Source organism: Kribbella albertanoniae, assembly GCF_004348455.1.
Lineage (GTDB): Bacteria > Actinomycetota > Actinomycetes > Propionibacteriales > Kribbellaceae > Kribbella > Kribbella albertanoniae.
In genome coordinates, this window is sequence record NZ_SMKA01000034.1 from 1 (window position 1) to 46,097 (window position 46,097).

Annotated in this window: 34 protein-coding genes; 14 read left to right on the forward strand and 20 right to left on the reverse strand. The window is 67.7% G+C overall.

All coding sequences use genetic code 11. From position 1 onward, the window contains the following. The 5 genes from E1261_RS11010 to E1261_RS11030 all read right to left on the reverse strand — a co-directional run. Window positions 1-853: SdiA-regulated/phytase-like domain-containing protein (locus tag E1261_RS11010; RefSeq protein WP_132405483.1), on the reverse strand; the 853-nt coding region annotated here is incomplete at its 3' end. Next, the gene (locus E1261_RS11015) at window positions 850-2,142 is read right to left on the reverse strand and encodes a class I SAM-dependent methyltransferase (RefSeq protein ID WP_132405485.1); all 1,293 of its coding nucleotides are present in this window, start codon (window positions 2,140-2,142) and stop codon (window positions 850-852) included. The genes E1261_RS11015 and E1261_RS11010, both read right to left, overlap by 4 nt. Window positions 2,143-2,214: 72 nt before the next feature. Then, on the reverse strand, window positions 2,215-2,637 hold the full coding sequence (locus E1261_RS11020; protein WP_238176141.1) for a hypothetical protein: 423 nt from the start codon (window positions 2,635-2,637) through the stop codon (window positions 2,215-2,217). 71 nt (window positions 2,638-2,708) lie between these two features. Then, a complete protein-coding gene (locus tag E1261_RS11025; protein ID WP_238176142.1) occupies window positions 2,709-3,824 on the reverse strand; it encodes a hypothetical protein in 1,116 nt (371 codons plus the stop codon). Between the two features lie 129 nt (window positions 3,825-3,953). Continuing rightward, window positions 3,954-5,294 carry an FAD-binding oxidoreductase gene (locus E1261_RS11030; RefSeq protein WP_132405487.1) on the reverse strand — a complete coding sequence of 447 codons (1,341 nt, stop codon included), beginning with the start codon at window positions 5,292-5,294 and terminating at the stop codon, window positions 3,954-3,956. A 233-nt stretch (window positions 5,295-5,527) separates the two neighbouring features. Between E1261_RS11030 and E1261_RS11035 the strand changes: the two genes are divergently transcribed. Further along, the gene (locus E1261_RS11035) at window positions 5,528-6,631 is read left to right on the forward strand and encodes a helix-turn-helix transcriptional regulator (protein ID WP_165952453.1); all 1,104 of its coding nucleotides are present in this window, start codon (window positions 5,528-5,530) and stop codon (window positions 6,629-6,631) included. Beyond that, window positions 6,628-7,728 carry a helix-turn-helix transcriptional regulator gene (locus E1261_RS11040; RefSeq protein ID WP_132405491.1) on the forward strand — a complete coding sequence of 367 codons (1,101 nt, stop codon included), beginning with the start codon at window positions 6,628-6,630 and terminating at the stop codon, window positions 7,726-7,728. The genes E1261_RS11035 and E1261_RS11040 overlap by 4 nt, the downstream gene beginning before the upstream one ends. Here the strand turns inward: E1261_RS11040 and E1261_RS46830 are convergent. After that, window positions 7,697-9,412 carry an acyltransferase gene (locus tag E1261_RS46830; protein WP_132405493.1) on the reverse strand — a complete coding sequence of 572 codons (1,716 nt, stop codon included), beginning with the start codon at window positions 9,410-9,412 and terminating at the stop codon, window positions 7,697-7,699. The genes E1261_RS11040 and E1261_RS46830 overlap by 32 nt on opposite strands. 82 nt (window positions 9,413-9,494) lie before the next feature. On the opposite strand from E1261_RS46830, the gene E1261_RS11050 reads away from it, so the two are divergent. The 5 genes from E1261_RS11050 (at window position 9,495) to E1261_RS11070 (ending at window position 14,308) form a co-directional block, all read left to right on the forward strand. Then, window positions 9,495-10,580 (forward strand): LacI family DNA-binding transcriptional regulator, encoded by a 1,086-nt coding sequence (locus E1261_RS11050; protein WP_132405495.1) that lies wholly within the window; start codon window positions 9,495-9,497, stop codon window positions 10,578-10,580. A 153-nt stretch (window positions 10,581-10,733) separates the two neighbouring features. Continuing rightward, on the forward strand, window positions 10,734-12,047 hold the full coding sequence (locus tag E1261_RS11055) for an ABC transporter substrate-binding protein (protein WP_202874623.1): 1,314 nt from the start codon (window positions 10,734-10,736) through the stop codon (window positions 12,045-12,047). Beyond that, window positions 12,047-13,018, forward strand: coding sequence for a carbohydrate ABC transporter permease (locus E1261_RS11060; RefSeq protein ID WP_132405497.1), 972 nt, complete (start codon window positions 12,047-12,049; stop codon window positions 13,016-13,018). Before E1261_RS11055 ends, E1261_RS11060 begins: the two co-directional genes overlap by 1 nt. Then, window positions 13,011-13,850 carry a carbohydrate ABC transporter permease gene (locus tag E1261_RS11065; RefSeq protein WP_132405499.1) on the forward strand — a complete coding sequence of 280 codons (840 nt, stop codon included), beginning with the start codon at window positions 13,011-13,013 and terminating at the stop codon, window positions 13,848-13,850. Before E1261_RS11060 ends, E1261_RS11065 begins: the two co-directional genes overlap by 8 nt. Window positions 13,851-13,855: 5 nt before the next feature. Then, entirely contained in the window at window positions 13,856-14,308 is a 453-nt protein-coding gene (locus tag E1261_RS11070; protein WP_132405501.1) for a MaoC family dehydratase, read from the forward strand. On the opposite strand, the gene E1261_RS11075 is transcribed toward E1261_RS11070, so the two are convergent. Genes E1261_RS11075 through thpR form a run of 5 tightly spaced genes read right to left on the reverse strand, consistent with a single transcriptional unit; the run spans window position 14,305 to window position 19,011 of the window. Then, entirely contained in the window at window positions 14,305-15,153 is an 849-nt protein-coding gene (locus tag E1261_RS11075; protein WP_132405503.1) for a hypothetical protein, read from the reverse strand. The genes E1261_RS11070 and E1261_RS11075 overlap by 4 nt on opposite strands. A 25-nt stretch (window positions 15,154-15,178) precedes the next feature. Beyond that, window positions 15,179-16,453 (reverse strand): iron uptake transporter deferrochelatase/peroxidase subunit, encoded by a 1,275-nt coding sequence (gene efeB / locus E1261_RS11080; RefSeq protein ID WP_132405505.1) that lies wholly within the window; start codon window positions 16,451-16,453, stop codon window positions 15,179-15,181. Next, window positions 16,450-17,583 (reverse strand): iron uptake system protein EfeO, encoded by a 1,134-nt coding sequence (gene efeO / locus E1261_RS11085; RefSeq protein WP_132405507.1) that lies wholly within the window; start codon window positions 17,581-17,583, stop codon window positions 16,450-16,452. Before efeO ends, efeB begins: the two co-directional genes overlap by 4 nt. Then, window positions 17,561-18,403, reverse strand: a complete 843-nt coding sequence (gene efeU, locus E1261_RS11090) for an iron uptake transporter permease EfeU (protein WP_132405509.1) — start codon at window positions 18,401-18,403, stop codon at window positions 17,561-17,563. Before efeU ends, efeO begins: the two co-directional genes overlap by 23 nt. Before the next feature lie 44 nt (window positions 18,404-18,447). Further along, window positions 18,448-19,011, reverse strand: a complete 564-nt coding sequence (gene thpR, locus E1261_RS11095; RefSeq protein ID WP_132405511.1) for an RNA 2',3'-cyclic phosphodiesterase — start codon at window positions 19,009-19,011, stop codon at window positions 18,448-18,450. A 59-nt stretch (window positions 19,012-19,070) separates the two neighbouring features. Between thpR and E1261_RS11100 the strand changes: the two genes are divergently transcribed. Beyond that, window positions 19,071-20,513: an LLM class flavin-dependent oxidoreductase gene (locus tag E1261_RS11100; RefSeq protein WP_238176143.1), complete on the forward strand. Its 1,443-nt coding sequence runs from the start codon at window positions 19,071-19,073 to the stop codon at window positions 20,511-20,513. Between the two features lie 200 nt (window positions 20,514-20,713). Here the strand turns inward: E1261_RS11100 and E1261_RS11105 are convergent, their stop codons facing one another. Further along, window positions 20,714-22,108, reverse strand: a complete 1,395-nt coding sequence (locus tag E1261_RS11105; RefSeq protein WP_132405513.1) for a mycothione reductase — start codon at window positions 22,106-22,108, stop codon at window positions 20,714-20,716. Window positions 22,109-22,164: 56 nt separating this feature from the next. On the opposite strand from E1261_RS11105, the gene E1261_RS11110 reads away from it, so the two are divergent. Continuing rightward, window positions 22,165-22,905 carry a DUF4429 domain-containing protein gene (locus E1261_RS11110; RefSeq protein ID WP_132405515.1) on the forward strand — a complete coding sequence of 247 codons (741 nt, stop codon included), beginning with the start codon at window positions 22,165-22,167 and terminating at the stop codon, window positions 22,903-22,905. A gap of 2 nt (window positions 22,906-22,907) precedes the next feature. Then, window positions 22,908-23,555 carry a DUF4429 domain-containing protein gene (locus E1261_RS11115; RefSeq protein ID WP_132405517.1) on the forward strand — a complete coding sequence of 216 codons (648 nt, stop codon included), beginning with the start codon at window positions 22,908-22,910 and terminating at the stop codon, window positions 23,553-23,555. Between the two features lie 522 nt (window positions 23,556-24,077). On the opposite strand, the gene E1261_RS11120 is transcribed toward E1261_RS11115, so the two are convergent. The 5 genes from E1261_RS11120 to E1261_RS11140 form a co-directional block, all read right to left on the reverse strand. Beyond that, window positions 24,078-25,274 (reverse strand): IS110 family RNA-guided transposase, encoded by a 1,197-nt coding sequence (locus E1261_RS11120; RefSeq protein WP_202874624.1) that lies wholly within the window; start codon window positions 25,272-25,274, stop codon window positions 24,078-24,080. A gap of 342 nt (window positions 25,275-25,616) precedes the next feature. Next, window positions 25,617-35,810, reverse strand: a complete 10,194-nt coding sequence (locus tag E1261_RS11125; RefSeq protein WP_132405519.1) for a non-ribosomal peptide synthetase/type I polyketide synthase — start codon at window positions 35,808-35,810, stop codon at window positions 25,617-25,619. Further along, complete coding sequence (locus E1261_RS11130) at window positions 35,758-36,984, reverse strand: MFS transporter (RefSeq protein WP_132405521.1); 1,227 nt, start codon at window positions 36,982-36,984, stop codon at window positions 35,758-35,760. Before E1261_RS11130 ends, E1261_RS11125 begins: the two co-directional genes overlap by 53 nt. Window positions 36,985-37,103: 119 nt before the next feature. After that, window positions 37,104-38,417, reverse strand: a complete 1,314-nt coding sequence (locus E1261_RS11135) for an MFS transporter (protein WP_132405523.1) — start codon at window positions 38,415-38,417, stop codon at window positions 37,104-37,106. Next, a complete protein-coding gene (locus E1261_RS11140; protein WP_132405525.1) occupies window positions 38,414-38,863 on the reverse strand; it encodes a MarR family winged helix-turn-helix transcriptional regulator in 450 nt (149 codons plus the stop codon). Before E1261_RS11140 ends, E1261_RS11135 begins: the two co-directional genes overlap by 4 nt. A gap of 96 nt (window positions 38,864-38,959) precedes the next feature. On the opposite strand from E1261_RS11140, the gene E1261_RS11145 reads away from it, so the two are divergent. Further along, window positions 38,960-40,042 (forward strand): hypothetical protein, encoded by a 1,083-nt coding sequence (locus E1261_RS11145; protein ID WP_132405527.1) that lies wholly within the window; start codon window positions 38,960-38,962, stop codon window positions 40,040-40,042. Here the strand turns inward: E1261_RS11145 and E1261_RS11150 are convergent. Next, window positions 40,016-40,414, reverse strand: coding sequence for a Dabb family protein (locus tag E1261_RS11150; protein WP_132405529.1), 399 nt, complete (start codon window positions 40,412-40,414; stop codon window positions 40,016-40,018). The two genes, E1261_RS11145 and E1261_RS11150, sit on opposite strands and share 27 nt — an antisense overlap. 73 nt (window positions 40,415-40,487) lie before the next feature. On the opposite strand from E1261_RS11150, the gene E1261_RS11155 reads away from it, so the two are divergent. After that, window positions 40,488-41,114, forward strand: a complete 627-nt coding sequence (locus E1261_RS11155) for a TetR/AcrR family transcriptional regulator (protein WP_132405531.1) — start codon at window positions 40,488-40,490, stop codon at window positions 41,112-41,114. 6 nt (window positions 41,115-41,120) lie between these two features. On the opposite strand, the gene E1261_RS11160 is transcribed toward E1261_RS11155, so the two are convergent. Continuing rightward, entirely contained in the window at window positions 41,121-42,593 is a 1,473-nt protein-coding gene (locus E1261_RS11160; protein ID WP_132405533.1) for an NCS2 family permease, read from the reverse strand. Between the two features lie 80 nt (window positions 42,594-42,673). Here E1261_RS11160 and E1261_RS11165 point away from each other — a divergent pair, with 80 nt between their 5' ends. After that, window positions 42,674-42,979, forward strand: coding sequence for a DUF2530 domain-containing protein (locus tag E1261_RS11165; protein WP_132405535.1), 306 nt, complete (start codon window positions 42,674-42,676; stop codon window positions 42,977-42,979). Window positions 42,980-43,051: 72 nt separating this feature from the next. Beyond that, window positions 43,052-43,888, forward strand: a complete 837-nt coding sequence (locus E1261_RS11170; RefSeq protein ID WP_132405537.1) for an SDR family NAD(P)-dependent oxidoreductase — start codon at window positions 43,052-43,054, stop codon at window positions 43,886-43,888. Here the strand turns inward: E1261_RS11170 and E1261_RS11175 are convergent. Beyond that, window positions 43,885-44,391 carry a MarR family winged helix-turn-helix transcriptional regulator gene (locus tag E1261_RS11175; RefSeq protein WP_132405539.1) on the reverse strand — a complete coding sequence of 169 codons (507 nt, stop codon included), beginning with the start codon at window positions 44,389-44,391 and terminating at the stop codon, window positions 43,885-43,887. The two genes, E1261_RS11170 and E1261_RS11175, sit on opposite strands and share 4 nt — an antisense overlap. Window positions 44,392-46,097: the final 1,706 nt, after the last annotated feature.

Below are 46,097 nucleotides of genomic sequence, written 5' to 3' on the forward strand. Positions count from 1 at the left end.
GTGGGGTGGCGGCGGCCTTCTTGGCGGGGACCTGGACCTGGTAGACGGCTGAGTTGGAGCCTTCGCTGCCGACCAGGACGGTGTTGTCGACCTCGCCGACGGCTATGGATTCGCCTTGGGTGAGGGGGGCCGGGCCGCGGGCCACGAGGGTGGGCTTTTCGCCCCAGGCGACGGTTACCACGTCGACGTAGGTGCGGAGGACCGCGCGCTGGCCGTCGGGGAGGAAGGTGCCGTCGGTGAAGGTGCCGGCGGGGGCTGCTGCGAGTTTGGTGAGTCTGTTGGTGCCTTCGCGCGACGGGGTGCCGGGCGTGGAGTAGATGGCGGCACCCTTGCTCGACTTGGTGACGATGAAGAGCTGGTTGGTCTCGGGCTGGACCAGCAGCGTCTCGGCGTCGTGCGCGCCGTCGGGGTACTTGAAGTCGTAGCGGTGGTACTTGACGTTCTCGGCGTTCTCGAGACTGGACGGCTCGGGGATCGTGTAGATCTCGATGGTGTCCCGGGACTTGGTGTTGTCGCCGATGTCGGCGATGTAGATCGTGCCCTCGCGGTCGACCGCGACCGCCTCGACGTCCCGTACGTCGGCGTTGAACTTCAGCACGGCCTTCACATCGCCGTCGGTGTCGACGCCGAAGACCCGCGCGGTGTCGTTGGAGTCGTTCACCGTCCAGTACAGGTCTTCGTACTTCTGGCTCTTGGCCAGCCCGGACGACTCCTTGATGCGGGAGTCGTCGATCGTGAACAGCTTCTTCGGCGCGGGCGGCTTCGGGTCCGCGGCCACGGCGGGCAGCGCGGCGGCGGCGAGTGTGACGCAGGTCGCGGCCGCGAGAGCGAACGCCGGGCGGAGGAACTTCACGCATCCACCTCCGACGCCGGCCGCCCGGCCCCGGCCGGTGGAGTGTCCGCCGCGGGCAGCAGCAGCTCGGCCAGCCGGGGGCTGACCTGCCACTCGGCGATCAGCTCGGCGTAGTCGGACTCGAGGTCGGCCGTCACGGGGGCATTCGTCCGGGCGGCGCGGAGCAGCAGATTGCGGGGCGTGTGCTGGCTGTCCACGAACTGCACTACCTCCACCCGGTATCCCACCTGTCGAAGGACCGCCGCCCGGAGCGAATCTGTCAGGACGTCGGCGAACCGTTCACGAACGATGCCATATCGCGTCATCAGAGAATAAGGCGCCGGTGGTGTGACGCTTTTGAGCTGCTTCTGGATGTCGTGATGACAGCACGGGGCTGCGAGCACCAGCGGCGCCTCCCACTGGACCGCCCGCGCGAGCGCGTCGTCGGTGGCCGTGTCGCAGGCGTGCAGCGCCAGCACCACATCCGGCCGGACGTCGAGCTCGGCCGCCTGGATCGTGGCATCCACGAACCGCAACTGGTCCTGCCAGCCCAGCGCCGTGACGACTCGGGTGTTCCGCTTCCGCGCGGTCGGGTTGTGGTCCACACCGGTTGTCCGGACGTCGTGCCCGGCCGCCGTGAGCAGGTGATGGGCCGCGAGCGTGAGGTAGGCGTTGCCGCAGCCGAGGTCGACCACCTGGAGCGGCCGGCCGGTCGCGATCCGGCCGGCCGAGATCGCCTCCTCGAGAGCCGGCTCGAGCAGCTTGCAGAACTCTTCGATCTGCTTGTACTTCGCCTGCCGCGACGGCTTCACCCGGCCCTGGTGATCGCTGATCCCGAGCTCGATCAGGAACGGCGCGGCCGGGTCGAGCACCCGCTGCTTCACCCGGTCGTGGCCGGTCGTCTGCTCCCGGCTGTCCGCCTGCCGGTGCAGCAGCTCCTTGCCCTTCTTGGTGTAGCGCAGCCGCAGCGTCTCGCTTGTCGTCTCGACATGCCACGTCCCGTACGGCAGGGCGAGCAGCTTGTCGACCGCCTCCGGCACCTCCGTGCCGACGAAGTTCCGGGTGTGGGCCTGGCGCTCGTCGTACTCGGTGAGTTGGAGGTGGCGCTGTCCCTTGAGGTCGACATACCGCAGCTCGAGCCGCTGGTACGGCGGCTGGTCGAGACCGCGGCGCCGGCCGGACGCGACCGCGCGCACCAGGCCGGTCCGGTCCAGTAGGGCGGCGTGGATCGCCTCCCACGCCCCCACCTCACCCACCGCGTCCGCGGTCGGCGTGCCCTGGTGTCCGGCCGGATCCACCTCTGCCTGCATCGCGCCATTGTGTCCGACGCCTCCGGCTGATCACAAAAGGGTCTCGTCGGCAGGCGGTGGCGGCCATCGGACTCACAGCAACTTCTGGTCGTCCAGGAGCAGCCCGAGCCCCCGCAATCGGGTCGCGATCCCGCCCTCCTGACGGCCCAGCGCCTCGATCAGCTCGTCCTTGCCGGCACCCTTGTGGAACATGTCGGCCAGCAGTTGCTCGTCCTCGGGCGTCCAGGGCCGGAACGCCTTCGGGTGGTGCCGGCGGGCGGCCTTGATCTTGCGGGTCATCGAGCGACTGTCCATCAGCTCCAGGGAGCGGATCCGTGACTGGCGGTGCCGGCCGACCTCCTCACCGTCACGCCAGAACACGACGGCTCCGTCGTCGAACGTCATCAGATCGGCCGGGACGTCGCAGTAGTCGGCGTCCTCGAGCATCACTCGCACCATGGTGGTCTTCTCCGTGTCGTGGGCGGCGGTCGGCGACCGCCGCCATCGGTTTGTCACCAGAGAAGATGCAGCGATTCCACCCCGCCCCGACCACCAATTCGCAACCTGTGGAAAACCCAGGCGGAGGATCAGAGGACCGGATCCGACGGGTCCTCAGGAAACCGGGGTGCCGCAGGGTCGGGTGGCAGTCCGAGCGGCGTCGTCGCAGCCGGCGTCGTCTTCGCCAACTCCTCCTCGCGCTGGAGGCGGTCCCGCTCGGCGCGCAGCAGACCCAGCAGCACCAGGTCCAGCAGCATCCCGCCAGCCGCCGCGAACTGCGTCCCGGCGAACTGGAACACCTGCGTCATCAGCAGCGACACCAGCACCGCCAGCTCGAACAACCGGACCGCCCGCAGCCGACGAGCCCGCCGCAGCTGCCGCCAGCCGCGCACGGTGAAGGTCGCCGACAGCAAGCTCCCGACGATCACCCCGGACACCGAAAGCTGCGCGAGCCCGCTGCCCACCGAGACCGCGATCAGCGGCGCACCGACCGCCTGTACGGCGAGCACCACGACAGCGACCGTTGGTGCCTTCGGATGCGTTGCCACCCGCTCGAACGTCCGCTGCAACCATCGCCACGCGGCATCCACCGGCGCTGCCAGCTCGACCTCGTCCGACGGACACGCCTCGAGCAGCGCCGCGGCCTCCCGACGGCCGCGCACCCGTGGCCCGACCAGGCCGAGCAGCTCCGAGGCCTGCGCCTTCCGCTGCCTCGACAGTCCACCCGCGACCCCCTCGACCGTGTGGTCGATCACGTTGGCCAGCTCCTCGCGCGGGTCGATCGGCCGCCGGGTCGACAGGAACCGGCTGCCCAGCACGATCAGCACGAAGACGACGTACACGATGGCGGCGGTGGGCTTGTAGAAGTAGTTGTTGTCCGAGGTGACGAACTTCCCGACCTCGTCGATGAACAGCCCGAACCCGACCCCGCCAACCAGCGCAGCGGCCGGTCGGACGACCGGACCGACGTACCCGAGAAGCAGGGAGATCGCGACCAGCATCAGGATGCCGCCAGGCAGCACATGCGCGATGTGCAGACCCTTGCCGCCGATCTGCGGGTACCCGCTCAGGCTGAGGATCAGCCGGGTGATCAGTACCGTCGCCACGCCCGACACCACGAAGGTGGTCAGGTGCTCGCCCGAACGGACGTTGCGGACCAGGCCCGCACGCATGAGGTACGACGACCGCGTGGTGGTGGGGGTCATGCGCCAGAAGGTTAGTTGACGAGTGCTGCCACGACCACCATGGCGACGAGTGCTACCAGAACGAGCGATACCACCAAGCGGCGTGTGCGGGGATCCACCGGGCCAGGCTAGTGGACCCCCGCCGAGAACCTAGTAGGGCAGGGGGTAGTTGCCGGTCAGAGTGCCTACCGGATCGACCCGCTGTTTGATCTCGCGGAGCCGCTCCAGGTCCGGTCCGCTGATGCTCTCGTGGATCGAGCCCTTCGTGGACAGCGATGACAGCGGCAGGTCACCCGCCTTCCACGGGGACACTGCCTCCTTGAGCGCTGCCAGTGCTTGCTCGGCCGAGCTGACCAGCTCCGGTACCGGGAGGATCGACACCGCCAGCAACATGTACTGCGCAGCCGGGTCGGCTGATGCGATCCCGGGGTGAATCACCTCGTCGCTGGCCCGGAGATGCCGCAGCTGGACCTGGGAGATGAGTGACGGCTGACCGGCGTACTCGAGCAGCGTGTCGATCAGCTCCGGAGTGACCTCGTCGAATGAGCTGGTGGTCAGCGCAAGCGCGGCCGGAGTGATCGGCTCCTGCGTGATCTGGACGACCCCGCTGGACTCCCGCGGCCCGATGGTGTCGACCAGTACGGCTCCGGCGGCCCGGAGCGGCGCCAGCGCTGCCTCAAGCCCCTCCGGGTCGTACGGCGCCGCTGCGTCGATCATGCAGAACGATTTGCCCCGGATGGCCTCCGGCAGATGCATCGCCGGCGGGTAGTGGGTCAGGTAGGCCCACAGCGTTACGTGCTCCGGCGCCTCCAGCGTGGCCTTCCCGTACGCCGCGAGCACGGCCGGCGCCTGTTCGATGGGGAACATCAACCGCCCGCCGACGATCTCCGGTGCCGGATGCAGTTCCACCTCGACCGAGGTGACGACGGCGAAGTTGCCGCCACCACCACGCAGTGCCCACATCAGGTCCGGGTCGGTGGAGTCGTCGATCCATCGGCGGGCCCCAGCCCCGTCGACGATCTCGGCCGCCCGCAGACTGCCCGCTCCAGAGCCGTACGGCCGGGCGAACCAGGACAACCCGCCGCCGGTGCAGTACCCGACGACGGAGATGTCCCCGTTCGACCCCGGCAGACCGGTCAGCCCCGTCCCGTCCAGAGCGGTCTGCAGCGTCCCCCACCGAACTCCGGCCCCCACCCGGGCGATCCGCGCGTGCGAATCCACCCACACGTCGTCGAGCGCGTTGGTGCGGACGACGATCGTGTTGTCGAGCGCACGGGTTGCGCCGTGTCCCCCTGCCTGCGCAGCGACCTTCAGGCCGTGCGCCGCGGCGAATGCCACGGTGTGCTCGACATCACTCGGCCCGGCGGCCTCCACCACGGCCAGCGGTTGCTGGTCGACAGTCAGGTTCCATGCGGGCCGCACCTGCCCCCAGGCCGGGTCGGCCGCCGTCACCAGCCGCCCGGTCAGTACCTCTCGGAGTTCCTCGATCATGAGCAGAACACTCCGGCAGCCGCTCACCAGGCGGTATCCCAACTTTCTGGGTTGTTCGCACCGCGTCACAGCCCGCGGTAGGCCCCAGCGGTCACTGCCGCCGGACAGATCGGATTCACCATGGCATCCACGGTGGCCCGATCGGGCAGACTCCGGTATCCCAGCAGCCTGGGTATTTCCGCCCCCACCTTTCTGGGATGCCGTCCGGGGCGCTGTCGGGTCACACTGAGTCTGTGAAGACCTACCACGCGGAGTCGGCGCGAGCTGGGCTGCAGGCTGCTGCTGTGGCGGGGCTGAGCTGGGAGGACTTCTGCCTGGCGGCGATCGAGCTGCTGGACCGGGCGGTGCCGAACGACGGGATCTGTCTCGGGCCGGCGGATCCGGCGACCAGCTTGCTGGTGGGGCGGGTGAAGACGCGGATGCAGGATGTGGACGAGCTTGCGTTCCTGGAGCACGAGTACGGCGTCGACGACATCAACCGGTTCTCGGACCTGGCCCGGCGGGAGGTTGGCGTCAGCATCCTGGCCGAGGCCACTCAGGGCCGGCCGGGGCTCAGTACGCGGCACCGGCTGCTGCTGGAGGCGAGCGGTCTGGAGCACGAGATGCGCGGCACGCTGCGGTCCGAGGCCCGGATGTGGGGGTTCTACACGATCTACCGGCACTCCGGCCGGAGCGGGTTCTCACCGGCCGAGGCCGAGTTCATGCATCGCCTCGAGCCGATGCTGGCCGCCGGTCTGCGGCGTGGCCTGATCAGTACGGACGTCAACCGGCAGCAGCGCTCCCAGGGCGCGGCGGTGGTCATCGTCAACGCTGCCGACCAGGTCATCTCAGCGACGGAGGCTGCTGAGGAGCGGGTCGCCGATCTGGGCGGCGAGATGTGGTCGCGGCTACCGGTACCAGTCAAGGTGGTGATCACTGCTGCCCGTGGGATTCCCGGGCAGCCCGCACAGGTGCCTCGGGTGCGGCTGCGCACCCAGTCGGGGCAGTGGGTGTCGGTGCATGCCGCACCGGTGCGTGGGCCGGAGGGGGTCACCTCCGACATCGCGGTGACGATCGAGAATGCCGGTGCGGCGGCGATCATTCCGCTGGTGGTGGCGGCGTACGGACTGACCGAGCGGGAGCGGGGCGTCGTACAGCAGGTGCTGAGCGGTGCGAGTACGGCGGAAATTGCCGGGCGGCTGCACCTGTCGCCGTACACGGTGCAGGACCATCTGAAGGCAGTGTTCGACAAGACCGGTGTGTCCAGCCGGCGTGAGCTGCAGTCGCGGATCTTCTTCGAGCACTACGCCGGCCGCATGGAGAACGAGCTCGACGCCAACGGCTGGCTGGGCGAATGAAGACCTACCGCGCCGACGAGGCGTACGCGGGTCTGGAGACCGCTGCGAACGCAGGGCTCCGGTGGGACGACTTCTGCCACGAGGCCGCGCGGTTGCTCACGCAGGCGATCCCATTCGACTCACTCTGCATGGGTACGGCGGACCCGGCGACCAATCTGCTCTGTGGCGCGGTGATGCACGATCTCGACCAGCTGACGACCGACGATTTCGTCGCGGCCGAGTATGGCGCTCCCGACTACAACCACTTCGTCGATCTGGCGCAACGCTCGGTCGGGGTGAGCATTCTCGCCGAGGCGACCGAGGGCAACCCGCAGCTGAGCCGCCGGTACCGGGAGTTCCTCACCAGAGGGGACATCCCGCACGAGATGCGCAGCACGCTGCGGTCCGGTGGCCGCATGTGGGGTGTGGTCACGCTGTACCGCACCAACGGGCGCACTGGCTTCTCACCGGGCGAGGCCGCGTTCATGCACCGGATCGAGCCAGTACTGGCGCGGGGGCTGCGGCGCGGTCTGATCGTCGGCGACCTGCAACGCGCGAGACGGTCATCGACAGCTGCGGTGGTGATTCTGAACGCCGCGGACCAGGTCGTCTCCGCGACCGATGCGGCCGAGCAGCGGTTCCAGGACCTCGGAGGCGTCCTGTGGTCGTCGCTTCCGGTCCCGGTGGTGAGTGTGCTGGCAGCTGCGCGTGGAGTGGCCGGGCAGTTTGTACCGGAGATGCAGGTCCGCACCCAGGACGGTGAGTGGCTCACGCTGCACGCGGCAAGGGTGCGTGGGCCGGAGGGGGTGACCACGGACGTCGCTGTGACGATCGCACCGGCAGGGCCGGCTGAGATCATCCCGCTGGTAGTGGCGGCGTACGGACTGACCGAGCGGGAGCAGAACGTCGTACAGCAGGTGCTCGGTGGTGGGAGCACCGCCGAAATCGCGCGGCGGCTGTACCTGTCGCCGTACACGGTTCAGGACCATCTGAAGGCGATCTTCGAGAAGGTCGGGGTGTCCAGCCGGCGGGAGCTGACGTCGCGGGTGTTCTTGGACCACTACGTCGGGCGGTTCGGTCAGAGCCCTACTGCCACGGGGTGGTTCTCGGAGGGATGAGGGGCTCGGGGCGGTGGACGCCGCGGGGGCGGTAGCCGAGGGCGTCGGCGTGACCCAGGTAGTCGGCGAGCAGCCAGACGACCGACAGCCACATCTCGGTGCCTTGCAGGCCGGGGATCGCGCGGTCGTCGGTGCCGTTCGGGGCGAAGGCGAAACCCTCGCCATCGACCCAGCGGTCGAGGATGCGGGCGAGCTGCTCCTCGGCCCAGCGGCGCGCGTCTTGTTCGCCGTACGACGTTTGTTTCCGGGCCAGCCAGAGTGGGTGGATCACGTCGAGGACGTTGCAGGCGTTGTCGTTGTCGCCGGTGAACATCCGGCGGTCGTTGCTATGGGCAAGTACTGTGGCAACGGCCTGCTCGGGATACGGCAACGGCAGGCCGAACTGCGCGTAGGTGCCGCGGGTCAGACGATAGAAACCGTTCACCACTTGGAGCCAGCCGTCGTCGGGGTGCGGACTCCCCCAAGCGCCGGTCTTCGGGTCGGCGTTGATGGTGAGCCAACCGATCAAGGGGTCGAGGCCGGCGCGGTCCTGGTGATCGTGGGCGTTGCGGGCGATCGCCGTACCGAGGGCGTCGATCGCTGCACCGGCCGACCAGGCATTTCTTGCCCAGGGCAACTGGTCGAGTTCGGCGGTGGTAAAACTCGTGTCGATGGGGTGTTCGAAGCTGCTGCCGAGGACTTGGAGGGCGTAGCCGACACACAGCACGTGGTACGGCGCTTCGCCTTGCAGGACTGTGAGTTGGGCGTCGGACGGGATCGCGAGACCGGCGTCGGAGAGGTCTCCTGGTGCGACCAGTCCGGTCTTCGGATCCTGGCGCGCACGGAGGCGGCGGACGAGGTCGTCACGGGTGTGGCCCGCCGGAGTACGCCGTACCAGTAGGTCGGCGATCTCGACGGCGTCGCACCACGGCCGGACTGCGGGCTTGTGGTCGAGACCGGGGCGGTCGACGAACCGCTCACCATCCCAGGAACGAGCCACTACGTCGTCCACCTGGTCCCGAGCGCGAGCCGCAAAAGCATTAAGCAGGGAAGGCAGTTCGCCTTGGAAGGTGGTGAGGGGGATGGAGGCACGAGCGGCCGAGCCCGGGAAGGTGGTTGGCGCGGTAGCAGTTGGGGCGGGTTCGTCGGGGAGGCGGGAGCGGAGGACTCGGGCTGGGTTTCCGGCTGCGATCGTGTTCGGCGGCACGTCCTTCGTGACGATGGCGCCGGCGCCGATGATGGTGTGGGGACCGATGGTGACGCCGTCGAGGATGGTGACGCCGGAGCCGATCCAGACGTCGTCGGCAATGGTGATGCCGCGGCTGGAGTGGGGCTGGCGGAAGATGGGCTCGCCGGGGGTGGTGCCGTGGTTGAAGGCGAGGATCGAGCTGTGGGCGCCGATCCGGACGCCGTCGCCGATCGTGACGCGGCCGCGGACGGCGGTGAACGGGTTGATGGTGCTGTCGGAGCCGAGGGTGATGCGGCCGGTGACGTAGGCGTGCGCCGCGATGTACGAGCGCTCCCCCATCCGCAGCTCGTCGCAATAGACGGCCGCCGACTCGGCGACGTACACCTCGGCGGCCAGGGCGACGGAGCCGGAGAGCAGCGTCTGGCGCTCGGACTGGCGGGCACGCTCGGCCGGCGTGGCGGTCCGGGCGTACTCCCACGGCAGGAAATCCAGTCGCAACGGCTCAGCAGCGGTCATGGGATAACGCTATCCAACACTCAGGGATCGCGCTTGGCGCATTTGGGCGCTGCTACTCTCCCGCCATGCGGGGTGGGAGTGCATGACGACATCCGGGTCCTTGACCGACGGCGCTGACGGCGACGCCGACGGTCCGGCCGATGCTGGGCGGCGTGGTCATCGGGTCACGATCAGCGACCTGGCGCGGCAGTTGCAGATCTCCAAGGCCTCGGTCTCGTACGCGCTGAACGGCCGCGCCGGGGTCAGCGAGGAGACCCGGCAGCGAGTGCTCGACCTGGCCGAGGAGCTCGGTTTCCACCCGAATTCGGCCGCCGTCGCGCTGTCGGCGAGCCGAACGCGCACGATCGGAATCGTGATCGCGCGCGACCCGACGCTGATCTCGACCGAGGCGTTCTACATGCGCACCCTGGTCGGCATCGAGCAGTACCTCAACGAGGTCGACTCGTCGCTCCTGCTGCGCCTCACCGGCGAGAACGGCGAAGACCTCGACGTACTGCGGCGCTGGTCGCGGCAGGGCCGGGTCGACGGGTTCGTGCTGTTCGACGAGCACCAGAACGACCCGAGAGTCCCGCTGCTGCGAGAGCTCGGCGTGCCGTGCGTCGTGGTCAGCTCCAACGCTCCGGACGATGGCGTCGGCCGGCTGATCAGTCGGCCGGACGAGACCGTGACACTGCTGCTCGACCACCTCGCCGAGCTCGGTCACCGCGAGATCGCCCACGTCAGCGGGCCGTTCCATTTCATCCACGAACAGCTCCGCGTCCAGCTCCTTCGCGAGTACGCCGAACGTCGCGGAATCACCGTCCGCCATGTCGAGGGCAACTACCGCTACGAGGACGGCGCCGACCACACCCGGCGCCTGCTCACCGGCCCGGACCGCCCGACCGCGGTCATCCTCGGCAACGACCTGATGGCCGTGGCCGCGCTCCGCGTGACCACCGAGCTGGGCATCGACGTACCCGGCGAGGTTTCGATCCTCGCCTGGGACGACTCGCCGCTGTGCGAACTGGCCGGCCCCGGCATCACCGCCGTCGACCAGCAGACGATGGAGCGCGGCCGCGCCGCCGCCGACCTCCTCCTCCGCCTCGCCGCAGGCCAGGAGGAGCTCCACGACGAGGCCCCGCCAGGTCTGCTGCGGGTGCGCACTTCTTCGGGTCCCGCCCGCAGCTGACTACTCTGGGCGAGAGTGATCGCACCCAGTGACGGGGACGTCACGAGGGCGTAACAAAGGGCCCGCAACTGAACCGGTTAGGGTTTCGGTGCTTAACCGGTTAGGGACATAGTGGGCCCCACATCATGACCGCGCGAGGACGAGGAGTCCGACGTGAGATTGCGTTCGCTTGTAGCCGCCGTAGCGGCGACCGCTCTGGGAGTCGGCCTGGCCGCCTGCGGAGGTGGGGATTCCGGCTCCGACGGGGGCTCGGGTGGGGATCAGACGCTGACCTACTGGGCCAGCAACCAGGGCACCAGCCTGGACAACGACAAGCAGGTCCTGATCCCGGTGCTGGAGCAGTTCACCAAGGACACCGGGATCAAGGTCAACCTCGAGGTGATCGGCTGGAACGACCTGCAGACGCGGATCCAGACCGCGATCACCTCCGGCCAGGCGCCGGACGTGGTCAACATCGGCAACACCTGGGCGGCGTCGCTGCAGGCGACCGGGGCGTTCCTCCCGTTCGACAACGACGCGATGACGGCGATCGGGGGTAAGGACAAGTTCGTGCCGACGGCTCTGGCGACCGGCGGCAAGGCAGGCGAGGACGTGACCTCGGTCCCGCTCTACGGTCTGGCCTACGGCCTGTACTACAACAAGGCGATGTTCGCCGCTGCAGGTCTGCAGCCGCCGAAGACCTGGGAAGAGATGGTCACCGCAGCGCAGAAGCTGACCAACCCCGCGAAGAACCAATGGGGGATGGCGCTGGCCGCCGGCAGCTACACCGAGAACGTGCACTTCGCGTTCATCAACGGCGCGCAGAACAAGTCCGAGTGGTTCGACGCCGAGGGCAAGCCGACCTTCACCAGCGACGGCAACGTCCAGGGCGTGCTGCGGTACCTCGACCTGATGCAGAAGGACAAGGTCGCGAACCCGTCCAACGCGCAGTACGACAACGGCACCAAGTCGGTCAACGACTTCGCGACCAAGAAGGTCGCGATGGTGATCAACCAGAACAACGCCGACTCCTCGATCGTTGCCAACGGCATGAAAGCCGGCGAGTACGGCGTCGTCCCGTTCCCGTCGCCTGCTGGTGGCGAGCCGGTGGCCAGCCACGTGGCCGGGATCAACCTGTCGGTCTTCAAGAACACCAAGCACAAGGACTCGACGCTGAAGTTCGTCAAGTACATGACGGACGCGCAGACCCAGACCACACTGGGCAAGCCGTTCGCGTCGCTGCCGGTGCTGAAGGACGCCAAGCCGGTGTTCACCACCGACGCGGCCGAGGCGGCGATCTTCCAGGACATCTACAACACCAAGTCCAAGCCGCTGCCGCTGGTCCCGGCCGAGGACCAGTTCGAGAGCACTGTCGGTAAGGCGATGAACAGCATGTTCGCCAAGATCGCGACCGGCGGGACGGTCAGCGCCGACGAAGTGAAAGCCGCGCTGAAGACCGCCGAGGACCAAGTGGCCGCAGGCAGCTGATGTCGGTCGCCACCCACGAAGCGACGCCGGCGGCCACCAAGCCGCCGGCTCGCAAGTCCAAGCCGGAGATCCGTCCTGGTCTGAGCCGTTGGTTGCCCTACGCACTGGTGGCGCCGGCGGTCCTGATGGAGCTCGTCATCCACATCATCCCGATGCTGGTCGGGATCTGGATGAGTTTCGTCAAGCTGACCAAGTTCTTCATCGCGAACTGGTCGGCCGCCCCGAGCGCCGGGATCAACAACTACAAGGTCGCGCTCGACTTCGACAACGCGGTCGGCGAGGGACTGCTGAAGTCGTTCGGCGTCACGCTGATCTTCTCGCTCGTCACGGTCGCGCTCTCCTGGGTGCTCGGGATGGCGGCCGCGGTGGCGCTGCAGCCGACGTTCCGCGGCCGGAGCCTCGTGCGCACGTTGTTCCTGGTCCCCTACGCACTTCCGGCGTACGCCGGGATCCTGACCTGGAACTTCATGCTGCAGCGCGACACCGGCGCCGTGAATCACGTGCTGACCCAACTGGGGGCCGATGACAAGCCGTTCTGGCTGATCGGGAGCAATGCCTTGTTCTCGCTCATCACGGTGGCCACCTGGAAGCTGTGGACGTTCGCGTTCCTCACCCTGATGGCCGGGCTGCAGAGCATTCCGCGCGACCAGTACGAAGCGGCCGCCGTGGACGGGGCCGGCAACCTGCGGCAGTGGCGCAACATCACCCTCCCGGCGTTGCGCCCGGTCAACCTGGTGCTGGTGCTCGTGTTGTTCCTGTGGACGTTCAGCGACTTCAACACGCCGTACGTGCTGTTCGGTACGGCGCAGCCGCCGGCCGGTGACCTGATCACCTTCCACATCTACAACGCGTCGTTCCTGACCTGGAACTTCGGTTCCGGTGCCGCGATGTCCGTGCTGCTGCTGATCTTCCTGATGATTGTCACCGGCATCTATCTCTTCGTGACAGGAAGGAAGACTCGCCGTGCTTGAGACCAAAGGCTTCAAGGCGTACCGAGCCGTCGTACTGGTGGTGCTCGGTCTCTTCGTGACGATCCCGCTCTACGTCATGGTGACGTCCTCGCTGAAACCGCTCAAGGACGTCCAGGGTGCGTTCACCTGGTGGCCGTCGAACCTGACCATCGCGCCGTTCATCGACATGTGGAAAACGGTGCCGTTGGCAAGGTACTTCGTGAACTCCACCATCGTCTCGGTGGTCGCGACGCTGCTCTCGGTGGCGCTCGCGATCCTGGCCGCGTTCGCGGTGTCCCGGTTCAAGTTCCGCGGGCGGACGGTGTTCACCACCACGGTGCTGTCGACGCAGATGTTCCCCGGCGTGCTGTTCCTGCTGCCGTTGTTCCTGATCTTCGTCAACATCAACAACCAGTTCGGGCTGCAACTGGTCGGGACGCGACTCGGGCTGATCATCACGTACCTGACGTTCAGCCTGCCGTTCTCGATCTGGATGCTGGCCGGGTACTTCGACAGCATCCCGCGCGAGCTGGACGAGGCGGCGCTCGTGGACGGCTGCGGCCCGATGGGCGCACTGTGGCGCGTGGTTCTGCCGGCCGCCCGGCCAGGCGTGATCGCCGTCGCGATCTACTCCTTTATGACTGCGTGGGGTGAGGTGTTGTTCGCCTCCGTGATGACGACAGAAGCGAACAGAACACTGTCAGTGGGACTGCGGCAATACTCGACCCAGACCAACATCTACTGGAACCAGATCATGGCCGCGGCCCTCGTGGTCAGCATCCCGGTCGTGATCGGCTTTTTGCTTGCTCAGCGCCACTTCGTCGCCGGCGTTACCGCAGGAGCAGTTAAATAGAGGGTATGTACCTCGAGGACTACGTGGTGGGGACCCGGACCGAGCATCCGGGCCGGGTCCTGGTCGGCCAGGGGGAGATCGTCGAATTCGCCCAGCGGTTCGACCCGCAGTACTTCCATGTGGACCCGGCCGCCGCGGCGAACGGGCCGTATCACGGCCTGATCGCCAGCGGCTGGCACACCGCAGGGCTGATGATGCGCCTGTACGCCGATCAATACCTGTCCAAGGTGGCCAGCCTCGGCGGCCCCGGTGTCGACGAACTGCGCTGGCACCTCCCGGTCCGCCCCGGTGACGTCCTACGTCTCACCACCGAGGTCCTCCAGGCCGACCGCTCCCGCTCCAAGCCCGACCGCGGCCTGGTCCGGACCCGCGCCGAGCTCTACAACCAGGACAACACCCTGGTCCTGTCCTGCATCGCCCTCAACCTGATCGGCGCCAAGGGGCCTCCGCGCCCTTAGGAGTAGCCGCGGATGTAGAAGTTGGTGGAGTAGTACGTCGAGTACCGATCGCCTTTGCCGACCGTCGCTCCGCTGTAGCCGTTCGTCGAGACGCGGTAGAGGCCCTCGAACGCCAGATCCCTGGCCGAATTCGGACCGCTGTCCGGGATGCTCGCGCCCGGGATGGCGAAGGCGACCATCCGCTGCCGGATCGCCGGGTCCTTGACGAACCACGGCAGCACGTTCGGAAGTCCTTGTTTCAGCGCGGCGATCGCGCCCTTGATGCACTGCGGGCAGTCCTTCACCCGGGCCGAGGAGCCACCGCTGATCGAGATCCGCTCGACGTAAGCCTTGTTCCGGTAGTCGGCGTGGACGGTGACCCCCAGGTTGCCCTTCTCGCACTGGATGCCGAGGATCTTCTCGTCCTTGCAGGTGTAGCCCTTGGACTTCAGCGTCTTGACGGCACCGTTGAGCGTCAGGCCGGGCATGCAGCCACGGCACGGCTGCGCCGGTTGGGTGGCCGGAGCGCTGGGGCTGGTGTCGTTGGCGGGTTCGGTGGGGCTGCCGCCGTCGCTGGGCGTGCTCGGGGCGTCGCTCGTCGGCTGGGAGGTGACTGGCGTCGTACCGGCGGTGTCGTCGGAGCCGCCGGTGAAGCGGGTGATCACGAAGAGACCCGCGCCCAGGACCACCATGACGACGACCACGGTGAACACGATCAGGATGGTCTTGTTGCTCCCGGACGGCGGCGGGGGCGGCGGATAGCCGCCGTACTGCTGCTGTCCGTACGGCGGCTGCCCCTGGTACTGCGGCTGCTGGCCGTACGGCTGCTGTGGGGGCTGGCCATAAGGGGGCTGCTGATTGCTCACCGGCACAATGTAGTGAACCGCTGGTTCAGGCGAAGAGCTTCTCGCCCCAGTACGACCCAGGTGTGACACCACCGGGACATGCGAAGATGCCGGACCCGACGTGGTGGATGTACTCGTTCAGGACGTCGGTGCGGGCCAGTTGGGTCTGGATCGGGATGAACTGCTTGCGCGGATCGCGTTGGTAGGCGAGGAAGAACAGCCCGGCGTCCAACCGGCCTAGACCATCCGAACCATCGACGAAGTTGTACCCGCGCCGCAGCAGCTCCGCCCCGTTGTTGAACTGCGGGTGCGCGAGCCGGACGTGCGCCTCCATCGGAATCTTCAGCTCGCCGTCGGAGCCCTTGGCAACGAAATCGATCGGGTCGAACTCCTCGGCCTTGCCGAGCGGTGCGCCGGTGCCCTTGCCGCGACCGATGATCGTCTCCTGCTCACCGAGCGAGGTCCGGTCCCAGATCTCGATGTTCATCCGGATCCGGCGCGACACCAGGTACGAGCCGCCGATCATCCACTCCGCGCCGTCCTCGGGCTGGACCCAGAGGTGCTGCTCGAGCTTCTCGGCGTCCTCGAGCTTCAGGTTGTTCGTGCCGTCCTTGAAGCCGAACAGGTTCCGCGGGGTCGTCTGCGCCCGCGAGGTCGACGACGTCCGCCCGAAGCCCAGCTGCGAGTAGCGCACGGCGACCCGGCCGAACCCGATCCGGGCCAGGTTGCGGATCGCGTGGACGGCGACCTGTGGATCGTCCGAACAAGCCTGTACGGCGATGTCGCCGCCGGACCGTCCTGGCTCGATGTCGTCACCGATGAAGTGCGGAAGGTCGACGAGCGCGGCGGGCCGCTTCGAGGCCAGCCCGAACCGCTTGTCGAACAGCGAAGCCCCGAACCCGATCGTCAAGGTGAGCCGGGCCGGCGGCAGGCCGACCGCCTCACCGGTGTCCTCCGGCGGAGAGCCGCCCGGCCCGTTCACAGCGCCGTACTGACCGATGTCACGGCCGGCCGTGAGCAGCGCGGCCGCGGCCGTCCACTCCTTCAGCAACGCGATCAGGTCGTCACGCTTGGTCGTGGTCACATCGAACGCGGCGAAGTGCAACCGATCCTGCGCCGCGGTGACGATCCCCGCCTGATGCGGTCCGTGGAACTCGACCGGGCCGGTGGTGTCCGCCGCCTGCGACTCCTCGCCGGACAGTACGGAATGAGCGGCGTACCCGGCGACTCCGGTCGCGACCGCGGCACCCGCCGCGCCGAACAGGCCACGGCGGGAGATGCCCTTACGGGGAGCGTCTTCAGCGCTGGATTCTGGCGTCATTTCTTCGCGATCACTCCGGCGACCTTGGAGACGGGCTCGGCCAAACCGTCGACGACCCGGCTCAGCTCCTTCTTCTCCGCATCGGTCACGACGTACGGCTTGAATCCGTCACCCACGCGGTACTTGTCGACCGCCGCGAAGACGGCCTTGAAGTTGGTGTCCAGCGCGGTGACGAGGGCGGGATCGCGCTTCTGCAGGGCCGGGCGGAGCGCCTGGATCGCAGCCTGCGAACCCTCGACGTTGGCCTGGAAGTCCCACAGGTCGGTGTGCGAGTAGCGATCCTCTTCACCGGTGATCTTGGTGGTGGAGACCTCGTCGAGCAGTTCCTTGGCGCCGTTCGCCAGCTGCAGCGGATTCAGCTTCACGACCTTGGCCTTGGCGACCACAGTCTTCACATCGACCAGGAGCTGATCGGCGTACTTCGCCATACCGGCCGTGGTGTTCTTCTCCCACAGCGCCTGCTCGATCCGGTGGTACCCGGTCCATTCGGTGCCCGGCTCGACATCGTTGACCCGGGCATCGATCTTCGGGTCCAGGTCACCGAACGACTCCGCGACCGGCTCGATCCGCTCCCAGTACGTGCGCGAGATCGGGAACAGCTCCTTCGCCTTGGCGACGTCACCGGCCTTCACCGCGTCCACGAACTCGGTCGTCTTCTGCTCCAGCGCGACCGCCTGCGAGTTCACGTACCGCTGGTAGCTCTCGGTGGCCTGCTTGAGCAGGGTGTCCTCGTCCACCTGCGCGGGCGCGTCGCCGGCCACGGTCAGCTCGCCGCGGATCCCGTCGCCGACCATGCCCGGCTTGCAGACCGCCTGGTACTTCCCGGTCGGCAGCTCGACGATCAGATCGCGCTTCAGGCCCGGGCCGATGTTCTCGACCTCACCCATCACGCGGTCACCATCGGCGTACACATAGAACTCGGTGACCTTGCTACCACCGTTGGATACCGAGAACGTGCTGGTCCCCGACTTCACATCGCGGCGGCTCAGGTCGCACGCCGAATCGGTCGCCTTGACGGTGACCGGGCCGGTGCCGTCGTCGGACGCGGCGGGCTTGTCCTCGGCACAGGCGGTGAGAGCGGCGAGCCCCAGTACGACGACTGTGGCCTTACGAGCCTTGGACGGGAACATGCTTCTCCTGAACAGGTGATGAGGAAACCGGACGGAAGTAGAGCACCAGCACGGGCACCAGGTAGACCAGCCACGCGATCGACTCGACCACGGTCGGCGCAGGGTTGAAATTGAAGATGCCCTTGAGGAGTACGCCGTACCAGCTGTCCGGTGGGATGACGTGCGAGATGTCGAACGCCAGATTGTGCAGACCGGGGAGGATGTCGGCCTCCTGCAGGTCGTGAAAGCCGTAGGCGAAGATGCCGGCCGCGACCAGGATGAGGACCGCGCCCGTCCACTTGAAGAAGACGCCCAGGTTGATCTTGACCGCGCCGCGGTAGATCAGCACGCCGAGCACGACCGCGGTCGAGAGGCCCAGGAGGACGCCGATGAACGGTACGGCGGTGGTCGCGGTGGCGGCCGACGCGTACACGATGAAGGCGGTCTCGATGCCTTCGCGGAACACCGCGAGGAACGCCAGGATCACGACGGCCTTCGGGCCGATCGCCAGCGCCTGGTCCATCCGGTCCCGCAGTTCCTTGGCGATGCTGCGCGCGGCCTTGCGCATCCAGAAGATCATCCAGGTGACGAAGCCGACCGCGAGGATCGACATCACTCCCCCGACGGACTCCTGGGTGGTGAAGGACCTGGCGGTCAGCGCGGTCACGAACTGCAGCAACCCCCACGCGGTGGCTGCCACGGCCAGTGCCGCGCCGACTCCGATCCAGACCAGTTTCAGCTGGTCGCGACGTCCTGACTTGACCAGGAAGGTGGCGAGGATGCTGACAACCAGCGACGCCTCGAGGCCTTCACGCAGGCCGATCAGGTAGTTCGCGAGCATGGCGGACGGTCCTCATACCTTAGGGATGGCTAACCTTCCTGAGGTTAACCTAAGAATTCCCATTCGCCCACTGTGGCGTACGCCGCACTTCGGCCCACTCCCTCGCCCAGCCGCGACTCGATCAGCTGCAGACTTCCGGCCGTCCACTCGGCGCCACTGTAGGTATCGAAGACCCGCACCCAGCGAGTGACGTCCATCGGCCGTGGGAACCGCGCCAGCGTCAGATGCGGCACGAACTTCCGCCCGTCCACGGTGACCCCGGAGTGATTGGCCGCCGCCCTGGTCGTCTTCGACAGGTGCTTCAGCGCATCCGTCTCGTCACGGACGCCGGTGTACAGCACCCGCGCATCCGGCACGCCGGGGAACGCCCCGGCCCCTCTGAGGCTCAGCGGGAACGGCTTCTGCCGCTTGGCGGCCGCCTCGAGCCGCTCCCCCAACTCATCGGTCTTCCAGTCCGGCACCTCGCCCAGAAAGGCCAGCGTGATGTGCCAGTGTTCGTCCGCGGACCATCGGATGTCGTCATCCGGATGTTCCCGCCGCGGTGCGACGAACTCGCTCAGATCCTCCACAACTTCGATGGGTGGCACAACGGCCACGAACAATCGCATCCAACCAGCCTATCGCTGCCTGTAAACCACAATTCCGGCTCTTGGAGGAGACTGGTGAGGTGGATGAGCGCAGACTGCCTTCGCCTTGTGTGGTGATTCTGGTGGGGGCGGGGGCGTCGGGGAAGTCGACGTGGGCGGCGGAGCGGTTCGCGGGTGAGCTGGTGGTGTCCAGTGATCGGCTGCGGGCGTTGGTCGGGGCCGGTGAGGACGATCTGGCGGCTAGTGCGGATGCGTTCGCGTTGCTGGAGACGGTGGTGGAGCAGCGGATCGGGCGGCGGCTGACGACCGTGATCGACACGCTCGGGCTGGATCGGGTACGGCGGTTGCGGTGGCTGGCGCTTGCCCGGGCGGCCGGGATGCCTTGTGTGGCTGTGGGTTTCGACACTCCAGCGGCTGAGTGCCGGCGGCGGAATCGCGGGCGGGTTAAGCGGATTCCGGCTGACGTGCTCACCGGACAGTTGCGGGCTTGGGGTGTGGCGAAGAAGGAGCTGCCGGAGGAGGGGTACGACGAGGTACTGCAGCCGGCCGCGGTGCGCGTCGTACCGGAGGCGTTTGTCGGGGCGGATGCCGCCGTGGAGCGGCAGTTGTCGGCGCCGGCGGGATTGCGGTTCGGGTTGCAGCTGAGCAGTTATCCCGGTGGGCGAGCCGGGTTGGGTTCGTGGGTTCGGGAGGTGGCAGCGAAGGCCGAGGCGGTTGGGTTCGACGCGATTTACGTCATGGATCATTTTCGCCAGATCCCGCAGGTGGGCCGGGCCTGGGACGACTTCCTGGAGAGCTGGACGACGCTCGGCTACCTGGCCGCCTGTACGACGCGCGCCCGGCTCGGCACGCTGGTCTCCGGGATCACGTATCGCAACGTCGCGCATCTGGGGAAGATTGCCGCGACTCTCGACGTACTGAGTGGTGGGCGTGCGGTGTGTGGTGTCGGGCTGGCGTGGTTCGAGGCCGAACACAAGGCGTATGGGTGGCCGTTTCCGCCGGTCGCCGATCGGTACGCGCTGCTGGAGGACGCGCTGCAGTTGCTACCGGTGTTGTGGGGACCGGGCAACAAACCGTTCCACGGGCGGGTGCTCGATGTGCCGGACACGACCTGCTATCCACGACCGCTGCAGGAGCGGCTGCCCTTGCTGGTCGGTGGGGGTGGTCGCCGAACGTTGCGCTTGGCATCGAAGTATGCCGATGCCGTGAATGTGTTCGGGGATGTCGCGGCGGTGCGCGAGCGGGCGGCGTACGTGCGGTCGCTGACGGATCGGCCGGTGGAGATCACGCACCTGTCGACGACGTTGGTGGGCGCGGATGTCGATGCGCTGGTTGAGCGGCTGCGACCACGCAACCAGAACCCGGCCCGTTACGCCGCAACAGTCAACGCCGGCACCGTCGACGACCAGATCGGCCGCTTCCGCGAACTAGCCGAAGCCGGCGTCACCGAGGCAATGATCACCCTCCCCGACCTCGACACCCTCGACCACGCAGGCCAAGTCATCTCAGCCTTCCGCCTGTAGACCCGTCGCAGTGAGCCGCCCCGGCGGCACGGCCGACCCGCACATCGGACAGGAGGACGGATATCCGTTCAATGTGCTGGTTCTCCGGTCAAATAACGAGGGGAGAACCGGCAATCTGAGCGGAGATCCCCTCATTTTCCGCGCGACCAGCACAGGCCGGAGGGCCAGGTGCGGGGATGCGTCAGGACGCAAACCCCGAGCTAGTTCTGGGGTTTGAGAGGGAGGGCCAGGAGGGCGTTTTCGATGAGTTCGGGCATGGCGGGGTGGATCCAGTACTGGTTGCGGGCCATTTCGTAGGCGCTTAAGCCGAAGGCCATGGCTTGGATGAGGGGCTGGATGACGGTGGGGGCTTGGGGGCCCATGATGTGGGCTCCCAGGAGCTGGCCGGTGGTGGGGTCGGCGAGCAGTTTGGCGAAGCCGGTGGTGTCTTCCATGGCCCAGCCGTAGGCGATGTCGGCGTACTTCTGGGTGCTGACCACATAGTCGAGGCCTTGGTCTTCGGCTTCCTTCTCGGTCAAGCCTACCGAGGCGATCTGAGGGGAGCTGAAGACTGCGTGCGGGATGAAGCGGTGGTCGGCCTGGATGCGGTTGTCCGGGTCCAGGAGGTTGTGCTTGACGACGCGGGCCTCGTGGTTGGCGACGTGCTTGAGCTGGTGGGGGGAGGTGACGTCGCCGAGGGCGTAGATGCCGTCGACGCCGGTCTGCATGTAGGCGTCGACGACGACGCGGCCTTCGTGGTCGACCTCTACGCCGGTGGCCTCGAGGTTCAGCAGGTCCGAGTTCGGGGTGCGGCCGACGGCGACCAGGAGTTCGTCGACGATCACCTCGTCGGAGCCGTCGGGGCAGAGCATGCCGAGCAGGATCGAGCCGTCGGGGCGGCGGGCGACGCGGATCGTTTCGTGGTTCAGGCGAACGTCGTACTTGGCGCGCGCGATCTCGGTGTAGGCCTCGGAGATGTCGGTGTCCTCCTGGCGCAGCAGCCGCTCGGAGCGGCCGATCAGCGTGACCTCGACCCCGAACGACGCGAAGACGTGCGCGAACTCCGCCGCGACGAATCCGCCGCCGAGGATCGCGAGCCGGCGCGGCAGCTCCTCGAGCCGCATGATCGTGTCGGAGGTGTGGAAGCCGGTCTCCTCGAGCCCTGGGACCGGCGGGACGATCGGGCGGCTGCCGACAGCCAGCACGAAGCGGTCAGCGGTCACGACGCTGGTCTGTCCGTCGTTGCCGTCGACCGCCAGCTCCTTGACCCCGGTGAACCGGCCGGTGCCCTCGTACATGGTGACGTTCTCGTTGTGGTGCCGGTACTCCGAGCCGGCCCCGGAGATCGGGTCGATCCGGCCGAAGATCCGGTCCCGCACCTCGGGCCAGCGGACCCCGAGCAGTTCCTCGTCGACGCCGTACCGGGCGCTGCCGGCCGGGGTGGCTGCCACGTCCGCGGTGTGCACGAACATCTTGGTCGGGATGCAGCCCTTGTTCAGGCAGGTGCCGCCGAAGACGCCGCGCTCGACGAAGGCCACCTTCCAGTCCGCGAACCGGTGGTTCACGATCGTGTTGCCGGAGCCGGTACCGATGACGACGAGATCGTAATGGGTCACACCCCATTATGTGTCTGACAGCCAACTGACCCCACCGGACGCGAGGATGGTCCCTTGTGGAGGGGTTGAGCGGCGACGAGCTGCGCGGGCGGAATGCGACGATGGTCTGGGACGGCCTCGGCACGATCCAGCTGCGGTACCCCGGTCCGTGGCGGCAGCAGAAGAGCGGCCTGACGTACGCCGTACTGAAGCAGCTCGGCCGGCGCACCATCCCGGTCGAGGCGCTGACCGGGGTCGAGATCGTGATGCCCGGCGGAACCGAGACTGCCACGATCCGGCTGATACTACGCGAGCACGCGGACCCGCTGCTGGCCGTTGCCGGCGGGCGGTTCGACGAGCTGATCGATCCCTACCGGCTCGACTTCAGCCCCGACCAGTGGTTGCTCGCCGACTACTACGCGCAGGAGATCCGGACATCGATCGCGCTGCACCAACTCCCGCCCGGGCCGGCGGACCGCTGGCTGATCGAGCCGCCACCGGCACCTGACAAGGTCAAGTTCCAGTTCGTCAAGGTGGAGCTCGACGGCGACGAGCTGGTCCTCAAGTACGGCTTCGGCGCGACTGCCGCGAAGAAGTCGTACGGCAATCCGTGGCGGCTCCCGCTCACCGAACTGCGCGACGTCGAATGGGTGCCGGGCAGGATCCGGAGCGATGGCTTCCTGCGGCTCACCACCGCCCGCACGCCGGCCGAGCGCCCCAAAGCCGCGGACGACCCGGAGACCCTGACGACTTGGCCGTTGTCCGAGCACGACGCGCTGTTCTTCGGCGCCAAGTTGCGGTCCCTGATCAACTGGTGAGCATGCTGCTGCAGACCAACCACGGCGTACTCGAGTGGGACGGCACCGGCACGATCCGGGTCCAGTACGACGCCTCGCCCCGGCTGGGTGAGCGAATCATCCCGGTCGAGGCGTTGCGCGGAGTCGAGGTGTCGGCGGATCTTCGGCTCGAGCTGCGCGAGCACGCCGACCCGTTGTTGAGCGTGACCGGCGGTTCGTTCGAGTCGATCTACCACTTCGAGGTCACCGATCTCACGGCTGCCAAGCGACTCGCGTCCGAGATCCGGATCGCCCGCGCGCGCCGCGCCGTACCGGAGACGGCTGCGCCTCGGTGGCTGGTCGCGACCCCGCCGGCAGCCGATGCGCTGGAGGGGAAGGACGCGACCGTCGCGGTGGCGCAAGGAATGCTCATGTTCGCCTATCCGCGGTCGGCGACGAGGCGGAAGAAGGCGGACGGCAACCCGCGGTCGGTGCCGCTGACCGACATCCTGAATGTCGAGTGGGTGGCGCGCGCCGGGCGGCACGCCGGGTTCGTCCGGGTCGGTACGGCGCAGACGCCGGTCGACCGGCCGAAGCCGAAACATGACCCGGCGGCGGTGCGGGTCGCTCCCGACGGTGAACTCGACGCGCTGTTCTTCGCAGCGCGCCTGCTCACCCGCGTCCAGCCCTGATCCCAAGGCCGGCCAAGGGCTCTCCACCCGAGCCGGCACGACGTTGAGCACGGTTCAACCAAGTGCGCGGCCGGACGGTGGTTGATGGGTGCTCAAGGTGAGCCGGCCGCGCGACGTTGAGCACGGTTCGACCATCCCGGCGGGGTGTCAGAGGGTTGAGGGGTGCTCAAGGTGACTCTCGCCCCGCGATCTCGGGTCCCCGGCGGGTCCTCCCCGAACCGGTTCGGGGAAGGCGGTTCGGCGACCCGTTCGCTGCAGGTTTCCATAACGTCCGAACAACCGGAGACCGGCCCTCCGATCCTTCGGACATTAGCCGGGGCCGTGATTTACGTCCGAACAACCGGAGACCGGCCCTCCGATCCTTCGGACATTAGCCGGGGCCGTGATTTACGTCCGAACAACCGGAGACCGGCCCTCCGATCCTTCGGACATTAGCCGGGGCCGTGATTTACGTCCGAACAACCGGAGACCGGCCCTCCGATCCTTCGGACATTAGCGGGGGGGGTGTCCCTATGGGTTTCGTCAAGCGGCTGTTGGGGTTGGGTGTTTGTAGAGGGTGCGGGTTCGGAGCATGGCGTGGAGGACGTCGATGCGGCGTCGTGCGAGGCAGATGAGTGCGGCGTTGTGTTTCTTGCCGGCGGCTCGTTTTCGGTCGTAGTAGGCCCGTGAGGTGGGGTCGGACAGCGCGGCGAACGCGGCGAGGAAAAAGGCTCGCTTGAGCTGCTTGTTCCCGCCCCGGCTGGGGTGCTCGCCACGGATCGAGGTGCCGGAGCGGCGGGTCACGGGCGCGAGTCCGGCGTAGGCGGCGAGGTGTCCGGAGGTGGGGAACGCGGTGCCGTCGCCGACCTCGAGGAGAATCCGTGCTCCGGTCCTGACGCCGATCCCCGGCACCGAGGTCAGGACCTTGGAAAGAGGGTGCGCATCGAGCATCTCCTCGATCTGCCGGGCGGCATCAGCTCGCTGGGTCAGCAGCCCGGCGAGGGTGGTGGCGAGCTGTGGCACGACGAGCTCGGCAGCGCGGGTGCCGGGCACGGTGACGGTCTGTTCGGTCAGCGCCCGCTCGATCGCGTCGACAAGCTTGGCGTATGAGCGGGGAGCCCGGGGCTTGGTGGCGGCGACCAGCTGCCGTCGCGTCGCGGTGGCTAGTCCTTGAGGGCCGCCGAAGCGGGTCAGCAGTTCGAGCACGGCGGGGTGCTGGACATTCGGGCCTAGCGCCCGTTCCAGCGCTGGGTGTATCTGGGTCAGCAGGCCGCGGATGCGGTTGCTGACCCGGGTGACCTCGCCGGCCAGGTCGTCGTCGTAGCCGACGATGACCTGCAGGTCAGCCAAGGCATCGTCGTCGGTGCCGACCCGGCGCAGCGTATGCGGCATCGACCGGGCGGCTTCGGCGATGATGTAGGCATCACGCGCGTCGGTCTTGGCGTTGCCCGGGTGCAGGTCCGCGATCCGGCGCATCGCCAGCCCGGGCAGGTAGGCCACGTCGATACCCAGCTCGCGGGCCACCGTGACCGCCAGCGCGCCGATCGAGGCCGGCTGGTCGACGACCACCAGCACGGAACCGCGGACCGACAGCGCCTCGAACACCGCGCGGATCTTCGCCTCCGACTGCGGCAGCGGCTTGTCGTGGACCCGCTGGCCGTCCGGGTCCACGCCGCAGGCATGGTGCTCCTCCTTGCCCACATCCAGACCCAGGAACACGGCGTACTCGCGACGGCCCACACTGCCTCCTCAAAACGGAATCGACCTGGCCACCAGATCAGGCGAAGGATGCCGGCACCCACGTTACGAAGAGACCTACCCATCGGTGGCCCTGTCCCTATCAGCGGTCAACCAACGCCACCAGACCTGGCGACAACACCCCCCGGATCATGCACACGACAGGGGCAGTAAGTCATACCAGGCCCGGCGACCAGACACCGCTTGTTCACGGCGCACGAAGAAGGTAACGGGTGTGATTTACGTCCGAACGTCCGGAGGCGGGCCCTCCGGTCTTTCGGACGTTGTGGGGGAACGGGATATCGCAGGGGCGCGCACTGACTGACCGGGGTTGGGCTTGATCGGTCAGCATCGGTTGGTCAGGTGGTTGATCAGCGCGGCGGCCCAGGAGGTGATGGTGGACGGTGTGAAGAGGTCGGTGGAGTACTCGAGGTCCAGGGTGAACGTGGTCTCGGTGAGGGTGAAGACGACGTACAGCTCGGTTCGGGCCTGATCGGCGGAGGGTTGTGAGCGGACAGCGAACTCGCCGAACGGGAGAGTCAAGCTGGCGGGTGGGTTGGTGATCACGGTGAAGAGGACGGCTGGGTAGGGCAGGCCGGCCTCGTGCGGGAGTGCGACGCGGACGACCTCGGCCAGCGGTAGCGCCTCATGGTCGAGGGCGGAGTAGACCGACCTGGCCGTCTCGGCAACCAGGTCGTCGGCATCGAGCCTGACTCGGACGAGGACGGCTTCGCCGAGATACCCGATGATCCCCTCGTGGTCGGTATGCCGGCGTCGAGCGCTGGACACCGGCAGGACGACTTCTTCGTGGCCGCAGAGCCCTCCCATCCACTCGGCGAAAGCGGTCGCGATCAGGATGTACGGCGTGGTCCCGGCGGCGGCCGCGGCCGATCGGAGCGCCTTGGTCAGCTCGCTCGGCAGATCCACGTGGTGGGTGGCACCACGGCCCGACAGTACGGCGGGACGCGGGTGATCGATCGGAAGCGCCGGGCGAACTGTGGCTCCCGCGAGTTCGTCTCGCCAGAAGGCTTCGAGTTTCGCCCGGTTGGTTCCGGTCAGGGTTTCCTGTTCCCAGCGGGCATAGTCGGCGTACTGGGCGTCCGGCCCGGTCAGCTCCTCGCCCCGGTACAAGGCGGACAGTTCCGACCAGAACAAGCCCTGCGACCAGCCGTCGAAGATGAGGTGGTGAATCGCCAGCACCAGGACCCATCGATCCGCGGCTACCCGCCCGAGCCGGACCCGCCAGAGTGGCGCCTCGCCCGGCTCGATCGCCGGCTTCGCGGTCGCGAGACACCAGTCCCGGATCCGCTCCTCGTCGTCCGGCAGATCCTCTACCGGTAGCGCGACTGCCACGCTCGCCAGTACTTCCTGCCGATCCTCGAGGACCCTGGTCCGCAACGCACCATGACGTTGCGCCAGCTCCTGCAATGCGCGTCGCAGCCGCTCCGGATCGAGAGCGCCCGTGATGTCGACCCTGCCGAGGCTGGTGTAGATCGAGCCGTCTGCCCGGCCTCGATGCCGCTGAAGCGCCCGTCGCTGAGCAAACGTCACCGGTGCAACCTCTGGTCCGGCCTGTGCCGCGAGGGCGCGGATGGTGGGCGCGCGGAAGAACTCGGTCAGCGTCAGATCGGTAGCCGTTGCCTCCCGCAACCGATTCAGCAGACGGACAGCGAGGAGGGAGTGCCCGCCCAGCTCGAAGAAGGAATCGGTCACGCCGAGGTCGTTACGTTCCAGCACCTCGCACCACACAGCATGAACTGCCGTCTCCGCTGCTGTTGCCGGGGGCACCTTCACCTGGCCGATTGTCGGCGCCGGCAACGATTTCCGGTCGAGCTTGCCAGTGGTTGTCAACGGCAACTGCTCCAGGGACACCCATCGGCGCGGCACCAGATACCGCGGCAACCGCTCCGCGAGGTAGTCCGTCAGCTTGCCGTGGTCGACACCACCGACCGTGTACCCGACCAGCTCGCCGTCGATGACCACCACAGCAGCCGCACTCACGTCTGGATAGTCCAGGATCGCCGCCCGTACCTCGCCCGGTTCGATCCGTATGCCGCGAAGCTGGACCTGGTCGTCGACCCGCCCGTGGAATTCCAGCGTCCCGTCGGCTCGCCAGCGCCCGAGGTCGCCGGTCGCGTACCAGCCGGGCGCGAAGAACGCCGTGGCAGTCTCGGCCGGTCGGTTCAGATAGCCGTCGGTGACGCACACCCCTCCGACACAGATCTCGCCGACCGCTCCGATCGGTGCCGGCCAGCCATCCGCGTCGAGCAGGCGAACCCGGACTCCATCGATCGGCCGTCCGATCGGTGGCTGGGTCTCGCCCGGATCAACCCGGTGCTCGGTCACGATGATCGACGACTCGGTCGGGCCGTATCCGTTGTACAGAACGCATTCCGGATGAGCGGAGAGGAACTCGTGCTCGGCAGCACCTGGTGTCGTCGCCTCGCCGGCCGAGTAGATCTCCCGCAGCGACGGCAGCTCGGGCCTGGTCGCGAGCAACGCGTGCACGGCGCTGAACGGCATCGCGATCCGCGCAACGTCGTACCGGCGGATCTTCCCGGCGAGTTCGGCGGGGTCGTACCGGCTGTCGTCGTCGATCAGGACCAGCGTCTGGCCCGCAGCGAACGTCGTGAAGATCTCATGCATGCTGACGTCGAACGTCGGCGAGACCCACTGCAGGGTCCTGGTGGGCGGATGGGTCGCGAGGTAGCCCTGGATGTGGTTCACCGGGCCGCGGTGTGGGACCAGCACGCCCTTCGGTCTGCCGGTCGACCCGGAGGTGTACATCAGGTACGCGAGATCGCCGGGCCCGACCTTCGCCGCGACCGGTGCCGCACGTACGAGATCTTCCAGGCGAAGCGTCGGCCCCTCCCCCAGCTCCGGCATCCCCGCGCAGGTCACGCGAGCCATCGGGCGAGCATCCTCCAGGAGGAACCGCAGCCGATCCGCTGGCGTTTCAGGATCGAGCGGCAGATAGCCGGCGCCGGACTTGAGAACCCCGAGCAGTACGGCGATCTGCTCGATCCCGCGCGGAAGACAGCAGGCGACCAGCTCCCCCGGGCCGACCCCGAACTCGATCAGCGCGGCGGCGACGTCGTTCGCCCGCTGATCGAGTTCGGCATAGGTCAGCTCCCCGAAGTCACCGGAGAGGGCGACCGCCAGTGGGTTCAGCGCGACCTGATGCTCGAACAATTCGTGCAGGCAGTACTCCGGCGCTGCGCCCGGCTCGCCTTCCAGCTCAGGCAGCAGTTGCTCGTCCGCGCTGGACAACACCAGGTCTTGCTCGCCGAGAGCACCCTCGAGTGTCAGCTCGAGATAGTCCAGCAGCCGCTTGATGGTGGTTTCGTCGAACAGGTTCGTGTCGTACTCCACGACGCATTCGATCCCCGTCGGTGGAGCGGTCAGGTACAGCATCAGGTCCATCGGCGCGCGCTCGCTCGGCAGATCCAGGAGCGCGACCGAGACATCGGGTGCGAACGTGACCTCGTCGGCTCCCCGCTCGAACTCGACCATCACACCGAACAACGGATTGCGGCCCGCGGAGCGGTCCGGGTTGAGCTCGGCAACGATCTGCTCGAACGGTACGTCGCGATGGTCGACCGCATCCATCATGGCCAGACCGAACGAGCGAGCCAGCTCGGTGAAGCTGGCATCTTCGGGGAGGCGGAGGCGGAGCGGGAGGGTGTCGATGAACATGCCGACGGCGTCCGTCGCTGTCCGGTCGCGGCCGGATACGCCGGTGCCGATGACGAAGTCGCGTTGTCCGCTGAAGCGGGACAGCACCACCCCTAGGCCGGCTAGCAGCACGCTGAAAACGGTGACGCCCTCGCTCGCAGCGAAGGAGCTGACCCGCACGCTGAGCGAGCTGTCCAGAGTCTTGGTCAGCGAGCGGCCGGTGGCGGCGGTCCAGGTCTGCGAGCGCGGTCGGTCGGTGGGGAGCCGGAGCTCTGGAGCGCCGTCGAGCTCGGCCAGCCAGAAGGCCGCGTCCGCTGATTTCGAGGCGTTTTCCCGAAGACCGTCGACGGCAGGAGGCAGGCCGGGGTCAGTAGGCCAGGCTTGGTAGTAGGTGCCGAGGTCGCGGACGACGACCGGGGTGGACGCGGCGTCCCAGACGATGTGGTGGCCGACCAGAAGCAGAACGTGGTGGTCCTCAGCGAGGCGGACCAGCCGGGCCCGAACCAGTGGAGCGCTCCCGAGATCCAGCTCGCCGAGGCGAACGTCGTACAGCAGGGATTGGAGGTCGTTGCCTTCAGCATCTACCAGCGGACAGTCGATGCGGGCGGTCGGTCTGACGTAAGCCCGGGGCTCGCCGTCGATGTCCCGGAACTCTGTTCGGAGGGCGGGATGACGGTCGACGACCCGCTGCAGCGCGGCACGGAGGGCAGTCGGATCCAGCGGGCCGCGGAGCTCGATCGCCTTCGGTTCGTGGTAGGTGTTCGCTCCTGGGTTCAGTTGTTCCAGGAACCAGATCCGCTGCTCGGGTGGTGTCAGCGCGCGGCCTTGCTCGACCGGGTCGTCGGTCGAGGGCCGGCGGTCGACGTACTCGGCGCGGAGTCCGTCGACTGCGGACAGGCTGTGCATGACCTGGTCCGGGTTCAGGCCGAAGTCGACGAAGCAGGCGACCTCGTTCACGCCGATCGCGATCAGCTGGTCGACGATCGCGCGGGAAGTGTCCGGCGTACCGATCAGGGCGCGCGATTCGCAGTACCGCTGATAGGCCTGGCCGAGGAGGAAGTCGACGTCGTCGGGGGCGGTCTTCTCCAGATCGATCTGGAATCCGAGGCTGTTCGTGACCTGTCCGAAGAGGGAGAGCGAGGAGCGGAGATAGTCGCAGAACGGCTGGTACGCCGCCGCCCGGACCGCCTCGAGGTCGTCGCCGAGGTAGGTGTGCAGGAGGACGACTACCCGGCCCGCGGCGGGGTCGAGGCCGTGCTCGGCGCGGGTGGAGCGGTAGAGGGCGATGTTGGCGGCGAGGTCCTCGACCGATTGCGCCATCAGGTTGGTGACAACGCCGAGACCGTTGCGGGCAGCGAGTTTGTACGACTCGGGGTTGCCGACGACGGCGGTGAACAGTGGAGGCTCGGGTTGGATCGGCCGGGGGTGGAGCTGGATCTCGGTGGGTTCACCGTTGCCGGCCGTTGCGGTGATGGTCTCCCCGGTCCACAGGCGGCGGACGGTGTCGAGGCGGTCGTACATCTCGGTGCGATGGTTGCCGTAGGCATCGGGTGCGAGGACGAAGTCGCGGGCGTGCCAGCCGCTGGCGATGCACAGTCCGACGCGGCCACCGGAGAGGTTGTCGACGACGGACCACTCCTCGGCGACCCGGATCGGGTGGTGCAGCGGGAGGACGACTGAGCCTGCGTTGAGGCGGATGCGGGTGGTTCGGGTGGCGAGGGCGGCGGCCAGGACGGAGGGGTTCGGGAAGAGTGCGCCGAAGGAATGGAAGTGCCGCTCGGGGAGCCAGACGGAGTGGAAGTTGTGCTGGTCGGCGAACTCGGTGGCGCTGAGGATGAGGCCGTACTTGTCGTGGGCGGCGGAGTCGGGGTAGTCGCCGAAGAAGTACAGGCTGAAGTCGCAACTGGTCTGCTGGGTGGTGGCGGTGGGCGGCGGTGTCGTAAGTGGTTGCCGTGGCGCCTCTTGAGTCGGTACGACGGGTGTGGTGGTCGCCGGACTGCCACTGAGGGCAGCCAGCTGCTCGGACATGAGATTGGTGAGCCGATCCATCATGCGCTCGGCCAAAGTGAGCTGCCGGTCAACCACCTGCTGCAGGTTGGCAACCGGCTGGCCCGGGGCGCTGACCGCAGCCGGCTGAAGCGGAGCGGCGGGTGCGGACGGCTGGGGCTGAGTGGTGAGTGCAGGTGGCGGGGGCTGCGTGGCAGGTGCGGGTGGCTGAGGTGGGTTGAAGGTTGTCGAGGTGGTGAGGTGGTTGGCGAGTTTGGTGAGGGTGTCGACGTCGCCGAAGAGGGAGCGCATGGGAACGGTGGCGCCGAAGGTGTCGGTCAGGTCGCCGACCAGGCGCATGAGCGAGAGGGAGTCTGCGCCGAGGCTCAGGAACGACACGTCCGGAGCGATGTCGTCCGCCTGCACCCCGAGCACCGGCGCCAGCAGCTCCCGAAGCTTCCCAAGCACCGCACTCCCGTCTGGAGCGTCTGGAGCAGCCGGGGCGGCGCTCTCCTCCGGAACAGCCGGGCCGGCAGTCCTTGTGAGGGGGTGGCCGGGGAGAGGGATTCGGCGGCCGGTGGTCATCGCGCTCCAGGTGAGGGGGGTGCCGGTGCGGTAGAGGGTGGCTGCTGTTTCGGCGAACTGGGTTGTGGAGTTTTGGCGCTGGGTCGCGAGCCAGGTGGTGTCGGGTGCGACTCGGCGGCCCAGTGGGCTCAGGGTTGTGTCGGGGCCCAGCTCCAGGAAGCGGGAGGCGCCGTACTCAGCTGCGGCGGTGGCGGCGAGGTCGAAGCGGACTGGCCGGCGCGCCTGGTCCACGACGTACTGGCTGTTCACGTGAGTGCGGAGTGAGCCATCGAGGCCGCTGAAGAACGGCGTGGTGAGGGGCTGGAAAGCGAACTGCTCGGCGGCTGCGAGAAGGTCGTCCAGTACTGGCTCGACCAGGGCGGAATGGAACGCCAGGCTGACCGGCATGCGGCGCCAGCTCACCCCACTGCGGTCCAGGATCTCGGCCGCTGCGGACATCAGCTCCTCAGCACCTGACAGCACCAACCGGTCCCGACCGTTGACCGCGGCAACTTCCAGGCCGCACTCGGCAGCGAGCTTCTCCCCCGCCGCGTGGTCGACGGCGACGGCGATCATCGCGCCCAGCTGCATCCGCGTGCACATCAGCTCACCGCGTCGTGCCATCAGCCGCACTCCATCGGCCAGCGACAGCCCGCCGGCCGCGTACAGAGCGGCGTACTCGCCAGCGCTGTGGCCGATGACCACGTCCGGTACGACGCCAAGCGCCCGCCAGACCTCTGTCCAGGCCACCTGGTTCGCGAACAGCCTGATCTGACCGAGTTCGTCCCGCTCACTATCGAGGACGTCCTCCCCCAGTACCTGCGCCACCTCGTCGAACACCCCACGCGCCACCTCGAACCGCGCGGCGAGCCAATCGGACATGCCTGGGTACGACGCTCCCTGGCCCGAGTACGCGAACGCCAACGGGCCTGGCACACCCGGCTCCGAGACCGTCACCTGACTGAGCGCGGCGGCGAGCGAACTCGCATCGGTGCCGACCACTGCGACCCGATGCGGATGGTGCCGCCGCCCAAGCGCCAACGTGGTCGCGACATCAGCCGCTGCCAGATTCGGCGCAGCCACCAACTCGTCCCGCAGCGAACCAACCAGCTGCTCAAGAGCAGCCGCCGACGTCGTCGACACCGGCACAACCACCGCCTCGCCCGCACTGACCGGGCCAGCAGCGGAGGGCGGTTCCTCCAGTACGACGTGCGCGTTGGTCCCGCCAACCCCCAGCGCAGTGACGCCTGCCCGGCGAGGCCCTGCACCGGCCGGCCAGTCGCGGGTCGACGTGACCAGCTCGAAGGGGCTGGTCTCGATCCGCAGCTCCGGATTCGGCCGGCTCAGGTTGATCGTCGGGACCAGCTGACCGTGCCGCAGCATCAGCACGGTCTTGATCAGGCCGGCCATCCCCGCGCACGAATCCAGATGCCCGACATTCGCTTTGACCGATCCCAGCGCACATTTCGCCGGACGCGGTGAACCGAAGACCTGGGAAAGCGCCGCGACCTCCACGGGATCCCCCAGCGCAGTCCCCGTTCCGTGCGCTTCGACGTACGAGATCGTCTCGGCACCGACACCAGCTCGCTCCAGCGCCCGCCGTACAACCTCCGCCTGGCCTGACACGCTCGGCGCGGTGAATCCGACCTTGCTCGTCCCGTCGTTGTTCACCGCGCTGCCGAGGATCACGCCGTGAATCGTGTCCCCATCGGCGATCGCGCGGTCCAGCCGCTTCAGCAACACCGCCGCGACACCGTTCCCGCCAACCGTCCCGTCCGCTTCCGCATCGAACGGCCGGCAGTGCCCACTCTGCGACAGGATCGACCCCGGCACGTACCGGTACCCCGCGTCCTGCGGCAACCGAACCGCCGCCGCACCCGCCAGCGCGAGATCCGTATCGGATGCAAGCAACGCCTGAACAGCCAGGTGTACGGCGACCAGCGACGTCGAGCACGCGGTCTGAACTCCGATCGCGGGCCCGGTCAGCCCGAGCCGGTACGCGACCCGGCTGGCGAGGAAGTCCGCCGTGGTACCGATCGTTGCCTGCATCGCGGTCGGCACATCGTCGGGCCGGTCGCCGGCAGGCGAGTTCAGCAGATCCTGGTGTCCGTAGAGGTTCATTCCCGAGCCGGCGTAGACACCGATCCGTTGCCCGGCCGAGTCCGCGTAACCCCCGTGTTCCAAGGCCTCGTAGGCGACCTCCAGGAACTGCCGATGAGCCGGTTCGGTGAGCGCGGCCTCCTTCGGCGACAACCCGAAGTACGCCGCGTCGAACGCCTCCGCATCGTCGAGCACTCCACCCGCGCGCACCCACCCGTCCGCGGCACCGGCAGTGGACACGCTGTCCACTCCCCCACACAGGTTGGTCCAGAACTCGCCGATCGTCCGCGCCCCGGGGAACCGCGCGGCCATGCCGACGATCGCTACCCGGCGATCCGCACTGTCTGCGACCGCACCGTCCACATCATGCGGTTCAGCACCGGTGATCCAGCCAGCCAACGCCGCCGCCGTCGGGTACTCGAACGGAACCGTCGCCGGTACGTCGATCCCGAAGCGCTCGGCCACGATCGCCCGCAGCCGCGTCAGCTTGATCGACGTCAACCCCAGCTCGTAGAACGGCACGTCCGCATCCACCGGCCGCCCCGCCAACTCCGCCAGCAACCGGCTGACCTCGGCCACCACTTCACGAGCTGTGGCTGGGCGGCCGTCGTACCGGCCTTGGAGGTACCGCTCGCGCAACTCGGTACGGCGAACCTTCCCGCTCGCAGTCCGCGGAAACTCGCCCGCCGGTACGACGACCACGTCCGCCGTCAGCCGTAGTCGCTCGAACACGGCCGCCTGGACCGCCGATTTCACCGCGTCGCCCGCCTCGACGAAGACCACCAGGTCCTCGGTCCCGGTCGCCGTGTTGGGGATCCCGCACGCCCCGACCGAGTGCAGGTTCATGCCTGCCGCCGCTGCCGCCACACCCTCGATCTCGTGGCAGAACACCGTGTTGCCGTTGACCACTACGGTGTCGCCCTCGCGGCCGGTGAACACCACTTGCCCATCGGCCACGAAGGCCAGGTCCCCCGTCCGCAGCCACTCGCCATCCGGCAATGCAGCCGCCGTCGCAGCGGCGTTGTTCGCATACCCAGGAGTGACGCGGTTGGACTTCACTTGCAGCCGGCCGATGTGGAGTTCCGGCAGTACGTCGTCGTTCGCATCAACGACCCGGATCGACGAACCCGGCGCCGGCGCGCCGACAGCGATGAACGTCGAACTGTCCGGCTCGTTCGGGCCCCCGAGCTGCAACTCACCGTTCAACGACGACTTGAGCACCCGAACCACGCAGCCCTCGTCGGTCAAGCGGCCGACGGTGATCGCGGTGGTCGTCTCGGCCATTCCCCACGCCGGCCGGAAGCAGGACCGCTCGATCCCCGACCCGGCCGTGGCCGCGAAGAACCGGTCGACGACGGGGAGGACGATCTGCTCGCCTCCGGACACGAGTGACCGAACGCTCCTCAGATCGGGCGTCGTACCAGCCGTCAACGCATCGGCCACCAGCTGCAGTCCGAACGTCGGCGACCAGGTGTGCTGGACCTGGAACTGCGCGACTTTCTCCAACCAGAGCAGGGGATTCGCGAGTACGTCGGCCGTCGGCAGATGCATTCCCGTTGCCCCGACGAACACCGGCAGCACGTGGTACAGCAGCAGCGCGCCGCTGTGATCCAGCGGCAGCCAGTTGAGCATGGTCTCGCCGGGCCGCAGGTCGAGGAGCAGCCGCGATCCCATCGCGAACTCGGCGAGCGCCTGGTGCGTGAGCGCAGCGGCCTTCGGTGCGCCGGTGCTGCCCGACGACAGCATCAGTACGGCGACGTCGTACGGCTCTGGTTGATGCAGTTCCTCGGCCGGCTCCAGGCCGACGAGATCGGCCACTGCCACCGTCGGCAGCTCAAGCGTGCGATCGGTCAGGATCAGTGGCTCTTCCAGCAGCTCCCAGGTATGACGAAGGCGTCCGATCGCCGCCGGATCGCTGATCGGTGCAGGCCGCATCCCCCCGAGGACGCACGCCCAGAACGCTCCGAAGAAGTCCTCCGCCGCGAGCCCGTGCAGGATCACCGCGTCACCGGACGTGGCACCGCGCTCCCGCAGGCCGGTCAGAATCCGTCGGGCTCGGTCGAGCAGCTCCGGGTAGGTCACTAGCCCGGCGGGCGTCCGGGCTCCGGCCGTTGGGAACTCGGCGGCGGCCCGCAGCAGCGCCTGAACCGCATCGGGCGAATCAGCCGCGGTCGGCACCAGCCGGGGGCCGTGCAGGATCGACGAGTTCACCATGATGCCTCCTCGGGAACAGCCCACTCGACAACAGCAGAAACATCAGTACGCCGGTCACCGCGACCGCGTGCAGACCGGCGACGACCGGGAACACCGGCAGCACGTCGAGCAGGCCGCCGGCGAGCAGCATGCCGCCCGCGAAGGCGGAGTTCTCCACGCTCGCGGACAACCCGAAGACCCGGGTCCGCTGATGCTCGGGCCGGCTCTGCAAGGTCGACAGGTAGCCGATCTCGCTCACTCCGTCGGCGATGCCGGCCAGGAACGCGACCGCGATCAGGCCGGCCGCGGGCAACCCCGTGAAGGCAAGCACGAAACACACAGACATCGCGCAGGTGGCCGCGGCGAACGCCCGGTGTTCGAGCCGCTTCAGGAACCTGCTGACCAGCTGATGGGCGCTCACACTGCCGATCGCCCAGGCGGTGAAGAACTGCGCACTCACGGCGGCGGGGTTGTCCGGCGCGGTGAGGGTGGCATAGATGGGCAGCGCGACATTGTGCCCGGCGGAGGCGAGCGCATCGACACCCCGTACGGCGATCATCCCGACGATCAACGCCGGCAGATACTGCCACGGCCACCGTCCCTGCACGGGCTCCACTCGACCCTCGGCCGGCTCGGGCGAGCTTTGAGCGGGCCAGGTCACGAAGGACTGCAGAATCGCCGAGACCAGGAACGACGCAGCGTTCACCCCGAAGGCCAGGTCGTAGCCGCCGAGGTCGATCACCAACGCCGCCGTACCGAAGCCGAAAACGCTGGCCAGCGACCGCCCGGTCACCAGCCGCCCATTGGCCCGGGCCCGCTGATCCGCACCGACCAGCTCCGGGATCGCGCTGCGCAGCGCAACCACGAACGTGGTGTTGCCGAACCCGAGGACCAGCGCCACCGCCACCAGCGTGACCAGACTCGGTGCCAGGATCAGCACCACCATGGCCGTCGCCTGCAGCAGGTCGAGGCCGACCAGCAGTGGCCGGCGCGGCAGCCGGAGCAGGACCCGGCCGGAAATCAGCCCGGCCAGGAACCCGGAGCCGAGCCGGATCGCCATCACCGCGCCCGTGACCCACGTGCTCTGCGACCAGTGGTAGCTGAACAGCCCGAGGGCGACCAGGTTCAGGTAGTTGCCGTACGAGGAGGCGGTGTAGCCACTCAGCAGCAGCCAGAAGGCGCGCGCAGGCGGCATTCCGAGGCTCCGTCCTCCTGGGCGGGCGGGTTACCCAGGTGGCGCACAGCTTAGAAAGGATCCGCCCAAGTGGCTACGGATTCGGTGAGTCTTCAACGCCCACCGGACAATCCCCGGGCTCAGGCGACCCGGGGATCCTTGACCGGGCCGGTCTCGACGACGGCCTTGTCGGCGAGCAGCTCGGACTGCGGGAGGATCTCGAGCCGCGGACGCGGGAGCAGCCGCGGGCGGATCGAGATGCCGCGGCGGTGCGAGAAGTACAGCACCGAACCGATCGCGCCGAGCGTGGTCAGACCGCCGCCGACGATCAGCGCCCAGCGCGCGCCGAGCTCCTGCCCGACGAACCCGATCAGCGGCGAACCGATCGTCGTACCGCCCATCAGGACCGTCATGTAGAGCGCCATCACCCGGCCGCGCATGGTCGGCTCGATGCTGAGCTGCATGGTCGCGTTCGCGGTGGTCAGCATGGTCAGCGACGCCAGGCCGACCAGCGGGAGGATCAGTGCAAAGGTCAGGTACGTCGGCATGATCGCGCTCACGACCTCCAGCAGACCGAACGCGATCGCGGCACCGATCACCATCCGAGCGCGGATCCGGACCCGGCGGGCGGCCAGCAGCGCGCCGGCCAGCGAACCGATCGCGAGGATCGAGCCGAGAATCCCGTACTCCCCCGCGCCCTTGTGGAAGGCCTCGACGGCCATCAACGCCGACGTGAGCTGGAAGTTCAGCCCGAACATGCCGGCGAAGGCGACCGTGACCAGGACCATCATCAGATCAGGACGACGCCATAGGTAGCGCATGCCGTCGCGGATCATCCCCTTGTCGCGGGCCGCGACCTTGGGCGTGTGCAGCTCGGAGGTGCGCATCAGGCGCAGCGACAGGATCACCGCGGCGTAGCTCACCCCGTTGATGATGATGACCGGGCCGGTGCCGATCCAGTGAATCAGCAGGCCGGCCAGACCGGGGCCGATCAGGCGGGCCGCGTTGAAGGAGGCCGAATTCAGCCCGACGGCGTTGGACAGGTCGTCGCGGCCGACCATCTCCACCACGAACGACTGGCGGGCGGGGGCGTCGAACGCCGTACCGATCCCGAAGAGGAAGGCGATCACGAAGACGTGCCACGGCTCGACCAGGCCGGTGACGGTCAGGCCACCCAGGGTGAGCGCGGCGATCGCCATCCAGACCTGGGTGATCTGGAGCAGCTTGCGCTTGGGGAAACGGTCGGCGACGAGACCGGCGTACGGGCCGATCAGCAGCGCCGGGGCGAACTGGAGGCCCGTGACGATGCCGAGCGCCGTACCGGAGTGGGTGAGCTCGAGCACCAGCCAGTCCTGCGCGACCCGCTGCATCCAGGTGCCGACGTTCGAGACGATCGCGCCGGTGGCATACAGCCGGAAGTTGCGGACGTGGAAGGCTCGGAAAGTGGGACTCACTTGGCCGCCAGCCGCTCGAGAACAGGTGCTGCCTTACGCAGGATGTCGCGCTCCTCAGGGGTCAGTTGTTTGAGCTTCGCGTGCAGCCACTCGTCGCGGCGCTTGCGGTTGGCAAGGATCAGCTCGTCCGCCTTGCCGGTCAGCTCCACGGTGACCTGGCGCTTGTCGGTCGGATGAGGACGCCGCACGACGAGGCCGGCCTCCTCCATGTTCGACACGATGCGCGTCATCGACGGCGGCTTCACCTGCTCGTGGGCGGCCAGCTCGCCGATCGTCATCAGCTCATGCTTCGACAACGCGCCGAGGACGCCCAGCTGATTCGCGGTCAGGTCGTGACCGGGCTCGCGCTGACGCCGAATCTGCCGCGACAACCGCAACGTCGACGACCGCAGGGCACTTACGAGCCCTACATCACTCTTCACCTGCTGTGCTACGACTTCCGGCATATTCCTTACCTTAACTCATTACCTTTGCTAAGGATAACGCCGTTCCGCCTGACGGTATTCCCGGCTGCCCCGGGCGAGGCACTAGAGTTCGCTGCCATGGAAACGCCGCGCGAGCTGGTGCGCTACGAACGACGGTTCCGGCGGGCGGGGCTGCCGCTGTTCATCGAGGACTTCTCGCCGACCCACGACATCTACAACCGGGCCGCGCCGCTGCTGACGCTGGTGTTCCTGGCCGAGATGCTCGGCGCCACCGAGCTGACGTGGGATTGGTACGAGAACATCCTGGCCGCCGCTGTGGGACTGACCATCCTGGTCGGCGCGTTCGGGGTGCTCAACGGGCTGCGGGGCCGGCCCTTCTGGTCGTTGCCGACCCGCTTCGGCCTTCCGGAGCTGGCGGTCTTCGTGCTGCTGCCGGCGTTGTTCCCGCTGTACCCCGACTACAGGTGGCCGCAGTTCTTCGGGATTGCCATCGGCAACTTGTTGCTGGTCGGAGCCGTGTACGTCGTGGTCGGCTACGGGCTGATCGCGACGACGTACTGGAGTCTGCGGCGGATCGTCGGGGAGCTGGCGAACTCGCTGGCCAGTCTGATCCGGGCCTTGCCGCTGCTGCTGGTGTTCTCGCTGGTGCTGTTCATCAACACCGAGATGTGGCAGGTGTTCTCCGGGATGCCGGTAGCGTTCATCGTGCTGCAGGTGGTCGCGTTCACGGTGCTGAGCACACTGTTCCTGATGCTGCGGCTGCCGAAGGAACTGGACGCGATCGAGGACGACGTGAAGTCGGATCCGCCGTTGCGCCGGCTCCAGCGACTCAACCTGAGCGTCAACCTGGTGATCCGGCAGTGGGTTCAGGCCCTGGTCGTGAGCACCGGCGTCGGGCTGTTCTTCATTGCCTTCGGCCTGCTCTCCTTCAACACGAAGATCTACGAAGGCTGGGGTGTGGAGCCCGGGTCCTGGTCGATCCCGCTGCAGCTGATGGGTCACGAGATGGTGCTGACCGCGAGCCTGGTGAAGGTGGCCGTCGGCATCGCCAACTTCACCGGGCTCTACTACTCGATCGCGCTGCTCACGGATTCGTCGTACCGCGAAGAGTTCCTGGACAACGTCAGCGCCGAACTGCGGGATCTGTTCATCGCCCGGGCCGACTACCTCGAACTACGCCAACGAGTCCTCGCCGAATAGCTCGCCGACGCGCTTCGACCACACCGGGAACCGCTCCCGCTTGGCCGCGACCTCGGCGTACATGGCCTGACCGATCGCCGGATCGTCATCGCTGAACCGGACCGCGCTCATCTTCTCCAGCTTGTCCATGATGACCTCGTCGCCGGACAGGTGCACCGGGTCCCAGGTGTAGCGCTTGAACGCGTCGAGGTCCGCGATCACGGCCAGGTAGGCGTGGGTGAATCCCTCGGCGGGGTCACCGAGGTCCGCCCCGACGACCCCGAGCACCGACGACTCCAGGCTCGCGGTGCGTCGCATCACCGTGAGTACCTCGTCCTGCTCTTCGGCCGTCACACCCTCCTTGAACCGGAACCTCAGCACGTTGACGAACATGAGCTCTCCTTTGCTGAATTGCACTGGCCAGTGCAATATAACGTACCGAACAGTTCATCAGTAGGCTGATGCGGTGACGGTGACGAGGGGACGGATCGACAAGCGGCAGGCGATCCTCGGCGCGGCCTTCACCGTGTTCGCGCGGGACGGGTACCGGCCGGCGAGCGTGGATGCGGTCGCCGCGGCGGCCGGGGTCGCCAAGCACACGATCTACAACCACTTCGGCGACAAGGAGAGCCTGTTCCGGGCGACCGTCGCCGCACTCACCGCGGAGTCCCTCACCCGCAACCTCGCCGCGGTGGACCTGCTTCGGCTACCGACCGGCGCCGAGGACCTCGCCGCGGTTCTGAGCAAGGTCGGGCTGCGGCTGGCCGAGTGCTACTGCGACGAGCGGTCCCAGGCCTGCCGGCGACTGCTGCAGGCCGAGATCCAGAACCTTCCGGACCTGCAGGACATCGTCCGCGAGGGGGCCACCGACAAGGTGAACGAGGCCCTGGCCGATCGCTTCGCCCGGCTCGCACTCGCGGGGCAACTACGGCTCACCGACCCGGCGGTCGCCGCGGAACAGTTCGGAGCGCTACTGACCGCGCCGCTGGAGACCCGGTCGCGACTGGGCAGCCGCCCGGTGCCCGCGGCCGAACTGACCGAGGTCACGCAGAACGCCGTACAGACGTTTCTGCGTGCCTTCGGCAACGATTGATCAGGCTCAGGTCAGCCAGTCCGACAGCGGGCCGATCGCGAAGTAGAGCACGAACAGGGCGCTGACGATCCACATCAGCGGGTGCACCTGGCGGGCCTTGCCGCGAACGACTTTGAGGATCACGAACGAGACGAAACCGGCGCCGATCCCGGCCGTGATCGAGTACGTGAACGGCATCAGGATGATGGTCAGGAACGCCGGGAACGCGAGCTCGATGTCGTCGAAGTCGATGCCCTTCACCTGGGTCATCATCAGGAACCCGACCAGGATCAGAGCCGGCGTCGCCGCCTCGTAGGGCACCAGGGTGACCAGCGGTGCGACCACCATCGAGATCAGGAAGCAGATCCCGGTCACCACACTCGCCAGACCGGTCCGGGCGCCTTCGCCGACACCGGACGCCGACTCGATGTACGACGTGTTGCTGGAGACCGAGGCTGCGCCACCGGCGGCTGCGGCGACGCTGTCGACCACCAGGATGCGCTGGGAGTTCGGCGGGTTGCCGTCCTTGTCCAGCAGCCCGGCCTCGGCGCCGATCGCGGTCATCGTGCCCATCGTGTCGAAGAAGTCGGCCAGCATCAGCGTGAAGATCAGCAACAGCGCGGAGATCAGGCCGACCCGCTCGAACGAGCCGAACAGGTTGAACTCACCGACCAGGTCGAAGTTCGGCGTCGTGAACACCTTGTCCGGGAGTGCCGGGACGCTCAGGCCCCAGCCGCCCGGGTTCTCCGGGGTCCGGCCGCCGACCTTCGCGACCGCCTCGACCACGATCGCCAGGATCGTCGCGGCGACGATACCGATCAGGATCGCGCCCTTCACCTTGCGCGCGTACAACGTGATGATCAGGATCAGGCCGACCACGAACACCAGCACCGGCCAGCCCCGAAGGTTGCCACCGACACCCAGTTCGACCGGGGGACCGCCGGCCGCGCCTGGTCGCCGTACAAAGCCTGCGTCGACGACCCCGATGAACGCGATGAACAGGCCGATGCCGACACTGATCGCCACCTTGAGCTGCACCGGCACGGCTTCGAAGACAGCTTTTCGGAAGCCGGTCAGGACCAGCAGCAGGATGACCAGACCCTCCAGCACCACCAGGCCCATCGCGTCGGCCCAGGTCATCTTGCTCGCCACGCTGAACGCGATGAACGCGTTCAGGCCGAGCCCGGTGGCCAGGGCCAGCGGGAAGTTCGCCACCAGCCCCATCAGGATCGTGACGACGCCCGCCACCAAGGCGGTGGTGACCGCGACCTTCGCGATGGCGGCACCCGAGTCGAGTCCACCACCGATGAACTGACCGTCACCGTCCTTGGCCGAGCCGATGATCAGTGGGTTCAGCACCACGATGTAGGCCATCGTGAAGAACGTGACGAGGCCGCCGCGCAGCTCCCGGCCGAGCGTGGACCCCCGTTCACTGATCTTGAAGAACGAGTCGAAGGGATTCGATCCGGAGCGGGCCGTCGTGGCCTGGGACGAGCTCATGACGGCATGGTGCCAGGTCGGACCCGCTGGTAGCGAGCACTAACCGCAACCCTTTCGGGCAGGGCGTCTATGGTGGTGGCGTGACGGAGGAGCAGCCCGCGCCCAAGAAGCGCACCGACCCCACCAGCCAGCTCGCCCGCGGCGAGCTGGTGCACGCCGAGGTCAAACCCCTCGACCTGTCCGGGATCCCCACTGTCATCGTCGGCATCGTCCTGTGGGCGATCGCCTTCGTCGTGCTGCTCTTCTTCCGCTCCACCCTCGAGCGCGATGGCCTCGAATGGTGGCTCTGGGCCGCCGCCGCCGGCTTCGGCCTCGGCTGGATCGGCCTCTGGTACTGCACCCGCCGCTGGAACAAGATCAAAGCCGGCAAACCCGTCCGCGACTGATTCTCCCCAGTCTTCGCCTGGGTCGAGGTCTGCGCTCAGATATTGTCGGTGGGGACAGTTTATGGTGTCGCTATGGACACTAAAACATGGTTGATCACCGGCGGGACGCCGGGTGGATTCGGGCTGACCTTCGCGGCGGCCGTGCTGGCTCGGGGTGAGCGGGTGGCGATCACCTCGCGCCGCCCGGCCGAGCTGGCCGACTGGGCATCGCCGTACGGCGAGCGCGTGCTGGTGCTCGAGGTCGACGTGACCGACGAGGAGCAGGTGCGGGCGGCGGTGGCGACTACCGAAGCGCGGTTCGGCGGCATCGACGTACTGGTGAACAACGCCGGGCGTGGGTGGTACGGGTCGATCGAGGGGATGCCTGCGGAGGGTATTCGGCGGTCGATGGAGCTCAACTTCTTTGCTGTGCTGGCGGTTACGCGGGCGGTGCTGCCGGGGATGCGTGCGCGCGGCGGCGGTTGGGTCGTGAACATGTCGTCGGTCGCGGGGCTGCGCGGGATCAGCGGGTTCGGGTATTACTCGGCGGCGAAGTTCGCGCTCGAGGGTGTGACGGAGGTGCTGCGGGAGGAGGTGGCCGAGTTCGGGATCAAGGTGCTGGCGGTTGAGCCGGGCGCGTTCCGGACGCGCGCGTATGCGGGGTTCGCCGATGAACCGCTGCGCGAAACCGTCGATGCCTATCTGCCGCAGCTGGATTTGGTGCGGCAGGCGATGATCGAGCAGGACGGCAATCAGCCGGGCGATCCGGTGCGCGGGGTTGACGCCGTACTGAGTGCGATGGAGCTGGAGTCACCGCCGCATCGCCTGGTCCTCGGCAGCGGCGGCTTCGACGCGGCCGTCGGCACGCTCGAGGCGAACCTGGCCGATATCCGGGCCGGCGAAGCGCTCTCGCGAGGTGCCGACTTCTAATCCGTACGGCGAGTGAGGCCGTTGCGGCGCATCTCCTCGGCGGCCGCGATCGCGTCCGTGGTGAAGCGTTTCGTGAGCTCGGTGTATCGGGCGATGTCGCGGGACGACCAGCGGGACAGTACCTGCGCGATCATGTCGTCACCGAGATCGTAGATGTGCCGGGCGGCCGCCGTACCGGCCTCGGTCAACGTGATCCGGGTCGACCTGGTGTCGTCCGGATCCGTCTCGCGGGCCACCAGCCCGCCGGCCTCCAGCCGCTTGACGATCTTGCTGATGTTCGACGGCCCGGTCCCCATCGCCTGCGCCAGCTCCCCGGCCCGCAGCGGCTGCCCGGCGAGCAGATGCCGCAACGCCTGATGCGCCGGCTGGTCGATCGGCTCCCCACTCGCCGTCAGAATCTCCCGCTGCAACCCCGGCGACTCCCACAACAGGATCAACGCGCTCAAACTAGCCAGCAACTCCGACCGATACGGAAAGTCCCCCGCCTCCCGCTGTTCACCCATGCCCGCACCCTAGCGAGCCACGTCGATAAGAACACGTAGATGTCCCTCCCACGGCGACCCCGCACCCCGATCCACGCCTGCCTGATCTCCCAGCAGCCGACTACTACATGTCCTTAGCGACGGATCTTCCGACCGACAGGACGTATCCGTCTGCGTAGACGGAGTTGCCCGCAGGGAGTTGCTGGGCGGGTGGCTTCGTGGGCGTATACGTCCTGTTCTTAGTCGCGAACGACACGTAGTAGTCGACCTGCCGACTGCCGCCCACGCCTGCGGACCGCCGGCCGGATCACCTCGGCGGGTACTACTACGTGTCGTTACCGACGTCGCCCCCGGATGCCGCACCGCCCACGCGTGCTGACGATCCCCCGACCGACAGGACGTATAGGTCTACTTGCCGTCGCCGGCACGCTCACCACCGCCGGCGCCGGCCCCGGATCGGCGTATACGTCCTGTTCCTGTACATCTCCCCGGGGCGCCCGGCGCCCGGATGCCCTTCTGGCCCGCGCGAGTGACCCACCCGTGCCCCGCGAGCGGGGGTTGCCTGTCGAGATGGGGGGTTGCCCCCTGAGATTTTCGATGGGCAACCCCCCAGCTCGAGGGATATCCCCGCAGCTGGACTCCCGGGCTGTGGCGGTCACGCGGAAAATGAGGGGATCTCCGCTCAGCTTGCCGGTTCTCCCCTCGTTATTCGAGCGGAGAACCAGCACATCGAACGGATACCCCTTCTCTGTGCGATGTGTGGCTGATTTCCCATCCTGCCCGTCACAACGTCCGAAGATCCGGAGACCACGCCCTCGGATCCTTCGGACGTTAGCCCCGAGCAGCGATTAACGTCCGACGATCCGCGGACCAGGCCTGCGGGTCCTTCGGACGTTGCGGGTACGGCGCTCTGCTGGGCCGCGTGCAGGTGGGCCGGGGTGTACTGCGGTCACCTACTGGGGACTTCGGACATCTGGTGCGGTGTCCGGGGTCCCCAGTAGGTGTACGCGGTTCGGCTGGTCGGCTGGTTGCCACGCGGGCTGGGGAGTTCTACCCGTCGTTTTCGCGGGGTACGACTCCCCAGCCGCGTCGGACAACCGCATGCAGCACCCCAGCCAGCGTCGAACCACCGCGGCTGGTCAGCAGAAGGCCTCGTCATTGTCGGCAGCAACCACAGCCGTCAGCGAGCACAGTCGCGCAGGTATTGGCGGCGTACCGCAAGCCTCGTTCACCTCTGACCGCCGACCTCGCCGTCCGGCTCAGCCATCCGCTCGGCCCGCCTTGCGCTTGCAGTCGACCGCCTTGTCGGCCGAGTGATTGAAGCGCGAAACGCGGTTCCTCCCCAAGCCGGTTCGGGGAGCGCCGGCGCCATACGCGGGGGATGTGGGGAGGATCCACCCCCCGAATCCGTCGCGAATCCTCCCCAAACCGATTCGGGGAAGAAGGCCCGGCGACCCGTTCCCTGCAAGTTCCCTAACGTCCGAACAGTCGGAGGCGGGCCCTCCGATCCTTCGGACGTTAGCTGGGAACCGGGGGTAACGTCCGAACAGTCGGAGGCAGGCCCTCCGATCCTTCGGACGTTAGCTGGGAACCGGGGGTAACGTCCGAACAGTCGGAGGCAGGCCCTCCGATCCTTCGGACGTTAGCTGGGAACCGGGGGTAACGTCCGAACATGCGGAGGCAGGCCCTCCGATCCTTCGGACGTTAGCTGGGAACCGGGGGTAACG

Coding starts and splice junctions, on each gene's coding strand:
- E1261_RS11015 (WP_132405485.1), bottom strand. CDS start 2,142: ATGCAGGCAGAGGTGGATCCGGCCGGACACCAGGGCACGCCGACCGCG.
- E1261_RS11025 (WP_238176142.1), bottom strand. CDS start 3,824: ATGACCCCCACCACCACGCGGTCGTCGTACCTCATGCGTGCGGGCCTG.
- E1261_RS11030 (WP_132405487.1), bottom strand. CDS start 5,294: ATGATCGAGGAACTCCGAGAGGTACTGACCGGGCGGCTGGTGACGGCG.
- E1261_RS11040 (WP_132405491.1), top strand. CDS start 6,628: ATGAAGACCTACCGCGCCGACGAGGCGTACGCGGGTCTGGAGACCGCT.
- E1261_RS46830 (WP_132405493.1), bottom strand. CDS start 9,412: ATGACCGCTGCTGAGCCGTTGCGACTGGATTTCCTGCCGTGGGAGTAC.
- E1261_RS11050 (WP_132405495.1), top strand. CDS start 9,495: ATGACGACATCCGGGTCCTTGACCGACGGCGCTGACGGCGACGCCGAC.
- E1261_RS11060 (WP_132405497.1), top strand. CDS start 12,047: ATGTCGGTCGCCACCCACGAAGCGACGCCGGCGGCCACCAAGCCGCCG.
- E1261_RS11070 (WP_132405501.1), top strand. CDS start 13,856: ATGTACCTCGAGGACTACGTGGTGGGGACCCGGACCGAGCATCCGGGC.
- efeB (WP_132405505.1), bottom strand. CDS start 16,453: ATGACGCCAGAATCCAGCGCTGAAGACGCTCCCCGTAAGGGCATCTCC.
- efeO (WP_132405507.1), bottom strand. CDS start 17,583: ATGTTCCCGTCCAAGGCTCGTAAGGCCACAGTCGTCGTACTGGGGCTC.
- efeU (WP_132405509.1), bottom strand. CDS start 18,403: ATGCTCGCGAACTACCTGATCGGCCTGCGTGAAGGCCTCGAGGCGTCG.
- thpR (WP_132405511.1), bottom strand. CDS start 19,011: ATGCGATTGTTCGTGGCCGTTGTGCCACCCATCGAAGTTGTGGAGGAT.
- E1261_RS11115 (WP_132405517.1), top strand. CDS start 22,908: ATGCTGCTGCAGACCAACCACGGCGTACTCGAGTGGGACGGCACCGGC.
- E1261_RS11125 (WP_132405519.1), bottom strand. CDS start 35,810: ATGGTGAACTCGTCGATCCTGCACGGCCCCCGGCTGGTGCCGACCGCG.
- E1261_RS11130 (WP_132405521.1), bottom strand. CDS start 36,984: ATGCCGCCTGCGCGCGCCTTCTGGCTGCTGCTGAGTGGCTACACCGCC.
- E1261_RS11140 (WP_132405525.1), bottom strand. CDS start 38,863: ATGCCGGAAGTCGTAGCACAGCAGGTGAAGAGTGATGTAGGGCTCGTA.
- E1261_RS11145 (WP_132405527.1), top strand. CDS start 38,960: ATGGAAACGCCGCGCGAGCTGGTGCGCTACGAACGACGGTTCCGGCGG.
- E1261_RS11150 (WP_132405529.1), bottom strand. CDS start 40,414: ATGTTCGTCAACGTGCTGAGGTTCCGGTTCAAGGAGGGTGTGACGGCC.
- E1261_RS11160 (WP_132405533.1), bottom strand. CDS start 42,593: ATGAGCTCGTCCCAGGCCACGACGGCCCGCTCCGGATCGAATCCCTTC.
- E1261_RS11170 (WP_132405537.1), top strand. CDS start 43,052: ATGGACACTAAAACATGGTTGATCACCGGCGGGACGCCGGGTGGATTC.
- E1261_RS11175 (WP_132405539.1), bottom strand. CDS start 44,391: ATGGGTGAACAGCGGGAGGCGGGGGACTTTCCGTATCGGTCGGAGTTG.